Raw genomic sequence first — 57,671 nt, forward strand, 5'->3', positions numbered from 1 at the left:
TTTTTTTAAAACTTTACAACTTTAAAGTCTTTTTCAGGTTAAAGGATACAACTTTAATGTCTCTACACAGGCGAGATGAGCGCCCACCACTACTTCCGTGATTTTGCCTACTGCGACAGCGGGATGATCCCGTGGCTGCTGGTGACTGAACTCCTGTGTCTGAAAGGGAAAACGCTGGGTGAACTGGTGCGCGACCGCATGGCGGCGTTCCCGGCGAGCGGGGAGATCAACAGCAAGCTGGCGCAGCCCGCCGAGGCGATTGCCCGCGTGGAGCAACACTTTGCCATTCACGCGCTGGAAGTTGACCGCACCGACGGCATCAGCATGGCGTTTCCACAGTGGCGCTTTAACCTGCGCTCCTCCAATACCGAGCCGGTGGTACGCCTGAACGTGGAATCCCGCGCGGATACGGCGCTGATGGAAGCCCGAACGAAGGACATTCTGGCGCTGTTGAATCAGTAACAATTGCCCCTCCCGGCGGGAGGGGAAACCGAATACAGGAACAACGATGACGAATCTAAAAAAACGCGAACGAGCGAGAACGAATGCATCGTTAATCTCTATGGTGCAGCGTTTTTCTGATATCACCATCATGGTCGGCGGACTGTGGGCGGTGTGTCGGATCGGCGGGCTGCCGTTTTTATATATGCATCTGCTGATGGCGCTGATTGCGTTGGTCGTGTTTCAGATGATCGGCGGGATGACCGATTTCTACCGCTCGTGGCGCGGCGTGAAAATGACTACCGAACTGATGCTGTTGCTGCAGAACTGGACCCTGAGTCTGATCTTCAGCGCGGGCCTGGTAGCGTTCAGCCATGATTTCGATAATCGCCTCGTGACCTATCTCAGCTGGTATCTGCTGACCAGCGTCGGCATGGTGGTGTGCCGCTCCCTGATCCGCTTTGGCGCGGGCTGGCTGCGTAACCGCGGCTATAACCGTCGCTTTGTGGCGGTAGCAGGGGATTTACCGGTTGGAAGGGTTCTGCTCGAGAGCTTCCGCAAAGAGCCGTGGTTAGGGTTTGAAGTGGTGGGCATTTATCACGACGCGAAACCGGGCGGCGTGCCGTCGGACTGGGCGGGGAATTACGCCCAACTGATTGAAGACGCTAAAGCCGGAAAAATTCACAACGTTTATATCGCCATGCAGATGAAAGACGAATCCCGCATTAAGCAGCTGATGCGCGAGCTGGCGGATACCACCTGCTCGGTGATCCTCATCCCGGATGTGTTTACCTTCAACATTCTGCATTCCCGTATTGAAGAGGTGAACGGCGTGCCGGTGGTACCGCTGTACGATACGCCGTTGTCGGGCATTAACCGCGTGCTCAAGCGCGTGGAAGATATCGTGCTCTCTTCGCTGATTTTACTCCTCATCTCCCCGGTACTGTGCTGCATCGCTCTGGCGGTGAAGCTGAGCTCCCCCGGCCCGGTCATTTTCCGTCAGACCCGCTACGGCATGGACGGTAAGCCGATCATGGTCTGGAAATTCCGCTCTATGAAGGTGATGGAGAACGACAAGGTGGTCACCCAGGCGACGCAGAACGATCCGCGCGTCACCCGTGTAGGTAACTTCCTGCGTCGCACCTCGCTGGACGAGCTGCCGCAGTTTATCAATGTCTTTACCGGCGGCATGTCGATTGTTGGCCCCCGTCCGCACGCCGTGGCGCACAACGAGCAGTACCGCTCGCTGATTGAAGGCTACATGCTGCGCCATAAGGTGAAGCCGGGCATCACCGGCTGGGCACAGATCAACGGCTGGCGCGGTGAAACCGATACGCTGGAAAAAATGGAAAAACGCATCGAGTTCGATCTGGAGTACATCCGCGAGTGGAGCCTCTGGTTCGATATCAAGATTGTTTTTCTGACCATTTTCAAAGGCTTCGTGAACAAAGCGGCGTACTAAGATGAGCTTACGTGAAAAAACCATCAGCGGCGCCAAGTGGTCAGCGATGGCGACCATCGTCATCATTGGCCTCGGTCTGGTGCAGATGACGGTGCTGGCGCGCATTATTGATAATCACCAGTTCGGCCTGCTGACCGTCTCGCTGGTGATTATTGCGCTGGCCGACACGCTGTCGGACTTTGGTATCGCCAACTCGATTATCCAGCGTAAAGAGATCAGCCATCTGGAGCTGACCACGCTCTACTGGCTGAATGTGGGGCTGGGTATTTTCGTATTTGTGCTGGTCTTTCTGCTGAGCGGTACTATCGCCAGCGTGCTACACAACCCGGATCTCGCCCCGCTGATGCGCACATTGTCCTTTGCCTTCGTGGTGATCCCACACGGGCAGCAGTTCCGCGCGCTGATGCAGAAAGAGCTGGAGTTCAACAAAATCGGCATGATCGAAACCAGCGCCGTGCTGGCGGGCTTTACCTTCACCGTGGTCAGCGCCCATTTCTGGCCGCTGGCGATGACGGCCATCCTCGGTTACCTGGTCAACTCCGCCGTGCGTACGCTGCTGTTTGGCTATTTTGGCCGCAAAATTTATCGCCCGGGGCTGCATTTCTCTCTCGCGTCCGTCTCGTCTAACCTGCGCTTTGGCGCGTGGCTGACGGCGGACAGCATCATTAACTACGTGAATACCAACCTCTCAACACTGGTGCTGGCACGTATTCTTGGGGCGAGCGTCGCGGGGGGCTACAACCTGGCCTATAACGTTGCGGTTGTACCGCCGATGAAGCTGAACCCGATTATCACCCGCGTCCTGTTCCCGGCGTTTGCCAAGATTCAGGACGATACCGAAAAGCTGCGCGTTAATTTTTACAAGCTGCTGTCCGTGGTAGGGATCATCAACTTCCCGGTGCTGCTGGGGTTGATGGTGGTCTCGAGCAACTTCGTACCGCTGGTGTTTGGCGAGAAGTGGAACGGCATTATCCCGATCCTGCAATTGCTCTGCGTGGTGGGGCTGCTGCGCTCCGTGGGGAATCCGATTGGTTCGCTGCTGATGGCGAAGGCACGGGTGGATATCAGCTTCAAGTTCAACGTGTTCAAAACCTTCCTGTTTATTCCGGCAATTATCGTCGGTGGCCATATGGCGGGCGCCATCGGCGTCACGCTGGGCTTCCTGCTGGTGCAGGTAGTCAATACCGTTCTGAGCTACTTCATCATGATTAAGCCGGTGCTGGGCTCCAGCTACCGTCAGTACATTTTGAGTCTGTGGCTGCCGTTTTACCTCTCACTGCCAACCCTGGCTGTGAGCTACGGTCTGGGCATTATCCTTCGCGGCCATCTGCCGCTGGCCGCACTGCTGGCGGTGCAGGTGGCCGCCGGCGCGCTGGCATTTGGCGTGATGATTGTGCTGTCACGCAATGCGCTGGTGGTCGAAATGAAGCGCCAGTTTTGCCGTAACGAAAAAATGAAAACGCTGCTTCGCGCAGGCTAGTTATTTAAGAGGCCATTATGAAATTATTAATTCTTGGCAACCATACCTGCGGCAACCGTGGCGACAGCGCCATCCTGCGCGGTTTACTGGATGCAATTAACACCCTTAAGCCTGAGACCGAAGTGGACGTGATGAGCCGTTATCCGGTCAGCTCATCCTGGCTACTGAACCGCCCGGTAATGGGTGACCCGCTCTACAGCCAGATGAAACAGCATAACAACGCCGCAGGCGTGATGGGGCGGGTCAAGAAAGTCCTGCGTCGTCGCTACCAGCACCAGGTGCTACTTTCCCGCGTGACGGATACCGGCAAGCTGCGCAACATTGCGATTGCGCAGGGCTTTACCGATTTCGTGCGGCTGCTGTCCGGCTACGACGCGATTATTCAGGTTGGCGGTTCGTTCTTCGTCGATCTCTACGGCGTACCGCAGTTTGAACATGCGCTCTGCACGTTTATGGCCAAAAAGCCGTTGTTTATGATTGGCCACAGCGTCGGACCTTTCCAGGATCCGCAGTTTAACCAGCTGGCGAACTATGTCTTTGGGCACTGCGACGCGCTGATCCTGCGTGAGTCGGTGAGTCTGGATATGATGAAGCGCAGCGAAATTGACACGTCTAAAGTAGAACACGGCGTGGACACCGCCTGGCTGGTGGATCATCAGGATGACAGCTTCCAGGCAAGCTACGCGGTACAGCACTGGCTGGACGTGGCGGCAAAACAAAAAACGGTCGCCATCACGCTGCGTGAACTGGCTCCCTTTGATAAACGGCTAGGCACCACCCAGGCGGCGTATGAGAAAGCCTTTGCCGACGTGGTGAACCGCGTGCTGGACAGCGGTTATCAGGTACTGGCGCTTTCCACCTGTACCGGCATCGACAGCTACAACAAAGATGACCGCATGGTGGCGCTGAACCTGCGCAACCTGGTTAACGATCCGTCCCGTTATCACGTTGTGATGGATGAGCTGAACGACCTTGAAATGGGCAAGCTGCTCGGCGCCTGTGACCTGACCATCGGCACCCGCCTGCATTCGGCCATTATCTCCATGAACTTCGGTACGCCGGCCATCGCCATTAACTACGAACACAAATCCGCCGGGATTATGCAGCAGCTTGGCATGCCGGAAATGGCCGTGGATATCCGTCATCTGCTGGATGGTTCGCTTGGTGCGATGGCGGGGGACACGCTGGGTCAACTGCCCGCCATCAACGAACGGCTGGCCGTGGCGGTGAAAGCCGAGCGCGAGAAGGGCATTGGCATGGTGAAATCGGTACTCGACCGCGTACGGGAGGGGAAATGAAGGTTGGTTTCTTCTTACTGAAATTTCCGCTGTCGTCCGAGACCTTTGTGCTGAACCAAATTACCGCGTTTATCGATATGGGATATGACGTGGAGATTATCGCCCTGCAAAAGGGCGATACCCAAAACACCCATGCGGCCTATACCCAGTATGGGCTGGAGGCGAAAACCCGCTGGCTGCAGGATGAGCCTTCCGAGAAGTTGAGCAAGCTGCGCCACCGGGCCAGCCAGACCTTACGCGGGATCCATCGGCCGCAGACCTGGCGGGCGCTGAATGTTTCCCGCTATGGGTCCGAATCTCGCAATCTGATCCTGTCGGCCATCTGCGGGCAAACGGCGCAGCCGTATCGTGCCGATGTGTTTATCGCCCACTTCGGCCCGGCGGGGGTCACTGCCGCGAAGCTGCGCGAACTGGGGGTAATAGACGGCAAGATTGCGACTATTTTCCACGGAATCGACATCTCAAGCCGTGAAGTGTTGAACCACTATACGCCAGAGTATCAGCAGCTTTTCCGCCGCGGTGATATGATGCTGCCCATCAGCGACCTGTGGGCCGGACGCCTGAAAAGTATGGGCTGCCCGGGTGAGAAGATTGCCGTTTCGCGCATGGGCGTCGATTTAACGCGCTTTACGCGTCGTCCGGTGAAGGTGCCGGGAAAACCGCTACAGATCATCTCTGTGGCACGTCTGACCGAAAAGAAAGGTCTGCATGTGGCCATTGAGGCCTGCCGTCAGCTAAAAGCGCGCGGGGTGGCGTTCCACTATCGCATTCTCGGCATTGGGCCGTGGGAACGTCGTCTGCGCACGCTTATCGAACAGTATCAGCTGGACGATGTCGTGGAGATGCCGGGCTTTAAGCCGAGCCATGAAGTTAAGGCCATGCTCGATGAGGCGGACGTGTTCCTGCTGCCCTCCGTGACGGGCGCCGATGGTGACATGGAAGGCATTCCGGTGGCGCTGATGGAGGCTATGGCCGTGGGTATTCCGGTGGTATCGACCCTGCACAGCGGGATCCCGGAGCTGATTAAATCTGACCATTCCGGCTGGCTGGTGCCGGAGAATAACGCGATGGCCCTTGCTGACCGGTTAGCGGCCTTCAGCGACATCGACCAGCAGGCGCTGGAGCCCGTGCTTCACAATGCCAGACAAAAAGTAGAAACCGATTTTAACCAGCAGGTGATAAATCGCCAGTTAGCGAGCCTGCTGCAAACGCTGTAACGCCGAGGTTGTATGCTGAAAACGATTACCCGACGCACTTTTGTCTCTTCTCTGTCCGTTCTGGCGGCCACGCCGCTGCTGTCGTCCCGCCTCGCGCGGGCGGCAGGCGGAAAGACGGTCTCTGTTAATCAGTACAATAACAACGACTGGATCGCTGCCTTTAAGCAGGCGTTTAAAGAGGGTGACATCGTCGTTGTCCCGCCGGGACTCACCTGCGAAAACATCAATACGGGCATTTTCATTCCTGACGGTAAAACGCTGCTGATCCGCGGGGCGTTAACCGGCAACGGGCGCGGCCGCTTTGTTCTGCAGGAAGGCTGCAAGGTCATTGGCGAAGGGGCAGGGCGCACGGAGAACATTACGCTCGACGTTCGTGGCTCAGATTGTGTGATTAAAGGGCTGGCAATGAGTGGGTTTGGCCCGGTAACGCAGATCTACATTGGCGGTAAGAAACCCAAAGTGATGCGCAATTTGCTGATTGATAATATCAGCGTGAGCCAGGCTAACTACGCTATCCTGCGTCAGGGTTTTCATAACCAGATCGATGGGGCCCGTATTACCAACAGCAAATTCAGCCACCTGCAGGGCGATGCGATTGAGTGGAATGTGGCGATCAATGACCGCAATATCCTGATCTCCGATCACGTCATCGACAACATCAACTGCACCAACGGCAAGATCAACTGGGGTATCGGTATTGGCCTCGCCGGGAGCACCTACGACAACGACTATCCTGAAAAACAGACCGTTAAGAACTTCGTGGTGGCCAACATCACCGGCAGCAACTGTCGCCAGCTGGTACATGTTGAAAACGGTAAACACTTTGTTATCCGCAATATAAAGGCCGAAAATATTACCCCCGACTTCAGTAAAAAGGCGGGAATAGATAACGCCACGGTAGCTATTTATGGCTGTGATAATTTCATTATTGATAATGTCGATATGGTCAATAATGCCGGAATGCTAATTGGCTATGGGGTCATTAAAGGCGATTATTTGTCCATTCCCCAGAACTTCAAGCTAAACAATATTCATCTGGATAATCGCCAGCTTGCGTATAAGCTGCGCGGAATCCAAATATCATCCGGCAATGCCACCTCCTTTGTGGCGATCACCAACGTCGAGATGAAGCGCGCGACGTTTGAGCTGCACAATAAGCCGCAGCATCTGTTCTTACGTAATATCAACGTGATGCAGGAGGCTGCTACCGGTCCTGCGCTGAAGATAAACTTTGACTTACGTAAGGATGTGCGGGGCAAATTTATGGCCAAAGATGAGACCCTGCTGTCACTGGCGAACATAAAAGCGGTGAATGAGAAGGGGCAGAGCTCGGTGGATATTGACCGGGTGGACCAGCAGGTGGTGAATGTGGAAAGGCTTAACTTTGCACTTCCGCGCAAATAATCGACGATCGTCTTTTTTGAGACTATTCCTGGCACATAAGCGCGATCGAATCAGATTACAACTACAGAAATTTGTGATGCTGGGGCGTAACATTACCTCAGGATTACGGCAAATCATGCTGGCGAAAACAGGTTTAAGAGCTATAATTCGTCAACCATTTTAAGGTGGAAGAAACAATGATTAATTTGAAAGCAGTCATTCCGGTAGCAGGCCTGGGCATGCATATGTTGCCAGCCACAAAAGCCATTCCTAAAGAAATGCTGCCGATCGTCGACAAACCGATGATTCAATACATCGTCGACGAGATTGTTGCTGCAGGGATCAAAGAAATCGTCCTGGTTACGCACTCGTCCAAGAATGCGGTTGAAAACCACTTCGACACCTCTTACGAACTCGAAGCGTTGCTTGAGCAGCGCGTCAAACGCCAGCTGCTGGCGGAAGTGCAATCTATTTGTCCACCTGGCGTGACCATCATGAACGTGCGCCAGGCGCAGCCGCTGGGGCTGGGCCACTCCATCCTGTGTGCCCGTCCGGTCGTCGGTGATAACCCGTTCATCGTTGTTCTTCCGGACATCATCATTGATACCGCGTCTGCCGATCCGCTGCGCTACAACCTGGCGGCCATGGTGGCGCGTTTCAACGAAACCGGTCGCAGCCAGGTGCTGGCGAAACGCATGAAGGGCGATCTTTCTGAGTACTCTGTGATTCAGACGAAAGAAGCGCTGGAGACGGAAGGGCAGGTGAGCCGCATCGTTGAGTTCATCGAAAAGCCGGATCAGCCGCAGACGCTGGACTCCGACCTGATGGCGGTGGGTCGTTATGTTCTGAATGCCGATATCTGGGCGGAACTGGAAAAAACCGAGCCAGGCGCCTGGGACCGTATTCAGCTGACTGACGCGATTGCTGAGCTGGCGAAGAAGCAGTCTGTGGATGCCATGCTGATGACGGGTGACAGCTATGACTGCGGTAAGAAAATGGGGTATATGCAGGCGTTTGTGAACTATGGGCTGCGTAACCTGAAGGAAGGGGCGAAGTTCAGAAGCCGGATTGAGAAGCTGCTGGCCAACGACTGATACGCATTTTATTGCGTGGGTCGAATATCGATGAACGACAGCAACCCCTCATATGGGCGGTATAGTCCTGGTGAGTGGGTGCTGTCGTTTTTTTTTATAAAAAATGATTCATTACAGACAGTTATAGTATGTCGTTTTGTTTCTTTACTTAACGATTTTTGCTTGTTTCTACTTTCAATTAGGACGACAATTGTCACCACATTTGCGATTGGTCCGGTAAGCGATCTTTCTGGTTTTGATCGTAAAGACTCACACGTCTTGATTATTCTCAGTGCACTGGTAGCTGTAAAGCCAGGGGCGGTAGCGTGGGGAAATGCCCTTGCGGGCCTGGGTTACAATCTCTTCAATTGTAGCAACCTATATGTTGATATTTTCTGGTGAAAAAACATGTTTGATAATAAAACGATTCTGGTAACTGGCGGCACGGGTTCTTTTGGCAATAAGTTTGTTCGCATGACGCTTGAAAAATATAATCCTAAGAAGATTATTATTTATTCACGTGATGAAATGAAACAGTGGGAAATGGCTAAACATTTCAAAGATGAAAGTCGTATCCGCTTCTTCATTGGGGATGTGCGTGACAAAGATCGTCTGTACCGTGCGCTGGATGGTGTTGATTTCGTGGTGCATGCTGCAGCTACTAAAATCGTACCTACCGCAGAATACAACCCATTCGAATGTGTAAAAACCAACATTAATGGCGCAATGAACGTTATCGATGCCTGTATTGATAAAGGTATTGAGCGCGTGGTTGCACTGTCTACCGACAAAGCAAGCAGCCCAGCAAACCTGTACGGTGCAACTAAGCTGGCCTCTGACAAACTATTTGTCGCCGGTAACTCTTATTCTGGCGCCACCAAAACCCGCTTTGCCGTCGTTCGTTACGGTAACGTGATGGGTTCCCGTGGTTCCGTTATTCCTTTCTTCCTGTCCATCAAAGACAAGGGTGAGCTGCCAATCACTGATGACCGCATGACACGCTTCATGATCACCCTGGAGCAGGGCGTTGAGCTGGTATGGCATGCCTTCAATGATATGGAAGGCGGCGAGATCTACGTTAAGAAAATCCCCTCAATGAAAGTGACTGATGTTGCAACAGCCGTTGCACCAGATGCTGCTCAGAAAGTGATTGGTATTCGTCCTGGTGAAAAACTGCATGAGCAAATGATTAGTGCTGAAGATGCGCACTACACCTATGAGTATCCTGAACACTTCAAAATTCTGCCTGCAATCCATAACTGGTGCGATTCTCCAGAACGTATTAAAGATGGCAAGCGCGTTCCTGAAGGCTTCGTTTACGAAAGTGATAGCAATGCAGAATGGATGAGCATTGAAGAGCTGCGTCAATGGATTGATGATAATCGTGAAAAAGTAGGCAATATCTGATGAAATTTATCCCCTATGGACGGCAGGATATCTCTGATGAAGATATCAATGCAGTTGTGGGCGTACTGAAGTCTGATTTCTTGACTCAGGGGCCATGTGTTCCACAGTTCGAGCAGGCCATCGCTGATTACGTCGGCGTTAAGCACGCCGTTGCGGTAAACAGTGCAACGTCTGCACTTCATATTGCATGCCTTGCACTGGGGCTGAAAAAAGGTGACTGGCTGTGGACATCGCCTAACACCTTCGTGGCTTCGGCGAACTGTGGGCTCTATTGCGATGCAAATGTAAGCTTTGTGGATATCGATCCGCAGACTTACAACATGAGCGTTGCAGCGCTGAAAACCAAACTCATTGCGGCGAGAGCTGAAGGCAAATTACCTAAAATCGTTGTGCCGGTAGCGTTTGCTGGACAGTCATGCGATATGGAAGCGATCCATCAGCTTTCGAAAGAGTATGGTTTTGCCATTATTGAAGATGCATCACATGCCATCGGCGGCAACTACCAGGGTGCCAAAATTGGCAATTCTCGTTTTGCTGATATCACTATTCTGAGCTTCCACCCGGTTAAGATCATCACCACGGCGGAAGGCGGTATGGCGCTGACGAACAATGACGCACTGGCTGAAAGCATGCAGCTTTTCCGCAGCCACGGTATTACGCGTGACGGCGATAAAATGACCAAAGCGTCTGAAGGTGGTTGGTACTACCAGCAGGTTGATCTTGGTTTGAACTACCGCATGACCGAACTGCAGGCTGCACTGGGGGTGACCCAACTTAAGCGTATCGATGGATTTGTAGCGCGCCGTCATGAACTCGCAAAACGTTACCATACTGCGTTTGATGGCATTCCCGTGATGACACCTCTGCAAGCTGAAAGTGGCTACAGTGCATTTCATCTTTACCCGTTAACGGTAAACGATCCTGCCATGCGTAAGCCATTATTCGATCACCTGCGTGAAAAAGGGATTGGTGTTAACGTGCACTACATTCCCGTTCACACTCAACCGTACTATGAGCAGTTAGGGCACAAAGCAGGGGATTACCCGGTAGCGGAGGATTACTACGCGCGTGCAATTAGCATTCCTATGTACTCCACGTTGACAGATGAAGAGCAGGATTACGTCATCGAATGCATCCGGGAGTTCTTTTAAATGAATGTGGCAATCATCCCTGCGCGTGGTGGCAGTAAACGTATTCCACGCAAAAACATTAAAGAATTTTGTGGGAAACCAATGATTGCCTGGTCTATTGAAGCCGCTCTGAAGAGCGGCGTCTTTGATCGAATCATTGTGTCAACAGATGATGAAGAGATTGCTGAGGTTGCGCGTGAGTATGGCGCGGAAGTGCCTTTTATGCGCCCAGCCGAGTTGTCGAATGACTATGCGGGTACGATCCCTGTTATTCATCATGCCGCTGACTGGCTTTTATCTCAAGGTGCTAAACCTAATTATGTTTGTTGTATATATGCAACCGCGCCTTTTATACAAGCCGAAGATTTAGAGAAAGGTTTAGATCTTATCAAGAAAAAGAATAGCGATTATTGTTTTTCTGTTACGAGCTTTCCTTACCCCATTCAGCGCGCGTTGAAAATCAACGATGATGACCAAATCAGCATGTTTGACCCAGAACAGTTTAACGTCCGATCTCAGGATTTAGTTGAGGCATGGCATGATGCAGGCCAATTCTACTGGGGAAACATTGATGCGTGGTTGTCGGAGAAAGCTGTTTTTAAATCACATGCAACTCCACTGGTTTTACCCAGAGAACGTGTACAGGACATTGATACGCTGGAAGACTGGCGTTTAGCCGAGCTGATGTTTAAGATTAACAGAGTCAAAGATGAAAATCGCTTTTAGGGTCGATGCCTCTCTTTCCATTGGCTCAGGACATGTTGTTCGTTGCCTTACCCTCGCGGATGCATTAAGGAAAAAAGGGGCACATTGTGTTTTCATCACCAAAGCACATCCCGGGAATCTAATAGAATTTATTAAATCACGATCGTTTGACGTGTTTATTCTTCCTACAGAACCTGATTCCAGTGAAGAATATATCCAAAATGAAAAATTTTGGCTAGGTGGAACGCAACGCGATGATGCAATCAAGTCCATAAACCTTTGCAATTCCAACAACTTTGCTCCGGATGCGTTGATAACGGATCATTATTCCTTGGATGAGTCGTGGGAAAGAATTTTCCAATCTCATTTCCCTGAAGCAAAAATCGTTGTAATTGATGATTTATGTAACAGAAAACATGAATGTTACTTTTTAATTGATTCGACGATAGAAAGACAAAGCGCGGAGTATGAACCGTTTGTTTCACCAGAATGTATTTTATTAACAGGTACTGACTACGCGTTGCTTAGAGAAGATTTTGCTCAGCTGCGTGCTCTGGCAGTTGAAAAACGTAAAAATATTGCTTCGCCCCGTAAGGTATTAATTACTATGGGCGGCGTTGATATAAATAATATCACTGGCACGCTTCTTAAAAAGATATCTAATAGTATTGATACGCAAATAGATCTGATTACGGTTGTCCTGGGCGCAAGCTGTCCCCATAAAGATGAAATAAAACGTATCGCCAAAGAGTGTAAGTTTAATGTTGAGGTATTAATAAATATCAATAACATGCCTCAGGTAATGCTCGAAAATGATATCGCAATTGGAGCTTTAGGGAGTACGACCTGGGAAAGAGCTGTTTTAGGACTGCCTACAATCAACTTGGCCATTGCTGAAAATCAGTTAGTTATAGTTGAAAAGCTCATCGATAAAGGCTTCATTGTATTCAGCGATACTAATTTTTCTGAAGAGGATTTAGCGGCCGCCTGGCGTAAGTTGCAGGATGAATATCAAGATCTGGTAGCCAGGTCTTTCGCGTTGTGCGACGGTGCAGGATTGCAACGCGTAGTTACGTCTTTATGTAAAATGTAGGTTAATATTTAAGGAAGAACTATGACTAATTCGAACGTTAAAAAATTAAATTTAGTTAATATTGTTCAGACCTCCAAAGATGTCCAGGAAAGCGTTCGTCTTATCAGGAATGAAGAGCAGGTAAGAAAATGGATGTATACCGATCACGTCATTTCGACAGAAGAACATGACAATTGGCTCACACGATTGAATACGGACAATAGGAATATTGTTTTTGTGGTTATCGAAAACGAAGAGCCCGTAGGTGTTGTCAGCGTAAATGCCATTGATAATACGCATCAAAAAGCCGATTGGGCGTACTATCTTACTGCAACTGCGCGGTCCGGTGTTGGCGCAGTGCTTGAATTCTTTGTTATTGATTATGTTTTCAACGAACTCAAACTCAGTAAACTAAACTGTGAAGTTATTGAGCACAATGATGCTGTTGTTCGGTTACATGAGAAGTTTGGTTTTAAAAAAGAAGGTTTCAGAGAATCGAACATCTTAAAAAATGGCGAAAGGCTAGGTGTTCATTTTTTGGGGCTGACGAAAGAAGGATGGGAAGCTATCCGTCAGGGTTTGAAAGATAAGTATTCGAAGATCTTCTCCCAATATGAAGTTATTATCTGAACGTTTTAATTAAAATGTATTTTGAGGTAAAAAATGAGTAGCATTTCTATTGACGGCCGCCAGATTGGGAAAGATTTTCCACCGTATATTATTGCAGAACTTTCTGCGAACCATAATGGTGATATTAATCGCGCGTTTAAGATTATGGAAGAGGCAAAAGCTGCAGGTGCGGATGCGATAAAATTACAGACTTATCGCGCGGATACCATCACCATCGATTGTGATACTGAGGACTTTCAGATCCATGGTGGTTTATGGGATGGCCAAACGCTATTCAATTTGTATAAAGGTGCCCAAATGCCATGGGAATGGCATAAGCCCTTGTTTGAAAAGGCGAAAGAGCTGGGGATAACCATTTTCAGTAGTCCTTTTGATTTTACCGCCGTCGATCTGCTTGAGGAACTGGGCGCTCCAGCATATAAAATAGCCTCCTTTGAAGCTATTGATATACCGCTGATTAAGTATGTCGCAAAGACCGGCAAGCCGATGATAATTTCAACCGGAATGGCCGATGAACAAGAAATCCTTGAAGCGATAACTGCCGCACGAGAAGGGGGCTGTAAAGAGCTAGTTGTTCTGCAATGTGTTAGTGGTTATCCAGCTCCTGCGGAAGAATACAATCTTGCAACGATACCCGATATGGCAGAACGGTTTGGTGTTATAGCAGGCCTATCCGATCACACTATAGATAACACGACTGCAGTAGCTTCAGTCGTACTTGGTGCATGTGTGATTGAAAAGCATGTCACGCTCGATCGTAACGGCGGGGGACCTGATGATAGTTTTTCATTAGAACCTGCGGAATTAACTGCGTTGTGCCGAGATGCAAAAACAGCCTGGAAAGCGCTGGGACGCGTTAACTATGAACGTAAAGAGAGTGAAAAAGGAAATGTTAAGTTCCGTCGTTCACTTTATGTAGTGAAGGATGTAAAAAAAGGTGAAAAACTGACCAGTGAAAATGTTAAGAGCATTCGTCCTGGGTTTGGTTTAGCGCCAAAGCACTATGAAGAGGTCCTTGGAAAGGTTGCAGGTCAAGATCTTAAAAAAGGGACACCTCTTCAATTCAAATTTATTGAAAATTAGAATCTTTTTTATGCGAGCTATTTTTAATAAGCTTTTCCCCCTCTCTTTAAGAGGGGGGGCATTAGCCAGTAAGTTTATCCTCATAATATTTATTAGCCATTATTATGACTTGTCGAACTTAGGTGAATATGCCTTAGTGGTTGCTGGGGTTAGCTATGTAGGCTATTTATTGGGATTTGATTTTTATACCTATTCTTCACGAAAAATAATTGGCGCGCCAGAAATAAAACAAGCTTCATACCTAAAAAACCAGTTCTCTCTTTATTTTTTACACTATTTCTTATTGATCTCTTGCTTATTGATGGCTTTTGTTATTTCTCCACCATGGATAAATTTAGCTATCGTGTTCGTCGCACTAATTATCCTTGAGCATTGCTCGCAAGAAGTCATGCGACTACTGGTAATATATGAGCATCCATTAAGCGCAAACATCCAGTTCTTTATTCGCAATGGGCTTTGGGTATATATTTATATACTTTTTGTTATCATCAATGGTCATATTGATTTTAATTACATCTGGTGTTTTTGGATTTCAGCAGAAATTGTAAGTTTATTTTTTATTAGCATAATTTTAAAGAAAATCCCATTGCCATTGATACTCAAATCCGAAATTAATTGGAGGTGGATTATTGAAGGCATGAAAGTATGCTTACCATTGCTAATTTCCACGCTTTCGCTACGAGGTATATTCACAGCTGACAGATATATTCTTGGTATATACGATAGCAAAGAGATAGTTGGGATATATTCCTATTTTTCCAGTTTTTCTTCATCAATAATGGCATTCGTTGATGCTGGCGTTGTAATGCTCTTCTATCCGAGATTAGTAAAATATGCTAAAGACGGAAACAAAGAAAGGTTTACTAGTACGAAGAGTAAATTCCTTAAATATCTGATTTTAACTAGTGTCATTATATCATTTATTCTAATTTTGTGTGTGCCGTTACTTTCTGAGCTTTCTGGGAAAAAAGATTTTTTAAATTCTTTACCTTTATTTTATGTGCTCTTATCGGGTTCAATAATTTATTGTATATCTCTAGTGTATCATTTTGAGTTATATGCAAAAAACAATGATAAGGCCATAATCACATCTAGTGTTGTTGCATTTTGTATTTCAGTACTTTTAATGTTTATTTTGGGTTCTCTTTATTCATCGCTTGGGATAGCTATAAGTCAACTTATAGGCATAATAATACTATTCCTGGCAAAATTTAAATTTTGCAAGACAGGGTAAAATGACCAATTTAATATTTATTTCTGGAGTGCTGAATGAAAGTCATTTGGTATACGTTTCCTCTTATATCCATAAGTTAAAAACGGAGCATGCTGCAGATTTCAAACTATGCTACGAAAATAACAAAAGATTCTTATCAAGTAGTAAAATTGATCCAGCTGTAATTGAAAAATGGTTAGGAAAGGTTGAGTTTGTTGAACAGGGTGAAATTGTACGTGCCGGTTCTTACAAAAAAATCGTTCATATATTCATCGGTTCCGTAGGTATTAAACCAGCTATTTTAATGCGGTTACGCAATTTTACCTCATCTATCTCTAATGTTGTTATTGATGAAGGGATCGGTTCGGTGAATGGCGTTGATGCCATGGCAAAAGTCTATATGCGTGAGCGAAGCCCTAATCTGATGAAAGCCTATCTATACGCATGTATCTACAAATTCGTTAAAAGAGGGTTTCTTGCTAACGAAATATGGAAACTCTTTTATGGTCAAGAACCAAATAAACATATTATTAACTTTATCAAAGATCACTGCGAGCCGAAAGAGATGGCTACAAGTGAATATTTCCTTTTGTTAACGCAGCCTTGGGTTAAACTTGGTGTTCTAAATAATAAAGAATACGAGGGTTTTCTAACGCAACTAATAAATGTTTTGAATGCATTAGGGGCTAAATTAATAGTAAAAGCACATCCTTCAGAAGATTTGCATTTCTATAAAAATATGGGAGTCAAAGTATTTGACACATTGACACCGGTAGAACTTTGTTTTGACGAGCGCAATTGCCGCGCCGTACTTGGCTTCAACAGCACATCTCTTATTTTACTAAATATAATTTATCGAGTTCCAACATTCAGACTACGATTTGACAAACTAGATACTAAAGTCAGCTGTTCAGCTATGCAGGAGTCGTTATTCGAAAAGTATTCAAGTCCTCGCATGAGTTTGACCGAGATTCTAAATGTTTTGTAAGTGAGCGCTAATATGCCCATTTTTATTGTTTTTATTTTTTCATTTCTAATTTGGTGTTTAAATGTTATTGGTATTGAATCATGGTTTTTGAATATTACATTCATAATTTCATGGTTTTTGATAATCTCATTATATATAAGAAGTAAAAAAGAAGAGTCAGTGCTTAATATCATAATGATATACAGCATGAGTGTAGGGATTATATGTTGCGCGATTGTTGAAAGTGGTGCGTATCTCTCTGAAATTAGAATGTTTGGGAAGTTAAGTGGAGCAACAGTTCGAGTTGGCTTTACAGCGTTAGCTTTCTTATTAAGTGCGATCTTGTTTACAGGAGCACTTAATAAAATACTCCAGCCTACATACACAATGGATAGAGTAGTAAATAAAACGCTAAATTCCGCCATTCAAATTATAATGATTGGTTCTTTTATAGGTCTTGCATTTTTATATTTAAGATATGGAACTCCAAACTCGAATGGCATTGATCGTTTTGAATATTGGGATACGGTAGCCCCATCCTGGGGGCGATATCTGCAATTTATGTTGCTCCAGTTTTCTTTTCTCTTAGGTATTAAATATACGGAAACAAAACATAAAAAATACCTGACATTACTTATCGCCTCGATATTTATGCAATTCATTGGAGGTGAAAAATTTACGGGGCCTTCGTTATCAATATTATTTTTTATGATACCTATAATGTATTATTCCAGAAATGATTTGATCACAATGTTATTTAAGCCAAAGATTTTTATCTTTGTATTAATGGTCTTAATTATCTTTATTCTCTCTACATATCTAAGTTATGCCGCAATCTATGGTAATCCTACCGATGGGATACGCTATTTACTTGAAAGGATAGCATTACAAGCACAGGTTTGGTGGGCAATCGATTCGGTAACAGACACGGTAAACCCTGACCTAAGTTTAATGTGGATATTACGCAACGCTTTTGGCGTGGGTAGTAATGACAATATTTATGGTATGTATTATCTTATGCAACAAATTACGCCACCTGACGTATTTAGTAGATTTTTAGAGAATGGTGTAAGATTTACAATGGGTGCCCCTGCAAACTATAACTTTTTCTTTGGTAGCGCATTAGGACCGATCGTAGCGATTATTTTCGGCTTTGTCGCCGGTTTTGGCTCATGGTTGATGAGAAATGCAATAATGATGAAAGACCTTTTCTTCGCTTTTATTGTGATTAAGTATTATTATTTCATCATTCAAATAAGTATTATGTCAGATTGGTATTATTTCTTCACTGCAAAATTTACTGTCTTTACTATATTCATAATTTTCTACTGTTTTGTAATCCAAAGGGTTAATTGCAAGAAATGGATAACTATATAAAATTTTCAATTATTGTTCCTATTTATAATGTTGAGTTGTTTTTAGAAGAATGCCTTGATTCCATAAAAAAAATAATGACAGATCAATGCGAATGTATATTGGTGAATGATGGTTCTACTGACAATTCAAGAGACATAGCCGAACATTTTTGCTGGACGAATCCTGGTTTCCAATGTCTCAATAAGGAAAATGGTGGGCTTTCTGACGCAAGAAATTATGGTCTACAGCATGCCATAGGGGAATATGTTATTTTTGTAGACTCCGACGATGTAGTCAGTCCAGTTTTAATTGAAGCACTTAGTAATGCCTTGAAATTTAATAATTCAGATGTTGTATATTTCAATTTCATAAAGTTTTTTAATAGCAATGCTATGAAAGAACTCGCTCAATGTGTCGAGAATGTTACAATTGAGTACGCTGGTCGTGAAAAGTTGGCTCGGATGCCTAATTTTGCGTGGGCGCGAGTGGCTAAACGAAAAATTTATGATAACAATAGATTTCCGATTGGTGTCATATATGAAGATGTATATACGTCTCCATACATCACACAACATGCAAGTGTCGTTGCTTTTATTGACTCTCCTTTGTATGGCTATCGGAAAAGATCCGGTTCCATTACAACTATATCTGCAGAAAAACAATTCGAATTATTTGAAGCTGTGAGTTTATTGAGAGGAAGGTATGAACGAGGTGAAATTGATTTTATCTTCTACTCTACTGCATTCGTAAATTTATCTCAGTCATGTGTTGTAAGCCTGGTTCGTATTGATAACTCTCTTAAACGGGCAAAATACAGAAGGGTGATTAATCAAGAGTTTAATAAATTAACTCTTTGGGAAATTATAAAAAGTTTTTCCAACTTTAAGTTTAAAATATTATCTATTGCATCAAAATATTCGATTGGTTTATATGCTATTGAAAAAATATTGAGGCCAGTTGTTTTATTTTCTGATAAAAGGAATCACTGATGCCTCTTAAAATATTTACAGTTAGTCACAAAGTATATACATTCCCTCCACATAATGCTTATACACCATTGCAAGTGGGAACATCTCCGGAATCTATTGCTGAAAAATCGTTGAGAGACTCTACCGGAGACAACATCGCCCATCTGAATCCATCCTTTTGTGAACTCACCGCAGCCTATTGGATTTGGAAAAACGTTCAGGAAGAGGTTGTTGGCCTTGCACACTATCGTCGCTATTTTGCCTCCTCCACGAGCAACCTAACGGTAAAGGGCAAGCGTATTGCGTCTCCAGAAGAGATGGCGGATATGCTCAAAAGTGCTGATATTCTGGTAGCAAAACCACGCAACTATTTCATCACCAGTATTAAAAGCCATTATATCCACGCTCACCATGAGTCCGACTATACTCAACTGCGTCACGAAATTGTTTTGCAGCAGCCTGATTATGTCTCCGATTTTGACCATGTTATGGGCGGAACCAAAATCAGCCTTTACAACATGTTCGTCTGTAAAAAATCATTGATTGACGAGTATTTTGCCTGGCTCTTCCCGCTGCTGTTCGCGCTGGAACAAAAAATAGATTACCAAAATTATGATGCGTACCAAAAACGCGTATTTGGCTTTATGGCAGAAAGACTTTTCAACGTATGGCTTCATCATCAGCGCGATCGGCTGACCATAAAATATATGCCGGTGGTCAATATTGATGGTGAGAACTTGTTTTTGAAAGGTTTTGGATTATTAAAACGACATTTTTGGGGAACAAAATGACAGTCGCTATTGTTGGTGCAGGTATCTCTGGGGCCGTTATCGCGAGGCTGTTAGCTGAGCAAGGAATATCATCAGTTGTTTTTGATAAACGCTCACATATCGCCGGTAACTGCCATTCTGAACGTGATCCACAGACAAATGTAATGTTACATGTTTACGGCCCCCATATCTTCCATACGGATGATAAAGAAGTCTGGGATTTCGTAAATAATTATTCAGAATTTATGCCTTACACCAACCGTGTAAAGGCTGTGTACAAAGGCAACGTTTATCTGCTGCCTGTTAATCTGCACACCATTAACCAGTTCTTCAATAAAACGCTGCGTCCGGATGAAGCTCGCGCCTTCATCGAATCTAAAGCAGATAAATCTATCGTCGACCCGCAGAATTTCGAAGAACAGGCAATCAGTATGATTGGCCGAGAGCTTTATGAAGCATTCTTCCGGGGTTATACGCGTAAGCAGTGGGGCGTTGAACCGACTGAATTGCCGGCAAGCATTCTGAAACGCCTCCCATTGCGTTTTAACTACAATGATAACTACTTCAACCACAAATATCAGGGTATGCCTAAAGAAGGCTATACCGATATGGTCGCAAAAATTCTCGACCATGAACTGATCGAGGTGAGAACCGATACTGAGTTTTCTGCGGATGAAGGCGACGCCTACCAGCACGTATTTTGGTCTGGTGCGCTTGATGGATACTTTAACTTTAGCGAAGGGCGTCTTGGCTATCGTACCCTGGATTTCGAAAAATTCTCTGCTGAAGGCGACTATCAAGGGACCGCGGTTATCAACTACTGTGAAGAAGACGTTCCTTATACACGTATCACCGAGCATAAGCATTTTTCTCCGTGGGAATCTCATGAAAATACCACGTGCTACCGTGAGTTCAGCCGTTTATGCACTGAAAACGACGTTCCTTATTATCCAATACGTATGGTAAAGGAAAAAGAGTTGCTCAACCGTTACCTGGATAAAGCTCAGGCGCTAAGCAATACTACGTTTGTTGGACGCCTGGGCACATATCGCTATCTGGATATGGATGTGACTATTCGTGAAGCCATTGACGTTGCCAAAAAATATCTCGAATGCCAAAGAAATCAGGAGCCAATGCCTGTATTTAATATTAATCCTCGTTAATCTCAGGTGTTGTCATGGATACGGATAATTTTTTGAATAAATATAACCCGTTGCTATGTAAGGTTTTTTTGGCAGCCTCGGATTTTATTTTTTTTAATATCTCTCTCGCGCTTTCCATCGGCTGTGTGTACTGGATCTTTAACGATCTGTATCGGTTTATTCCGGACAATCAGCTGGAGATGCGTATCATCTCCCACGTCGTTCTAAGCGTGATCTGCGTGGGATGGTTCTGGGTTCGGTTGCGGCACTATTCTTATCGCAAACCATTTTGGTTCGAATTAAAAGAAATCATCCGCACAATCGTTATTTTTGCCGTCTTTGATCTGGCCCTGGTGGCCTTTTCTAAATGGCAATTTTCCCGATATGTGTGGGTTTTTTGCTGGACCTTTGCGTTAATCTTGCTGCCATTCTTCAGAGCAATGACCAAACACCTTCTGAATCGTCTTGGTATCTGGAAGAAAAAAACCGTCATTATTGGAAGCGGAAATAATGCTGTAGAGGCTTATTTCGCTTTGCAGAGCGAAGAAATGCTAGGTTTTGATGTCGTTGCATTTTTCGACGAGGAATCAACAGAACCGATGCTGCAGGGATTGCCCGTTCTGCGCGACCCTAATATTCTTTGGGAGATGAAGAAAACCGGTGATATCCATTTCATCGTTGCCTTTGAAATGGAAAACAGCGATAAAACGATGAACTGGCTGCGAGAACTGTCTAAGAAGGATTGCCGATCGGTGACGGTCATTCCTTCTCTGCGCGGACTGCCGCTATATAATACCGATATGTCATTCATCTTCAGCCATGAAGTGATGCTGTTACGGATCCATAATAATCTGGCAAAACGAACCTCTCGCTTCCTGAAGCGCACGTTCGATATCGTTTGTTCCTCACTGATCATCTTTATCTCGTCGCCACTGCTTATTTACCTTTGGTACAAGGTCACTCGCGACGGTGGACCGGCAATCTATGGGCATATGCGCGTCGGTAGGCATGGCAAACTATTTCCATGCTACAAATTCCGTTCGATGGTGATGAACTCCCAGGAAGTCCTGCAAAAACTTCTCGATTCAGATCCTGCCGCTCGTGAAGAGTGGGATCGTGATTTTAAGTTAAAGAATGATCCTCGAATCACTTCCGTTGGACGCTTTATCCGGAAAACAAGCCTGGATGAACTGCCTCAGTTATTCAATGTTCTTAAAGGACAAATGAGCCTGGTGGGTCCACGTCCCATTATATCGGAAGAGCTGCCACGCTATGATGATAATGTCGACTATTACCTGATGGCGAAGCCCGGTATGACGGGGTTGTGGCAGGTAAGTGGTCGTAACGATGTAGATTACGATACGCGCGTCTACTTTGATTCCTGGTACGTCAAAAACTGGTCGCTTTGGAATGATATCGCAATTTTGTTCAAAACAGTGAAAGTCGTTCTTCATCGTGATGGTGCATATTAATGCACCAATAATAGGGTTTTATACCCATTAAGTTCATTCTTAAGAAGACATCTATTGCTACCTTCTGGCCTCTAACCTGAGTTAACATGTTCTTCACTTTACCCGCCGGCTCTGTTACGGCGGGGTATCCACACCTGACAGGAGTATGTAATGTCCAAGCAACAGATCGGCGTTGTCGGTATGGCAGTGATGGGGCGCAACCTGGCGCTCAACATCGAAAGCCGTGGTTATACCGTCTCCGTTTTCAACCGCTCCCGTGAAAAAACTGAAGAAGTGATTGCCGAAAACCCAGGCAAGAAACTGGTTCCTTTCTATACGGTTAAAGAGTTCGTTGAGTCCCTGGAAACGCCTCGTCGTATCCTGTTAATGGTGAAAGCGGGCGCAGGTACCGATGCTGCGATCGACTCTCTGAAACCTTATCTGGATAAAGGCGACATCATCATTGATGGCGGTAATACCTTCTTCCAGGACACCATCCGTCGTAACCGTGAACTCTCTGCTGAAGGCTTTAACTTCATCGGTACCGGTGTATCTGGTGGTGAAGAGGGAGCCCTGAAAGGCCCATCTATCATGCCTGGCGGTCAGAAAGAAGCCTACGAACTGGTTGCACCGATCCTGACCAAAATTGCTGCCGTCGCTGAAGACGGTGAGCCATGCGTTACCTACATCGGTGCCGACGGCGCAGGTCATTATGTGAAGATGGTTCACAACGGCATCGAATACGGTGATATGCAGCTGATTGCAGAAGCCTATTCTCTGCTGAAAGGCGGTCTGAACCTCTCCAACGAAGAACTTGCTGAGACCTTTAGCGAGTGGAACAAAGGCGAGCTGAACAGCTACCTGATCGACATCACCAAAGATATCTTCACGAAGAAAGATGAAGAGGGTAAATATCTGGTCGATGTCATTCTGGATGAAGCCGCGAACAAAGGCACCGGTAAATGGACCAGCCAAAGCTCTCTGGATTTGGGCGAGCCGCTGTCTCTGATCACCGAATCTGTCTTCGCGCGTTATATCTCTTCCCTGAAAGAGCAGCGCGTTGCAGCATCCAAAGTGCTTTCTGGTCCACAGGCTAAGCCAGCCGGTGACAAAGCGGAATTCGTTGAGAAAGTTCGTCGCGCTCTGTACCTGGGTAAAATCGTTTCCTACGCGCAGGGCTTCTCACAGTTGCGTGCAGCGTCTGACGAAAACAACTGGGATCTGAACTACGGCGAAATCGCGAAGATCTTCCGTGCGGGCTGCATCATTCGTGCGCAGTTCCTGCAGAAAATCACCGATGCCTATGCGGAAAACGCGGGTATCGCTAACCTTTTGCTTGCACCGTACTTCAAGAAAATTGCCGATGAGTATCAGCAGGCACTGCGTGATGTGGTTGCTTACGCTGTACAGAACGGTATTCCGGTTCCGACCTTCTCCGCTGCCGTGGCGTACTATGACAGTTACCGTGCTGCTGTTCTGCCTGCCAACCTGATTCAGGCACAGCGTGACTACTTCGGCGCGCACACCTATAAACGCACCGATAAAGAAGGTGTGTTCCATACCGAATGGCTAGATTAATCTGATTTAATTTTAAGTCATTCCATCAAGCCCGGTAGCGATACCGGGCTTTTTTATCCCGCCTTATCCACTTACTTTTTGACGGAATAGCTTACGTGAAAATTCTTGTTACTGGCGGGGCCGGCTTTATCGGTTCCGCGGTGATCCGACACATTATTAGCAATACTCAAGATAGCGTTGTTAACGTTGATAAATTGACCTATGCCGGTAACCTGGAATCCTTGCGTGAAGTCAGCGATAGCGAGCGTTACGTATTCGAGCATGCTGATATCTGTGACAAAGCGGCCATGGAACATATTTTTGCTGTCCACCAGCCGGATGCAGTAATGCATCTGGCGGCGGAAAGTCATGTCGATCGTTCTATTACCGGACCGGCGGCGTTTATTGAAACCAATATTGTCGGAACCTATGTCCTGCTGGAAACCTGCCGCGCTTACTGGTCCTCATTGGTTGATACCGCGAAAGCCGCGTTTCGTTTTCACCATATTTCGACGGATGAAGTTTATGGTGATTTGCCTCATCCTGATGAGCAAGAAGGCTCCGCACCGTTACCACTGTTTACTGAAACAACGGCATATGCACCGAGTAGCCCATATTCAGCCTCAAAAGCGTCCAGCGATCACTTAGTTAGGGCATGGATCCGCACCTACGGCCTTCCGGTAATAGTCACTAACTGTTCCAATAACTATGGACCTTTCCACTTCCCTGAAAAACTTATCCCGCTTGTCATTCTTAATGCCATTGAGAACAAGCCCTTACCGATTTACGGGAAGGGCGATCAAATTCGCGACTGGCTGTACGTGGAAGATCACGCCCGCGCGCTTTATACCGTTCTGACAACAGGCAAACCCGGCGAAACGTATAATATCGGTGGTCACAACGAGAAGAAAAATATTGAGGTTGTACACACCATTTGCGACTTGCTGGATGAAATCCTTCCGAAGGAAAAATCATATCGCGAACAGATAACCTATGTCACAGATCGTCCCGGCCACGACCGCCGTTATGCTATCGATGCGCATAAAATTAGTCGTGAACTGGGCTGGACGCCCCAGGAAACCTTTGAGAGCGGTATACGTAAAACGGTTGAGTGGTATTTAAACAATTCAGAATGGGTTTCTAATGTTAAAAGTGGTGCCTATAAAAGCTGGATTGAACAGAATTATGGGGAGCGCAACTAATGGCGAAGCGTAAAGGTATTATCTTAGCGGGTGGATCGGGCACCCGTCTTTATCCCGTAACGATGGCGGTGAGTAAGCAACTATTGCCTATTTACGACAAGCCAATGATCTACTATCCGCTTTCGACGCTGATGCTTGCTGGTATCAGAGATATTCTTATCATCAGTACACCGCAGGATACCCCTCGTTTTGAACAGCTTCTGGGTGATGGCAGTCAGTGGGGGCTGCGCCTCCAATATAAGATACAGCCGAGCCCCGACGGTTTAGCCCAGGCGTTTATTCTTGGTGAAGAGTTTATCGGCACGGACAACTGTGCACTCGTTTTAGGGGATAACATTTTCTATGGCCACGATCTTCCTCGACTGCTTGAGGAGGCTGCCAGCCAGGAAGAGGGGGCGACCGTATTTGCCTATCATGTCAGCGATCCGGAACGTTACGGCGTGGTTGAATTCGACAAAGACGGGACGGCGATCGGTCTTGAAGAAAAACCTGAGCAACCGAAAAGTAACTATGCCATCACGGGTCTCTACTTTTACGATAATGATGTCATCGAGATGGCGAAGAGCTTAAGCCCTTCAGCGCGGGGCGAACTGGAAATAACCGATATCAACCGGCTTTATATGCAGCAGGGAAGATTATCCGTTGCGATGATGCGACGCGGTTATGCATGGCTGGATACGGGAACGCACCAGAGCATGATTGAGGCAAGTAACTTCATTGCCACTATTGAAGAGCGCCAGGGGTTGAAAGTGTCTTGTCCCGAAGAGATTGCATTTCGCAGAGGCTTTATCGATGCGGAACAACTTTGTGCACTTGCAGAGCCCTTGAAAAAGACCGGCTATGGGCAATACCTGCTAAATCTGACTAAGGGATTAGTCTGATTTGAACCTGCTTGTGATAACGTCTGCGGCATCGTGAAAAAGCGCAATGTTGCTGGAAGAAAGGCGCTTTGAGCGCTGTTCAGGCAACCCTCAGTCAGGGCGAAGTGCGTTTATCCGCCGAGGGATAACCTTGACAGTGAAATAGCGTTAGCGATAAAAAACCACCAGTTAATCATTGTGGTGACTGTTTGAATGTCATCAGAAACTCATACTGAAGAAGCCAAACGAATGAAAATAACCATTTCCGGAACAGGCTATGTTGGCCTTTCAAACGGTATCCTGATTGCGCAGAACCATGAAGTGGTCGCGCTGGATATTGTACAGGCCAAAGTGGATATGCTTAACCAAAAGAAATCTCCGATCGTCGACAAAGAGATCCAGGATTATCTTTCAAATAAGCCGCTGAATTTCCGCGCGACGACGGATAAAGAAGACGCCTATCGCGATGCGGATTACGTCATCATCGCGACGCCAACGGACTATGATCCAAAAACCAACTACTTCAACACCTCTACGGTGGAAGCGGTGATCAAAGACGTTATCGAGATTAATCCAAAGGCGGTGATGGTTATTAAATCGACTATTCCGGTAGGTTTCACCAGGTCTGTTAAAGAGAAGTTTGGTATTGATAATATCTTCTTCTCGCCAGAGTTCCTGCGTGAGGGAAGGGCGCTGTACGATAACCTGCATCCTTCTCGTATCGTTATTGGTGAGCGTTCAGAACGTGCCGAGCGTTTTGCCGCACTGCTTCAGGAAGGCGCTGTTAAGAAAGATATCGCGGTACTGTTTACCGACTCTACGGAAGCCGAAGCCATCAAGCTGTTCGCCAATACCTACCTTGCCATGCGTGTGGCCTACTTTAACGAGCTGGACAGCTATGCAGAAAGCCTCGGCCTGAACACCCGTCAGATCATTGAAGGTGTTTGCCTGGATCCGCGGATCGGTAACCACTACAACAACCCGTCATTTGGCTATGGTGGTTATTGCCTGCCAAAAGACACCAAGCAGCTGCTGGCCAACTATCAGGCTGTACCGAACAACCTGATTTCGGCGATCGTTGACGCTAACCGCACCCGTAAAGATTTCATCTCAGATTCCATCCTTGCGCGTCAGCCTAAAGTCGTCGGCGTGTATCGACTGATCATGAAGAGCGGTTCAGATAACTTCCGTGCCTCTTCCATTCAGGGCATCATGAAGCGCATTAAGGCGAAAGGCGTACAGGTCATTATTTATGAACCAGCTATGCAGGAAGATGAGTTCTTCCACTCCCGCGTGGTTCGCGATCTGGATGCGTTCAAGCAGGAAGCGGACGTGATCATCTCTAACCGCATGGCGGAAGAGCTGGCGGACGTAGCGGATAAAGTCTATACCCGCGATCTATTCGGAAGCGATTGATTACTCTTAACGCACGTAAAAAACCCGGCCATGTTGCCGGGTTTTTTATTTTCAGACCTTGTAGAAAGCGCGATACCAGTCGACAAAGTTCTTCACCCCGTCTTTGACCGACGTCTGCGGTTTAAAGCCAATAACGTCATACAACGCTTTCGTATCCGCGCTGGTCTCCAGCACGTCACCCGGTTGAATCGGCATCATGTTTTTCTCTGCTTCTTTGCCGAGAGCTTCTTCTAGCGCCGTAATGTAATCCATAAGCTCGACCGGAGAGCTGTTACCAATGTTGTAAACGCGATAAGGCGCGGAGCTGGTCGCTGGGGAACCGGTCTCGACGGTCCAGTCTGCATCGGCCTGAGGAATGACATCCTGCAGACGAATAATGGCTTCGGCGATGTCGTCGATGTAAGTGAAGTCGCGCTTCATCTTGCCGTAGTTGTAAACGTCGATGCTTTTGCCTTCAATCATCGCTTTGGTGAATTTAAACAGCGCCATATCCGGACGCCCCCATGGACCATACACGGTAAAGAAACGCAGGCCGGTGGTCGGGAGGTTGTACAGATGGGAATAGGTATGCGACATCAGCTCGTTGGCTTTTTTGGTTGCGGCATAGAGTGATACCGGGTGATCTACCGAGTCGTCAGTAGAGAAGGGCATCTTACGGTTGAGGCCATAAACCGAACTGGATGACGCATACAGCAGATGCTGAACCTTGTTATGACGACAACCTTCCAGTACGTTGAGGTGACCCACCAGGTTGGCGTCTGCATAGGCGTGTGGGTTTTCAAGCGAGTAGCGAACCCCTGCCTGTGCAGCCAGATGGATCACGCGATCAAATTTCTCGCTGGCAAACAGCGCCGCCATCCCTTCTCGATCGGCTAACTCAAGCTTGTGGAAGGTGAAATTCGCGGATTTGAGCAAGTCCAGACGTGCCAGCTTGAGGTTCACATCATAGTAGTCATTGAGATTATCAATCCCGACGACCTGGTGTCCGGCATCCAGCAAGCGTTTACTGACATGTGAACCGATAAAACCTGCCGCGCCCGTAACCAAAAATTTCATATCTTCCCTCATTACTTTTCTATCTTGTCGATGCCTGAAGCATCAGAATTGCTATATGATAGCGCGTTGACCGCGAGTTATATAACCCATCTTTCCGATATAACTCATCGGATTCTGATAGAAAAATCGCTGGCAACAGATACACTATGTAAACATGATTATTTTTGCCCTTTTTCATCTGTTAGGGATTGTATGACGCAGAACAACAATACTCCGGTTAACAGCAGTAATGGTCCGGAGCAAATTGATTTACTTGATTTAGTGCTACAGCTATGGCGTGGAAAGTGGGTAATTGGCGCTTTTGTTGCTGTTTTTATCGTCCTGGCGGGTATTTATATCACTGTCGTAAAAGAGAAATGGACCTCTTCCGCGATCATTTCTCAGCCAGATGCGGCGCAGATTGCCACGTACGCTAATGCACTGAATATCCTGTACGGTAGCGCAGCACCTTCACTGCCGGACATCCAAAACCGTGCGATTAGCCGTTTCAATTCCTCATTTTCTGCTTTAGCGCAAGCGCTCGAAAACCAGGAAATACCAGAAAAGCTGACCATCGATGCTACCGTTAAGGGCCAGTCGCTGCCGTTAAGCGTCTCCTATACCGGTGAGTCTGCGGAGGCTGCGCAAAAACAGCTGGCGCAGTACATTCAGCAGGTCGACGAGCAAACGGCGAAGGAGCTCGCTCTCGACCTTAAAGACAACATTAAACAACAGATCACCACGCTAAATGACTCTCTGGAAAACCAGGAGAAGGTTGCTCAGGAGCAGAAAGATCTGCGTATACAACAGATCACTGAGGCGCTTAAAAATGCTGATGCAGCGAAAATTACCACTCCGCAGATCCAGCAAACCCAGGACGTGACTCAGGAAACCATGTTCTTATTGGGAAGCGAAGCGCTGAAATCGATGATTGATAACGAAGCGTCTCGCCCGCTGGTCTTCTCCGCAGCTTACTATCAGACAAAACAAAACTTACTGGATATCGAGAAGTTGAATGTGAATCCAGACACGATTCACGTCTATCGTTACGTCATGAAGCCGGATCTCCCTGTCCGTCGTGATAGCCCGAAAAAGGCGATCACCTTAATTCTGGCGGTTCTGCTGGGCGGGATTATTGGTTCTGGTGTGGTACTGGGCCGCAATGCACTGCGTAACTACAAACCCAAATCCTGAACCACATTGGATATAAAAAAACCGGGGAAATTCCCCGGTTTTTTTATTTGTGGCGCTTACGAAGATTCTCGATCACCGCCGTCAAATCCAGCTCCTGATCCTGCAGCAGTACCAGAAGGTGATACATCAAATCCGACGCCTCATTGGTCAGCTCCTCGCGGTCATGCACCGTCGCAGCCAGCGCAGTCTCAACGCCTTCTTCCCCTACCTTTTGCGCAATACGCTTGGTTCCGCTGGCGTACAACTTCGCAGTGTAAGAGCTTTCAGGATCCGCCGTTTTACGCTCTGCCAGCAGCTGTTCCAGTTGATACAGGAACAGCCACTGGTGGCTCGCCTCACCGAAGCAGCTGCTGGTGCCCTTGTGGCAGGTCGGCCCGATCGGATTGGCCAGCACCAGCAGGGTGTCGTTATCGCAGTCTGGCGCCATGCTGACCACATTCAGGAAATGACCTGAGGTTTCACCTTTGGTCCACAGACGCTGTTTCGTGCGTGAGAAAAACGTCACCTTGCCGCTGTCGATCGTTTTCGCCAGCGCGTCCTGGTTCATATACCCCAGCATCAGCACTTCGCCTGAGACGGCATGCTGTACAACCACCGGCAGTAATCCGTCAGTTTTTTCCCAGTCCAGCTGCGCCTGTTGTTGCTCTGTTAACATACCCTGATCTCCACGCCCTGGTCGGCCAGGTACGTCTTTAACTCACCAATATTAATAATCTGTTTGTGGAACACGGACGCCGCCAGCGCACCGTCTACGTTCGCATCACGGAAAGCTTCCAGGAAGTGCTCCATGGTGCCCGCACCGCCGGAGGCAATCAGCGGCACGTGGCAGACCGAGCGGACTTTTTTCAGCTGCTCGAGGTCATACCCGTTACGCACGCCGTCCTGGTTCATCATGTTCAGCACAATCTCACCCGCGCCGCGCTTCTGCACTTCCTGCACCCAGTCCAGCGTTTCCCATTGGGTGACACGCGTCCGGCTCTCATCACCGGTATACTGGTTGACGTGATATTTACCGGTTGCAGCGTCATACCAGGTGTCGATCCCAACCACAATGCACTGCACGCCAAAGCGATCGGCCAGACGGGTAATCAGCTCCGGGTCGGCCAGGGCAGGGGAGTTGATGGAAATCTTGTCGGCACCAAAAGAGAGAATTTTGGCCGCGTCGTCAGCGGACTTAATCCCGCCCGCGACACAGAACGGAATATCAATCACTTCCGCCACGCGCGCGACCCAGCTTTTGTCGACCACGCGACCATCGCTTGAGGCGGTGATATCGTAAAAGACCAGTTCGTCTGCGCCTTCATCGGCATAACGTTTTGCCAGCGGAACGATGTCGCCAATAATCTCGTGGTTGCGGAACTGCACGCCTTTCACAACCTGACCGTCGCGTACGTCAAGACAAGGGATTATCCGTTTTGCCAGCATTGAATCGCCTCCGTTACAGTAAATTTACCTTCCAGCAGGGCACGGCCTACAATCACACCCTTTACACCGGTACCGCGCAGCGCAGCCACGTCGTCTATATCGCCGATGCCGCCTGAAGACTGGAACGCCACCTGCGGATAACGTGCACAAACCTCTTCATACAGCGAGACATTAGAGCCTGCCAGCGTACCGTCGCGAGAGATATCGGTGCACAGCACGTGCTTCAGGCCAACGGGCAGATACATCTCGACCAGTTCTTCCAGCGTTACCCCGGAGTTTTCCTGCCAGCCACTGATCGCCACCTGCTTATTACCTTGTTCGTCAATGCGAACGTCCAGCGCCAGCACCAGCGCATCGGCGCCGAAGCGGCGGAACCAGCCTTTCACGGTCTCAGGATCGTTGACCGCGGTTGAGCCTACCACCACGCGCGCCACGCCTGCATCCAGCAGTGCCGCAACGTCCTCTTCCGTACGCACGCCGCCGCCGACCTGTACGGGCACATTAACGCCAGCAACCAGGTTTTTCAGCAGCGGGATCTGGCGTTTCGCCGGATCTTTCGCGCCCGTCAAATCCACCAGATGCAATACCTGCGCGCCCTGAGCCGCATAATCCTGCAGACGCGGCAGCGGGTCGTTCCCGTAGTCACGCTGCTGGCCGTAATCGCCCTGATGCAGACGGACAACCGTGCCGTCAATTAAATCTAAAGCGGGAATGATCATCACATCTCCAGGAAGTTTTTCAGCAACTGCGCGCCCGCGGCGCCCGAACGTTCCGGGTGAAACTGCACGCCGAAGAAATTGTCTTTCTGCACCGCGGCAGTAAATGCCTCGCCGTAGTTGCACTGGGCGATGGTATGGGCGTTCACCGGCATGGCGTAGCTGTGCACGAAGTAAAAATACGCACCGTCTTCGATGCCGCGAAACAGACGGTCACCTGCTTTCGCGTAAACGCGGTTCCACCCCATATGCGGTAGCGGCAGGCCGTGGTCGGTCATTTTCGGTACGTCTTCGTCAATAATGCCCAGCAGGTCAACGCCGTTGCTCTCTTCGCTGCGGCGACCCAGAAGCTGCATGCCTAAGCAAATCCCCAGTACCGGTTGGGTACAGGCTTTGATCAAATCGACCAGCTCGCGCTCGTGGATCTGATCCATCGCCGCCTGGGCGGTGCCTACGCCGGGCAGGAAAAGCTTGTCGGCGCGCAATACCACGTCCGGATCACGGCTCACCACCGGCTCGTAGCCGTGGCGTGCAATGGCCGATTTGACGGAGTTCAGGTTGGCGCATCCGGTGTCCAGAATCACCACGTTCATCACAGCACTCCTTTCGACGAGGGAAGGGCGTCACCTTCCACGCGGATCGCCTGACGCAGCGTACGGCCAAAGGCTTTAAACAGACTTTCCACGCGGTGGTGATCGTTTTTGCCTTTCGTTTTCAGATGCAACGTCAGGCCCATGGTGTAGGACAAGGAACGGAAGAAATGCTCCACCATTTCGGTGCTGAGATCGCCCACGCGCTGGTAGGTGAAGTCGGCTTTGTATTCCAGGTGCGGACGACCGGAGATGTCCATCGCGCAGCGCGCCAGACATTCGTCCATCGGCAGAACAAAACCAAAACGGTTGATGCCGCGTTTGTCGCCGAGCGCCAGCTTCAGGGCTTCACCCAGCGCCAGACCGGTATCTTCTACGGTGTGGTGATCGTCAATGTAAAGGTCACCCTTCACCGAGATTTCCATGCGGAAACCGCCGTGCGTGGCAATCTGGTCCAGCATATGGTCAAAGAAACCGACACCGGTGTGGATCTTGCTGCCGCCTTCACGGTCCAGCCAGACCTTCACATCAATCTGTGTCTCTTTGGTGTTGCGTTCAACGTGCGAGTAACGGTCACGTTTTGTCAGCTGTTCGCCAATCTTTGCCCAGCTAAGATTGTTGCGGTCGTAGCGAAGCCCCGCAATGCCCATATTTTCCGCCAGCGTAATATCAGTGATGCGATCCCCGATGACATAGCTGTTGGTTTTATCCAGCATATCCTCAGCCAGATAGCGCTCAACCAGCTTCACTTTTGGCTTACGGCAGTCGCACTCATCGGCTGGCATGTGTGGGCAAATCAGTACCTCATCGAACACTACGCCCTGAGAGGTCAACACCTGCATCATTAAATTATGGGGGCCGTCAAAGTCTGCCTGCGGGAAGCTGTCGGTACCCAGACCGTCCTGGTTGGTGATCATCACCAGCTTATAACCGGCTTTTTGCAGCGTAAGCAGCACCGGTATCACGTCCGGTTCAAAAGCCAGTTTGTCGAAACGATCGACCTGAAAATCGGCTGGTGGCTCCGAAATAAGGGTGCCGTCACGATCGATGAAAAGGATCTTCTGGGTCATACTTTCTCCGCTTTCAGGGCGTCAATCACGCGCTGGCTCTCTGCGCGGGTGCCTACGGTAATGCGCAGGCAGCCACTCAGGGAAGGTTGTTTATTCTGGTCTCGTAAGATAATGCCCTGATCCCACAAAGATTTAAATACGGCACTCGAGGCGGTAAAACGCACCAGGATGTAATTGGTTTCCGAGTCAAACACCTGCTCCACGCACGCAATATCCTTCAGGGCGGTGACCAGGTACTGGCGTTCTTCCAGGATCTGCGCCACGCGTTCGCGCATCGCATTAATGCCCTGAGGCGTCAACGCCTGGGCCGCAATATCCGCAACCGGTGTGGAGAGTGGATACGGGGCGATGACTTTCAAAAGCAGGTCGATGACCGCTTTATTCGCCAGGGTGAATCCGCAGCGCAAGCCCGCGAGGGCGAAAGCCTTTGACAGTGTGCGCAGCACAACAAGATGCGGATACTCCTCAAGCCAGCCTGTCAGCGTCGCCTGTGGGCAGAACTCAATATAGGCTTCGTCCGCCACCACCAGCGCTTTACCGCGCGTCATTTCCAGCAGGGTACGGATATCCTGTGGCGTGATAATCTGCCCGGTTGGATTGTTCGGGCTGCAGACAAACACGACTTTTACGCCGTCAAGATTGTCGGCAATCCCCTGCAGATCCAGCTGCCAGTTCTCCAGCGCCTGCACGTTGCGGCACGCCACGCCGAAGGTTTCGGCGCTGACGCTGTACATGCCGTAGGTCGGCTGGCAGTACATTACTGCGTCTTTTCCCGGCTCGCAGAACGCGCGGATCAGCAGTTCAATGCCTTCGTCTGCCCCACGGCTGACCAGCACCTGCTCCGGCTTCACGCCTGCGTACTGGGCGTAGTTTTCGATTACCGCTTTCGGCTGACACTCCGGATAACGGTTCAACGTTTGCTGCGACAGCTCAAACTGTACCGCCGTCGGGAATTCGTTGGCGTTCAGCCAGACATCGCCTTTGCCACCCAGGCGGCGCGCGGACTGATAAGGCGTCAGGCGACGGACATTTTCGCGGGCTAATTCTTCAATGTTCATGCTTGCTCCTTCAGCGCTGCAACGCGCAGCGTAACGGCATTTTTGTGGGCAGTCAGACGTTCGGCGGCGGCCAGCGTCTCAATAGTTGAAGCCAGCGATGCAAACCCTTCTCGGGAAAGTTCCTGCACGGTCATCCGTTTCTGGAAATCCGCCAGGCCCAGGCTGGAACAGGTTGAGGTATAGCCATACGTCGGCAGAACGTGGTTGGTACCAGAAGCGTAGTCGCCCGCGGATTCCGGTGACCAGTCGCCGAGGAACACCGAGCCAGCGCTGGTAATGCTGTCGACCAGATCGCGGGCGTTGCGGGTCTGAATAATCAGATGCTCCGGGCCGTACTGGTTGGAAATAGCAATGCACTGCTCCAGGTCACGCGCCACAATCAGGCGGCTGGCGGATAACGCCTGGCGTGCCGTGTCGGCACGGGGCAGGTCGGCAAGCTGACGCTCAACGGCCTCACCCACACGTTTAGCCATATCGGCGTCCGGTGTCAGCAAAATGACCTGTGAGTCCGGGCCGTGTTCAGCCTGTGAAAGCAGGTCGGACGCCACGAAATCCGGCGTTGCGCCGCTGTCGGCAATCACCAGTACCTCAGAAGGGCCGGCTGGCATATCAATTGCCGCACCGTCCAGACGCTGGCTGACCTGGCGCTTGGCTTCGGTTACATACGCGTTGCCCGGTCCAAAGATTTTGTCGACCTTCGGAATGGACTCAGTCCCGAACGCCAGGGCCGAAATGGCCTGGGCACCGCCCACTTTATAGACTGCCTGTACGCCGCACAGCTTTGCCGCATAAAGGATCTCATCGGCAATCGGTGGCGGAGAGCACAGCACCACTTTCTGGCATCCGGCGATACGCGCCGGGGTTGCGAGCATTAATACGGTTGAAAACAGCGGCGCTGAACCGCCAGGGATATAAAGCCCGACTGACGCCACCGGGCGAGTCACCTGCTGACAACGCACGCCGGGCAGGGTTTCCACGTCCACGGTCGGCAGTTTCTGCGCGACGTGAAAGGTCTCAATGTTTTTCACCGCGACGGCCATCGCCTGTTTGATGTCGTCACCGAGGCGGCTTTCCGCCTCCGCGATTTCCTGCCCGGTGACCTGTAGCGCGTCAACTTCGGTTTTATCAAACTTTGCACTGTATTCACGCAGCGCGTCATCGCCACGCGTTTTGACGCTATCAAGGATCTCCGCCACGGTGCGGGAGATGCTTTCGGAGGCGGAAATCGCCGGGCGCATCAGCAGCTCGCGCTGCTGTGCGTCGCTACAGGTATTCCAGTCGATGATTGTGTTAAAACGCATGGCCGTTACTCCATCATCTTCTCAATTGGCAGCACCAGAATGGAGCTTGCGCCCAGCGCCTTCAGTTTTTCCATGGTTTCCCAGAAGAGGGTTTCGCTACTGACCATGTGCATTGCCACGCGCTGCTGATCGCCCGCCAGCGGCAGAATGGTTGGACGTTCTGCGCCCGGCAGCAGGGCAATCACTTCATCCAGACGCTCGGTCGGCGCATGCATCATGATGTATTTGGATTCACGTGCCTGAATCACGCCCTGAATACGGGTCAGCAGTTTGTCGATGAGCTGCTGCTTGGCATCGGCCATATCGCCATCACGCTGGATCAGACACGCTTTGGAGCGGTAAATCACTTCGACCTCGCGCAGGCCGTTCGCTTCCAGCGTCGCGCCGGTAGAGACGAGGTCACAGATAGCGTCCGCCAGACCCGCACGCGGTGCCACTTCAACCGAGCCGTTCAGCAGGCAGGATTTAAACTGCACGCCTTTCTGATCCAGATAACGCTTTAACAGGTGAGGGTAGGAGGTGGCGATACGTTTGCCATTCAGCGCGGCCGGACCGTCCCAGGGTTCATCAACCGGCGTTGCCAGCGACAGGCGGCAGCCGCCAAAATCCAGACGACGCAGGGTGAAGTAACGCGGGTCTTCGCCCTGCGCACGGCGGGTCAGCAATTCTTCTTCCAGCACGTTTTCACCGATAATCCCGAGATCAACGACGCCATCCATGACCAGGCCTGGAATATCGTCATCACGCACGCGCAGAATGTCGATCGGCATGTTTTCAGCCAGAGCAATCAGGCGCTGGGTGTGCAGGTTGATTTTAATCCCGCAGCGGGCCAGCAGTTCGCGTGAATCATCACTCAACCGACCTGATTTTTGAATAGCTATGCGTAAGCGTGAGTTATCTAACATTCTTTATTCCTCGTTAACCTGTTTTAACCTGTCTGAATTTGGTCCAAAAAAAAGCCCCCGGAAGAAGATCTTCCGGGGGCTTTATCATGCGTTCATGCACCACTGGAAGATCCAAACGTCTTCCAGCACACATCGCCTGAAAGACTAGTCAGGATGATGGTGATGATGGTGGTGTTTAAATTGAACGCGTGTCATATAAATTCTCGATGAATGCTTATTCATTTGATGTCTTTTAACCTAAACCAGTTGTGTGACAGATTGCAAGGGCTTTTTTTGATCATTAATTCATTTCATATTGATGCTATGAATTGTGTGTTCTGCCAGGCTGGCGTAGCCTTATGAAAGACGAGTGAGAGTCAGGAGAATTCGCATGAAAAAGGTCGCGATTGTCGGTTTGGGCTGGCTGGGAATGCCGCTGGCGATGTCATTAGCCGCGAAAGGCTGGCAGGTGACCGGGAGCAAAACGACGAGGGATGGGGTCGAAGCGGCACGCATGTGCGGTATTGATGGCGTTGAACTGCGTCTGGAACCGGAGCTGGTGTGTGATGCGGACGATCTGGACAGGCTGATGAACGTCGATGCGCTGGTGATTACGCTACCCGCGCGGCGCAGCGGCCCGGGTGAATCATTCTATCTGCAGGCGATGCAGGAGATTGTCGACAGTGCCCTTGCGCACCATGTTCCGCGTATCATTTTTACCAGTTCGACGTCGGTCTATGGCGATGCTCCGGGCGTAATGAAAGAAGGAACTGAGCGCCGTCCGGTGACCGCGAGTGGCAAGGTCCTTAAAGAGCTGGAAGACTGGCTGCATAATTTGCCCGGCACGCAGGTAGATATCGTCCGTCTGGCGGGGCTGGTCGGCCCCGGGCGGCATCCGGGACGCTTTTTTGCCGGGAAATCCGCGCCGGACGGGCAGCATGTCGTCAATCTTGTTCATCTTGAGGATGTTATTGGCGCGATTGAGCTACTCTTAAAAGCTCCAAAAGGTGGACACATCTATAATATATGTGCACCTTCTCATCCTGCGCGCAGCACGTTTTACCCGCTGATGGCGCGTCAGCTTGGCCTGGCTCCGCCGGTTTTTGCTGAGGCAAAGGACGAAAGCAAAGGCAAAATTGTTGATGGCAATCGCATTTGTCATGAGCTGGGGTTTGAGTATCAATATCCCGATCCGCTGGTGATGCCCATGGAATAAGTCCCGCAGCGGAAACGATCGCACACCGGAAGGGGGCGAGCATGAAACCGCTGCTGGATGTTCTTATTATTCTGGATGCACTGGAAAAAGAGGGGAGCTTTGCGGCTGCTTCAGCAAAGCTCTATAAAACCCCTTCGGCATTGAGTTACACCGTTCAAAAACTGGAAAGCGATCTTAATATCCAAATCCTCGATCGCACCGGACATCGCGCGCGTTTTACCCGTACCGGACAGATGCTGCTGGAAAAAGGCCGCGAAGTCCTGCACACCGTTCGTGAACTGGAAAAACAGGCCGTCAAGCTCCACCAGGGATGGGAGAACGAGCTGGTCATTGGCGTGGATGATACCTTTCCGTTCTCTCTTTTGACCCCGCTGATCGAAGCGTTTTATCAACATCACAGCGTCACCCGGCTTATCTTCATCAACGGTGTGCTTGGCGGCTCCTGGGATGCCTTAACGCAGGGTAGGGCAGATATTTTTGTCGGGGCATTGCATGAGCCTCCCCAACTGAGTGAATTTGGCTTTGCCCGACTTGGCGTGCTGGAGCAGGTGTTCGCCGTGGCGCCTCATCATCCGCTGGCTCAGGAGCCAGAGCCCCTTAACCGTCGCGTGATTAAAGGCTATCGCGCCATCGTGGTGGGGGATAGCGCTCGCCCGGAATGTTCGGTTTCCTCGCAACTGCTTGATGAGCAGGAAGCCATCACGGTTTTTGATTTTAAAACTAAGCTGGAACTGCAAATTAGTGGACTCGGCTGCGGCTATTTACCGCGCTATCTGGCGCAGCGGTTTATTGATAGCGGTGCGCTTGTTGAAAAACAGGTACTTGCTCAAAGCAGTAACGAATCGGTATGGATGGGCTGGAATGAACAAACCGCCGGGCTTGCGAGCGCCTGGTGGCGGGATGAAATTTTAGCAAATAGTGCTATCGCGGCAATTTACTCTCAGCCCGGCGTCCAGAAATCAGCCAGTTAGCAGAAAGAAAACGGCCCGGTGCGTTGCAAAGTATTGCCTTTTGTATCCGATGTGGGGCAAAATGCCGCCGCTGCAACCAAATGAATAATCGACGATATAAAAGGCGTCGGTTATTTTTTTTTGCATGTACGAAACGAAACTAAAAACCAAGAGGCCGGGCTTCGTACCGGATAGATATTTACTAAAATCCGACAGTTGTTGTCGCTGAGGAAGAAAGAAATGGGGCAATTTTTCGCTTACGTGGCGGTTATCACCGTAAAGGAGAATAACTATGTCGCATAACGCAACTCCAAACACCTCTCGCGTGGAATTACGTAAAACGCTTACGTTGATTCCGGTTGTTATGATGGGCCTTGCCTATATGCAACCGATGACGCTGTTCGATACATTCGGTATCGTATCGGGCCTCACCAACGGTCACGTTGCGACGGCGTACGCCTTCGCACTGGTCGCGATCCTCTTTACCGCGCTGAGCTACGGAAAACTGGTCCGCCGTTTCCCGTCAGCAGGCTCTGCGTACACCTATGCTCAGAAATCCATTAGCCCGGCAGTTGGCTTTATGGTGGGCTGGTCATCTCTGCTGGACTACCTGTTCATGCCGATGATCAACATTCTGCTGGCAAAAATTTACTTTGAAGCGCTGGTGCCTTCTGTGCCGTCGTGGATCTTTGTTGTCGCGCTGGTGGCCTTTATGACCATTTCTAACCTGCGCAGCATCAAGACCGTGGCAAACTTCAACACCCTGATTGTTATTCTGCAGATGGGCATCGTGGCAGTTATCGTCGGCCTGATCATCTACGGTGTTTCTCACGGTGAAGGTGCGGGCACGCTGACCAGCACGCGTCCATTCTGGTCTGAAGGCGCACATGTTGTGCCGATGATTACCGGTGCGACGATTCTGTGCTTCTCGTTCCTGGGCTTTGACGGTATCTCTTCTCTGTCAGAAGAGACCAAAGATGCTGAGCGCGTGATCCCGAAAGCGATTTTCCTGACGGCGCTGATTGGCGGCCTGATCTTCATCGGTGCTTCCTACTTCCTGCAGCTGTACTTCCCGGATATCTCTCGCTTTAAAGATCCGGATGCGTCGCAGCCTGAAATCATGCTTTATGTTGCGGGTAAAACGTTCCAGTGGGGCGTGCTGATTTTCTCCAGCGTGACCGTACTGGCATCCGGTATGGCGGCACACGCAGGCGTTTCTCGTCTGATGTATGTTATGGGCCGTGACGGCGTGTTCCCGACTCGCTTCTTCGGTTATGTGCATCCAAAATGGCGTACTCCGGCGTGGAACGTGCTGTTGGTTGGCGCGATTGCGCTGATGGCGATTAAATTCGACCTGGTGACGGCAACTGCGCTGATTAACTTCGGTGCGCTGGTGGCGTTCACCTTCGTTAACCTCTCCGTGATTTCGCAGTTCTGGATCCGTGAGAAGCGCAACAAAACGCTGAAAGACCACTTCAACTATCTGGTGCTGCCAGTGTGTGGTGCGCTGACGGTGGGTGCGCTGTGGATTAACCTGGAAGAGAGCTCTATGATTCTGGGGCTGATCTGGGGCGGTATCGGCCTGGTTTACCTGGCCTGCGTAACGAAGAGCTTCCGTAACCCGGTTCCTCAGTACGAAGACGTTGCGTGATGACTCGCCGGGTGGCGCTAGCGCTTACCCGGCCTACAAAATAACACTCCTGTAGGCCCGCGTAAGCGAAGCGCCACCGGGCAAAAAAAAGCGGAGACCATCGTCTCCGCTTTTTTTATGTCTGATTTTCAGACTATCTCTTGCGCGTACTGGAACAGCGCTTTCAGCAGCGCCTGTTTCTCTGCATTCCCTTCGTACTGACCGTAAAGCATCTCCAGCTCCTGGGCGTAATGGTGCAGATACTCTGGCGTAAACACGTTACGACGATGCTGCAGCCAGCGCTCCTGCTCTGTTTCATCCAGCGTGCCGGGGTAGTTACGTGCGCGGTAATTAAACATCAGCTTTTCGATGCGTTTATCGGCGAAAGTGATGTCCAGCGCCGGCAGGTTCCGCGGCTCGGTTTGCAGGACAATATTCATCGCTGCACGGTCGGCATCGCTGAAGAAGCCGTTGTAGAGCTGTGCATCGACGTTTTCCGACGGCACAAACGGCTCCGCTTCGGCGAAGATCGCGACCACTTTCTCGCGTACCTGCGGATTTTCGCGCAGCACTTTCAGGTTATCCAGGCAGTGCTGACGGTTAATGCCCAGCCTGTCAGCATCCTCCGGGCGCAGCGTATTCGCCTGCGCCAGTACCGGACATTTATTGATATGCACCAGTTTGACCGGCACCGCGGGCAGGTCACCAAGCTCATTTTTCGGGGTGTAGAGCCGTTCGCGCAGGGTATCGCTGTCAAGTTCCAGCAGCGGCGAAATATCGCCCGCTAAATCCACCATGATTACGGCGTTACGGTTGTCCGGATGCCACGCCAGCGGTGCCACCCAGCTTGTATTGCCGCGCCAGGCACCGAACATACCGGAGATATGCACCAGGGGTTTCATCTGCGGCACATCGATAAGGGTCATGAGCTTCTGCTTGCTGCGATGGCTCAGCAAATACTCAAACAGCCGGGGCTGCGCGGCTTTCACCAGCTTCGCCATGGCAATAGTGGCATAGACGTCCGCCATTGCGTCGTGGGCATTGCTGTGCTCAATGCCATTAGCGCGCGTCAGGTGTTCCAGGCGGAAGCTCGTCAGACCTTCCTCATTTTCCGGCCAGTTGATGCCTTCAGGACGCAGGGCATAACAGGCGCGCATGATATCCAGCAGATCCCAGCGCGAGTTGCGGTTCTGCCAGCTCCAGGCGTACGGATCGTAGAAGTTGCGATAGAAAACGTTGCGGGTCACTTCGTCATCGAAACGGATGTTGTTGTAACCTACCACGCAGGTATTGGGGACGGTAAACAGATCGTGGATGCGGCGTGCGAATTCCGCCTCGTTCACCCCTTTCTCCCGTGCTTCCTGAGGGGTGATTCCGGTGACCATGACCGCGCCTGGCTGCGGCAGGTAATCATCAGCAGGTTTGCAGTAAAAGACCTCAGGCTCGCCAATGATGTTGAATTCGTCGTCGGTACGGATGGCGGCAAACTGCGCCGGTCGGTCCAGCGCCGGGTGCGTGCCAAAGGTTTCATAGTCGTGGAATAAAAAAGTGGGGCGTGCGGCAGAGTCAGACACCAGTAATACCATCCTGTTAAAAAATGACGCCACTATGGTAAACGATCGTGCGGGTCAGACCGAATAAAAAGCGCCGCCGTGGTGCAAATTTGCGAGACAGATTCAGCGTGAAACCTGCGTTCTGTCACATTTTTTTGCAATTAAGCCAGGTAACGACATCAGAACTCCCGTAAAAAGGTCATCGATTTTTAATGACCTGAGGATATACCGTTGAAACGCCGTCTGTTTATTGCTGTTTCTTTACTCGCTTCGAGTATCTCATCTGCTTTTGCGGCCGAACCGCTGGATTTTTCCCCGCAGCCTCCGGCCATTCAGGCGGGCTCCTGGGTGCTGATGGATTACACGACTGGTCAGATCTTAACGGCGGGCAACGAACATCAACAACGTAATCCGGCGAGCCTTACTAAGCTGATGACGGGTTATGTGGTTGATCGGGCCATTGATAGCCATCGCATTACGCCGGATGACATTGTCACCGTAGGCCGTGACGCATGGGCCAAAGGGAACCCGGTTTTTGACGGATCATCCCTGATGTTCCTGAAAGAGGGCGATCGCGTCTCCGTGCGGGACTTAAGCCGCGGGCTGATTGTGGATTCCGGCAACGACGCCTGCGTGGCGCTGGCCGATCACGTAGCGGGTGGGCAGCCGCAGTTTGTGAAGATGATGAACGACTATGTGCAGAAGCTGAACCTGCGCGATACGCACTTTGAAACCGTACATGGGCTTGATGCGCCGGGTCAACACAGCTCGGCCTATGACCTGGCCGTTCTCTCCCGGGCTATCATTCACGGTGAGCCTGAGTTTTACCATATGTACAGCGAAAAGAGTCTCACCTGGAACGGGATCACCCAGCAAAACCGTAACGGCCTGCTGTGGGATAAAACCATGAACGTGGATGGCCTCAAAACGGGGCACACTTCTGGCGCGGGCTTTAACCTGATTGCTTCCGCCGTTGACGGTCAGCGCCGTTTAATCGCGGTGGTGATGGGGGCGGACAGCCCGAAAGGGCGCGAAGACCAGGCCCGGAAACTGCTGCACTGGGGTCAGCAGAATTTCGATACGGTGCAGATTCTGCACAGCGGTAAAAAAGTAGGGACAGAACGTATCTGGTACGGTGATAAAGAACAGGTAAATCTGGGTACGGATCAGGACTTCTGGCTGGCTTTACCGAAAGCGGAAGTGGCGAACATTAAGGCGAAATACGTTCTGGATAAAAAAGAGCTGGAAGCGCCGATTGCCGCACATCAGCGGGTTGGGGAGATCCAGCTCTATGACCGCGACAAAGTGGTGGCACACTGGCCGCTGGTCACCCTGGAACGTGTTGATAAGGGTGGGATTTTCTCTCGCCTCAGTGATTACCTGCACCAAAAAATCTAACCTTTCTGAGCAGACTGGCAGGGTTGCGAGTCTGCTCACATAATAAACACTCCTCGTTTGCCGATAATATTGTTCCTGTTTTATAGTGTATAAATATACAGTAATAAGCGGAGGCAGTATGGACTACAGCATCAAGCAGCAACAGAAGCGTAAGATTGCGGGTTTTCATCTTGTTGGGCCGTGGGAAAAAACGGTTAAGCAGGGATTTGAACAGCTGGTCATGTGGGTGGATGGACGTCACATTGAGCCGCTGGAGTGGGTGGCGGTCTACTACGATAATCCTGATGAGGTCCCGGCGGAAAAACTGCGCTGTGATACGGCCGTTACGGTACCGGAGGATTTTGTTATCCCGGATAACAGCGAAGGCGTCATGATGACGGAAATCGCGGCGGGTGATTATGCCGTGGCCACGGCGCGTGTGGAAAACTACGACTTTGCAACACCGTGGTATCAGTTCTTCAATTCCCTGTTGCAGGACAATAAATACCAGATGACGCTCAAACCCTGCTTCGAACGCTATCTCAATGATGGCAACGCGGACGGTTACTGGGATATCGAAATGTTTATCGCGGTAGAGCACAAAACGGCTTAAGCCTGCTAAATGAAGGGTTTTTCAGCCGGGTGTGATCCGCCCGGCTGAAAACACAGTACAATTGTGATTTGCCGTGTAGCTGGAGAGCGGGTGTGCGTCCCGACAAATCATTAACGCCGTTTGAAATTCGTCTATACAAACATTACCGCGTGGTGCATGGGTGCCGCATTGCGCTGGCGTTCGTATTGACCTTTATACTGGTCCGACTGCTGGATGTTCCGGAGGGGACGTGGCCGCTGATCACGCTGGTGGTGGTGATGGGGCCTATCTCATTTTGGGGGAACGTTGTTCCTCGCGCCTTCGAGCGGATCGGCGGTACCGTTCTTGGCTCTGCGCTGGGGCTTATTGCCCTGAAGCTGGAGCTTATCTCATTTCCGGTCATGCTGGCATGGTGCGGTGCGGCCATGTTCCTCTGCGGCTGGCTGGCGTTGGGCAAACGCCCCTATCAGGCGCTGCTGATTGGTATCACCCTTGCGGTGGTGGTTGGCGCACCGGCCGGGGATATGACTACGGCGCTCTGGCGAAGCGGGGATGTCATCCTGGGCTCGCTGCTTGCCATGCTGTTTACCGGCATCTGGCCGCAGCGTGCTTTTTTGCACTGGCGTATCCAGATGGCCAGCTATGTCACCGCGTTTAACCGCGTTTACCAGGCCGGTTTCTCCCCCAATCTGGTTGAGCGCCCACGGCTGGAAAAGCATCTGCAAACCATCCTTAATGACGTGGTCAAAATGCGCGGCCTGATTACCCCCGCGAGCAAAGAGACCCATATTCAGAAAGCGATTTTCGAGGCTATTCAGACCGTAAGCCGCAATCTGGTCTGCATGCTTGAGCTGCAGATTAACGCGCACTGGGCTTCTCGCCCAAGCCATCTGCTGATGCTCAACGCACATACGCTGAAAGAGACACAGCAGATGACGCAGCAAACCCTGTTGACCATCGCTCATGCGCTCTATGAAGGCAACCCGCAGCCGATACTGGCGAACAGCGAGCGTCTGAATGACATTGTGGCGGAGCTGAAAACGCTTATCAGCGAGCGGCAGGGTGATAACGTGGCGGAAACGCCCATTCATGGCTATGTCTGGTTGAGCCTGGAACTGGCTCGGCAGCTTGAACTGTTATCGCACCTCATTTGCCGGGCGCTGCGCAAATAAAACGCGGATGTGACGCCTGCTGCTTCGATTCAGCAGCAATTGGGGTTATGATAGCGTTAAACGATATAGTCATTGTCATTCGCAGCCGCTGTCAGTAAGGTTATTGATACAACGGTTGCTTTAACGAATCCGAATCTCACATTATCAGGGGTGTAAAAATGGAAACTACCAAGCCTTCGTTCCAGGATGTTCTGGAATTCGTCCGCCTGTTCCGCCGCAAAAACAAACTGCAGCGTGAAATCCAGGACGTTGAGAAGAAGATCCGTGACAACCAGAAACGTGTCCTGCTGCTCGACAACCTGAGCGACTACATCAAGCCAGGCATGAGCGTTGAAGCTATTCAGGGCATCATCGCCAGCATGAAGAGCGACTATGAAGACCGCGTGGATGACTACATCATCAAAAATGCTGAGCTGTCCAAAGAGCGTCGCGATATCTCTAAAAAGCTGAAAGTGATGGGCGAAATCAAAAACGGCGAAGCAAAAAGCGAGTAATCGCAGTGAATGGTGAAAAAGGCTCTCTGGTGACAGAGAGCCTTTTTTATTTTAGTAGGTCGGGTAAGGCGCAGCCGCCACCCGACAATTTTATCAGGCACAGAAAAGCAAAAAACCTGCTTTAAAAGCAGGCTTTTTAAATTTGGCTCCTCTGACTGGACTCGAACCAGTGACATACGGATTAACAGTCCGCCGTTCTACCGACTGAACTACAGAGGAATCGTTGTGGAGGCTTATCTTAGCGGCGAAAAAACTTTTGTCAAACCTGATCTTAGAGAAAATCGACTGACTGCTGAATCTGTCGTCAGTTTGTTGTAAATCCACACATCTTTTTCAGGAAAATACTTTGCAGGATGAGCATTTCTCCCCCATCATTTGAAATGGAGTTTCAACTTTTCTCGCTAAGGTCCATTTTGAACGTCACTGCTCCTCTGCGCCAGGCGATCATGCGCACGCCCTGGTACGCAAAACGTAAAAGCTATCGTGTCCTCTTCTGGCGTGAAATCACCCCCCTTGCGGTGCCTATCTTTCTGGAGAATACCTGCGTACTGCTGATGGGGGTGTTGAGCACCTTCCTTGTCAGCTGGCTGGGGAAAGAGGCGATGGCGGGGGTTGGGCTGGCGGACAGCTTCAACATGGTGGTGATGTCTTTCTTCGCGGCTATCGACCTTGGGACAACGGTCGTGGTGGCCTTCAGCCTCGGCAAGCTTGACCCCAAACGGGCCCGCGAGGCGGCTCGCCAGTCGCTGATGATCATGACCATTTTTTCGATCGTTCTGGCGGCGGTGATCCACTATTTCGGTAAAGAGATTATCGATGTTGTCGCCGGGGAAGCCACGAACGAGGTGAAGGACCTGGCGCTAACCTACCTCGAAATGACCGTCATAAGCTATCCGGCCGCAGCCATCGCGCTGATTGGCAGTGGCGCGCTGCGCGGGGCAGGTAACACCAAAATCCCGCTGCTGATCAACGGCGGGATGAATATTCTGAATATCATCATCAGCAGCGTGCTGATCTACGGCGTGTTTTCATGGGATGGGTTGGGGTTCGTCGGTGCCGGTCTGGGGCTAACCATTTCTCGCTACATTGGTGCGGCGGCGATTATCGGGGTGCTGATGACGGGCATCACGCCTTCGCTGCGCCTTACGCTGAAAAGCTACTTCCGACCCTTTAACTTCGCCATTATCTGGGAAGTGATGGGGATTGGTATTCCCGCCAGTATTGAATCAGTGCTGTTTAACGGCGGTAAGCTGCTGACGCAGATGTTTGTCGCCGGTATGGGGACCGACGTTATCGCCGGTAACTTTATCGCCTTCTCCATCGCCTCGCTGATTAACCTGCCGGGTAACGCGCTGGGTTCAGCCTCGACCATCATCACGGGCAAACGGCTCGGGAAAGGGCAGATAGGCCAGGCGGAACGTCAGCTGCGCCACGTGTTCTGGCTGTCAACGATTGGCCTGACGGCGATCGCCTGGGGAACCGCCCCCTTTGCCGGGCTGATGGCCGCGTTTTATACCCATGAACAGGATGTGAAAGAGGTTGTTAAGATCCTTATCTGGCTCAATGCCGCGTTTATGCCCATCTGGGCGGCCTCATGGGTGCTACCCGCGGGTCTGAAAGGGGCGCGTGATGCTCGTTTTGCGATGTGGGTGTCGATGCTCGGCATGTGGGGGTGTCGGGTTGTGGCGGGTTATACGTTAGGTGTGGTGCTTGGCTGGGGCGTGGTGGGTGTCTGGCTGGGAATGTTCCTTGACTGGGCCGTGCGCGGCGCGCTGTTCTACTGGCGTATGGTCAGCGGGCGCTGGCTATGGAAATATCCGCGACAAAATGCCTGACAAATGCGCGAAATGGAGAATAAATCGGCAAACGATCGGAAATCTGCATTCTGCCTTTGACATCCCGGGGGAGCATCGATAATATGCGCCCCGTTCACACGATTCCTCTGTAGTTCAGTCGGTAGAACGGCGGACTGTTAATCCGTATGTCACTGGTTCGAGTCCAGTCAGAGGAGCCAAATTTAAAAAGCCTGCTTTTAAAGCAGGCTTTTTGCTTTTTAATCTCTGGAAGTATTGCCCGGTGGCGCTGCGCTTACCGGGCCTACTTGTTCCGTAGGCCGGGTAAGGCAAAGCCGCCACCCGGCAAAAGCCGCACTATCGAGCCAAACTAATCGGCGCCGTCGCCTCAACCAGCCACGGACGCGCTTCGCTATTCACCAGCGGTGACAGCGCCTCGCGAACCTGCTGATGATATTCATCCAGCCACTGCTTTTCCTGCCCGGTCAACAGCTGCAATTCCACCTGGCTTAAATCAATCGGGATCAGCGTTAGCGAAGAAAACGTGCAGAACCCCGGGCGGCTTTCAACAATTTCCACCTGGTTTTCAATGCGGATACCGTGGCTGCCGCCCAGATAATACCCCGGTTCAATGGTCATGATATTGCCCGCCACCAGTGGCCAGGGGTTAACCTTTTTGGCGATGCGGTGTGGGTTTTCATGGATAAGAAGCTGATGCCCCACGCCATGTCCCGTGCCGTGATCGTAATCCAGCCCCATTTCCCACAGCGGACGTCGCGCGAAAGCGTCCAGCTGATGCCCGTGTATGCCGGATGGGAACTGCAGGGTTATCAGCGACAGGAAGCCTCTCAGTACGGCGGTATAATGCATACGCTGCTGCGGGGGGACATGACCCCAGGCAAGCGTGCGCGTGGCGTCAGTGGTGCCGTTAGTGTACTGACCGCCAGAATCATTCAGGTAAAAATGATCGTGGCCGATGGGTTTGTTGCTGGCCTCGCTGGAGTGATAGTGGCACATCGCCGCGTTGCTCGAAGAGGCGGAAATGGTCGCAAAGCTCTGCTCGATAAAGCCGGGCTGCTGTTTACGGAACGCGAGCTGTTGCGCCTGTACTTCGAGCTCGGTTAACGGATTCCCAGCCGCTTCACGTCGCGGCACTTCACGGCTCAGCCAGGCCAGGAAGTTGACCCACGCGGCGCCGTCCTGGTGATGACATTCACGATACCCTGCCAGCTCGACCGGGTTTTTGGTGGCTTTCAGCAGGGTGATCGGATCGGTCTGCCAGACGATCTCCCTCTGAGGTTCAATGGCGAAGCGCAGGGCTACCGGTGCGGAATCGGTATCGATCATCACTCGTTTACCTTCCGCAATTTCTCGGCAGCGTTCGATAAAGGCGTCCTGTGGCGCAGTGGCGAGCGTGTTACGCACGGCTTCGGGCAGGGCGCTGAGCTTAGTGTCGTCAACAAACCACTCGACGTGACCGTCGCGACGCAACAGGGCAAAAGAGAGCGGTACCGGGCTGGTGGGGATATCTGACCCGCGTACGTTGAGCAGCCAGGCAATGTTATCCGGCAGCGTAACCGCCAGATAATCAGCATTGTTCGCGGCCAGCACGGCGGCAACGCGCTGACGTTTGTCTTCGCTGCTTTCACCGCTTACCGCAACCGGCATTTCACGGATCGGCCCCGCCGGTGCGTCAGGACGATCGATCCAGAGCGTGTCAAACGGTGAGGCATTCAGCGGGACGAGCTCACACGGCGTGGCAGAAAGTTGCGTAAACTCGGTATTTGTCATCAGCAGTGGATCAAAACCGATGCGCGTGTCGGGCTCAACGTTTGCCGCCAGCCATGCTGCCAGCGGTTCATTGTGCAGATGATGAATTTCAATCTCATCCAGGTTGACCTGAACGCGGGCCTGCACCTGATAGCGCCCGTCGACGAACAGCAACGCCTTGTCTTTCAGAACCAGCGCCAGGCCAGCCGAGCCGTCAAAGCCCGTCAGCCAGGCCAGTTTTTCATCATACGGCGCGCAGTATTCACTCTGCCAGGCATCCGCGCGCGGGACGATCATCCCGTCGAGATGGTTTTCCTGAAGCCACCGGCGCAGGGCCGCTAAGGGTGATGAGGTGGACATGCATTTTCCTTAATAGTTATCAGCGGAACGGTGGCTCGTTGAAGGTACGCAACTTGCGGGAATGCAGTTTGTCACCTTCCGCGCGCAGCAAATCAATGGCACGAATGCCAATTTGCAGGTGTTCGGATATCGCCCCTTCGTAGAAGCGGTTGGCCTGACCCGGCAGCTTGATTTCGCCATGCAGCGGCTTATCGGACACGCAGAGCAAGGTGCCGTAAGGCACGCGGAAGCGATACCCCTGCGCGGCAATGGTGGCGCTTTCCATATCAATCGCCACCGCACGGCTCAGGTTGAACCGCAGCGCGGAGGCGGAGTAACGCAGCTCCCAGTTACGGTCATCGGTAGTGACCACCGTACCGGTGCGCAGGCGCTGCTTAACCTCTTCACCGGGCATGCCGCTCACCTCTTTGGTGGCGTCATACAGCGCGCGCTGCACCTCAGCGATGCTCGGAATCGGAATATCTGGCGGCAGCACGGCGTCGAGAACGTGGTCGTCGCGTAAGTAGGCGTGGGCCAGCACGTAATCACCAATCAGCTGGCTTTCGCGCAGGCCGCCGCAATGGCCGATCATCAGCCAGACGTCCGGGCGCAGTACCGCCAGATGGTCGCAGATGGTTTTGGCGTTCGACGGCCCCACGCCGATGTTGATCAGCGTGATGCCCTGGCCGTCGGCGGTGATCAGGTGCCAGGCAGGCATCTGGTGCTTTTTCCATGCCAGGTCGGAAATGGCCTGCTCGGGCGCTTCAGTCTCTGCGGTGATCCAGATCCCGCCCGCACAGGAGAGCGCGATGTACGGGCTTTCCGGGTCAAGGATCTGGCTGCAGCCCCAGCGGACAAACTCATCGACGTAACGGGTGTAGTTGGTAAACAGCACGAACGGCTGGAAATGCTCGGCGGGCGTGCCGGTGTAGTGGCGCAGGCGTGCCAGCGAGAAATCCACCCGGCGGGCATCAAAGTGCGAGAGGGGAGAAAATTCTGCCGGGTGATAAATCCCGTCTGCCGTTTCATCGCCAATCTGTGAAAGCTCGGTGGTTGGGAAATGGCGGGTCAGTCCCGCGCTCATGGAACGATCAAGGGTTAGCGCCGAACCGTCAATCACGTAAGGATACGGGATCTCATGCTGTGAAGGTTCTACGGCAATGTGTGCGCCGTAATCCTGGTATAACAGCGTGAGTTGCTCTTCAAGATAAGGGCGGAATAGTGCAGGGCGGGTGACGGTGGTGCTGTAGCAGCCGGAGTGGGTAAAACGGGCATAGGCGCGGGTTTTTGGCGTCGTGCTGGCGCTACCGTCCCAGGTCACAGAGAGCGATGGATAAACAAAAAGGCCCTCACTTCTGGCCTTTTCGTCGGGAAGTTTCCCTGTTTCGATATATTCGCTGATGGCGCTGCGCAGCGCGTTGACGGACTGTTCATACAGTGCGTCGAGTTTTTCCAGCGCCTGAGCCGGGGTCAGGCTGGAGCCCTTATTATTCATCTCTGTCTCCTTGTTCCACAGGTGTGCGACTCTACCCGATAGTATGTCACACGCCTGTGAAACAAAAGGGAGATCAGCTGTGGCGCGTCTCTTTCATCAGTAGCGCCGTCGCCGCTGACAGCAGGCATCCAGCCAGCAGATAAATCGCCACGCTGTGCCAGTTTCCCCCGGAGAAGGTCACCAGCGCGGCGGCAATAAACGGCGTGAAACCGCCGCCGACCACGCTGGCAACCTGGTAGCCCACGCCCGCGCCGCTGTAGCGATAGCTCGCACCAAACAGTTCGGTAAACATCGGCTGCTGTACGCAGACCACCATATCGTGAGCGATGTTCGCGAGCATAATGGCGAAGAAGACAATCCAGAACACAGACTGCGCCTCCAGCGCCATAAAGAACGGCCAGGCGCTGAGGGTACCAATCAGCGCGCCGGTGATATAGACGCGACGGCGGCCAAATCTGTCCGCCAGCCAGGCGAAACAGGGGATAGTCAGGCAGCTGATCCCGCCGACCACCAGACCAATATTCAGGAATAGCTCACGCGGCAGACCGAGATTTTGCGTCGAGTAGTTCAGGGCAAACGCGGTGACGATGTACATCGTCAGCAGCTCACACAGGCGCAGGGCGATAATTTTCAGAAAAGCGCCAGGGTGCCGGACGAGGGCTTCCATAACCGGAAGGCGTTTTTTGACGGAAGGCTTTTCCTGCTGCTTTTCGAATTCTGCCGACTCCTCCATCCCATTACGGATCCACAGCGCGGCAATGACCAGCACGATGCTGAAGATAAACGGAATGCGCCAGCCCCAGCTCAGGAACTGCTCGTCGGTGGTGTAATGGCTGATGAGTGACACCAGCCCGGTCGACAGCAGCAGCCCCACGCCATATCCCACCTGTACGCCGCTGCTGTAGAACGCTTTCCGGTTTTTCGGTGCGCTCTCAACGGACAACAGCGCCGCACCGCCCCATTCGCCGCCTACGGCGAAGCCCTGGATGGCGCGCAGTATCACCAGCAATATCGGTGCCCACCAGCCAATGGCGGAAAACGAAGGGAGAATGCCAATCAGCGCGGTGGCAATCCCCATCATCCAGACGGTAAGCATTAGCATACGTTTGCGGCCCAGCCGGTCGCCGAAGTGGCCGAAGATCACCCCACCAAGCGGACGAAACAGGAACCCGACGCCGAAGGTGGCAAATGCGGCGAGGGTGCCCATCGCGGGGCTGACCTGGGGGAAGAATTCACGGTTAAACACCAGCGCGGCGGTGATACCGTAGAGCAGAAAATCATACCAGTCGACGACGGCGCCCGCGAAGCTGCCGAGGGCGGCGCGACGGGCACGATTGAGCGAAGGGGTCTCCTCGCCGGGTCGTTCGGAGATGAGGGTGGAGTCCATAGTTGTCCTGTCCATACTGATTTTAATTATTGGTATAAGAAAAGGTCACTCACATAGCAGCCGTCATATAAACGGAACCTATGAGACTACCGCGACAGGCAGCCCGTGCAAACTGATTTTATCTCCTGATGGGTAATGCAAAACGGCTACGCTATGCTTAACAAATAGCGAAGCGACTGAGGAAGGGAAGATGCGTCGTACAGAGGTGTTGGGTTGTCTTGCTGCATTACTGATCAGCCACAGCGTGCAGGCGGTGAGTTATCCCTTACCACCGACGGGCAGTCGTCTGGTGGGCAGCTCGCAGGTCATCATCGTGCCGGATCGCAATACGCTACCGCTGGAGGCGTTTGCCGCGCGCTACGGACAGGGCCTAAGCAATATGCTGGAAGCAAACCCGGGCGTGGATCCTTTTCTGCCTACGTCCGGCACCCGGCTGGTGATCCCCCAGCAACTGATTTTGCCCGACACCGTCCGCGAGGGGATTGTCGTTAACGTGGCGGAAATGCGTCTCTACTATTATCCACCGGGCAGTCATACCGTTGACGTATTGCCCATCGGCATCGGTCAGGCCGGGCGTGAAACTCCGCGTAACTGGGTAACGGCCGTTGAGCGTAAGCAGGAAGGCCCCACCTGGTCTCCGACGCCGAATACGCGTCGCGCCTATGCGGCAGAGGGGAAAACGCTTCCGGCCTTCGTGCCCGCCGGGCCGGATAACCCGATGGGCCTGTATGCGATATATATCGGCAGGCTGTATGCGATTCACGGCACCAACTCGAATTTCGGTATCGGGCTACGGGTTAGCCAGGGATGTATTCGTCTGCGTAACGCCGATATCAAATATCTTTTCGATAATGTTCCCGTGGGCACCCGTGTGCAGATTATCGATCGCCCCGTTAAAGTGACGACAGAGCCGGACGGTAGCCGGTGGGTGGAGGTTCACGAACCGCTATCACGCAATCGGGCGGAATTCGAGTCAACCCGGAAAGTGCCTCTGCCCATTTCGGCCGCGCAGCGGACACAGTTGATTAACGAGGGCGCGGGAGCGGAGCTGGAACGTCGGTCGGGGATGCCGGTTAAGATCGGTATGTGAGGTGATTTTCGCCGGGTGGCGGCTTCGCCTTACCCGGCCTACGATTCGAGGTTTTTGTAGGTCGGGTAAGGCGAAGCCGCCACCCGACAATTTTACCAGATGCAGAAAAGCAAAAAGCCCGCTCGTAAGCAGGCTTTTCAAATTTGGCTCCTCTGACTGGACTCGAACCAGTGACATACGGATTAACAGTCCGCCGTTCTACCGACTGAACTACAGAGGAATCGTGTGAACGGGGCGCATATTATCGACGTCAGCCGCGCTTGTCAAAGGGTGGATCAACGCCTTTTGATCGTTTGCTGACAAAATCGGCAATGTGATGTTTTTGACAGCGTAATGCACCGCTTTGGTGCGTATATACCTCTAATGGGGCAGATCATAAACTGCTGTTTCAGTAATAAAACCCCCCTCCATGATTAGGTTTCCTTATTTTCAGGCGCTTAGCGAGGAATTCAGACCGCCCTGTAAAAGTGGCATTCATATTGCAAAACCTGTTCAACAACGATAGCCAGTACCGGCAAAGCATTTCGAACAGGGGGCAAAATGAACTTAAGACGACTGAAATACTTCGTAAAAATCGTCGATATCGGCAGCCTGACTCAAGCGGCAGAAGTGCTGCATATCGCGCAGCCTGCGCTGAGCCAGCAGGTGGCTACTCTGGAAGGCGAGATGGATCAGCAATTATTGATTCGTACCAAACGCGGCGTCACGCCAACGGAAGCCGGAAAAATTCTTTATACCCATGCCCGCACTATTCTGCGCCAGTGCGAACAGGCGCAACTGGCGGTCAACAACGTCGGCCAGACCCTCAGCGGGCACGTTTCCATTGGTCTTGCGCCGGGCACTGCGGCGTCTTCTATCACCATGCCGCTGCTGCAGGCCGTTCGTGCTGAGCTACCGGAAGTACTGGTCTATCTGCACGAGAACAGCGGTTCGGTACTCAATGACAAACTGCTCAATGGCCAGCTGGATATGGCGGTCCTTTACGATCGTTCTCCGGTCGCCGGGATCACCAGCCAGCCGCTGCTGAAAGAAGATCTCTACCTCGTGGGCACCCGCGACTGTCCTGGGCAGAGCGTCGATCTTACCGCCGTGGCAGAAATGAACCTCTATCTGCCGCGTGATTACAGCGCCGTGCGTGTGCGCGTGGATGAAGCATTCTCCCTGCGTCGCCTGACGGCCAAAATCATCGGCGAGATCGACTCACTCTCCACGCTGACCGCGGCCATTGCCAGCGGAATGGGCGTAACCGTGTTGCCAGAATCTGCAGCGCGCTCGCTCTGCAGTGCGGCAAATGGCTGGATGGCACGGATCACCACGCCTTCGATGAGCCTGCCGCTGTCGCTCAACATGTCCGCACGCGGCTCGCTGACGCCACAGGCGCAGGCGGTAAAAGAGATTTTGATGTCGCTGGTCAGCAAGCCATCGCTTGAGAACCGTGAACTCCAGCTCGTGAGCTGATATTCCATAAAAGCATAAGTTGCGGGTTTTTATTATTTGTTCTGCAGTGCGGCTGACTCTAACAATAGCGTTATGTCAGATGCGCCGGAGTGAATCGTGAATTTCCAGCAACTTAAAATTATCCGTGAGGCGGCCAGGCGGGATTACAACCTGACCGAGGTCGCCAATATGCTTTATACCTCTCAGTCCGGCGTCAGTCGCCATATCCGCGAGCTGGAAGAAGAACTGGGGATAGAGATTTTTATCCGTCGCGGCAAGCGTCTGCTTGGCATGACGGAGCCGGGCAAAGCCTTGCTGACCATTGCGGAGCGGATCCTCAACGAAGCCAGCAATGTGCGCCGCCTGGCGGATCTCTTCACGAATGACGCCTCGGGCGTCCTCACCATCGCCACCACCCACACCCAGGCGCGTTACAGCCTGCCGCCAGTGATTAAAGCCTTCCGTGAACTTTTTCCTGACGTCCGCCTGGAGCTTATCCAGGGGACGCCGCAGGAAATTGAAGTGCTGCTGCAAAATGGTGGGGCAGATATCGGCATTGCCAGCGAACGCCTGAGCAACGACCCGCTGCTGGTGGCTTTTCCCTGGTTCCGCTGGTATCACAGTTTGTTGCTCCCCGCCGATCATCCGTTGAATCAGGTTTCGCCCCTGACGCTGGAAGACATTGCCAAATGGCCGCTGATTACCTATCGCCAGGGCATTACCGGACGCTCGCGCATTGATGAAGCCTTCAACCGCAAAGGGCTCACGCCGGACGTGGTGCTGAGCGCACAGGACTCTGATGTAATCAAAACCTACGTCGAGCTCGGGCTGGGCATAGGTCTGGTGGCAGAACAGTCCAGTGGCGAACGCGAGGGGGGAGATCTGGTGCGTCTTGATACACGTCATCTGTTTGATGCCAATACCGTATGGCTCGGCCTGAAGCGTGGACAGCTGCAGCGCAACTATGTGTGGCGCTTTATCGAACTTTGCAACGCCGGGCTGTCCGTTGATGAGATTAAACGTCAGGTGATGGAGCCAGAAGAAGTGGCGATTGATTATCAGATTTAAGCCCTTTATAGCACCCGTCTCCGTCGACAAGAAGCAAAGGCCTGCAATTAAAGCAGGCTTTTTTATTGAAACCGTTTAATTTCCTGACCGCTTATTCTTAAGAATACCCTGATTAACAACGATACTCTGTGACGTCATAAGGTTGTCTTATATTTAAATATTTCTCATATTTTCCATTGAGTTACATATAAAAATAAATAACGAAATATGATTCTTTTAGGGAGGGTGCGAATAAGTACCCTCCGCAACGAAAATGAAACTTTTAGTCAATTAAATTCAATCACTTACATAGGCGTTTTTTTGCGTTTGGTGACTTATTCGCACCTTCCTTAGGTGAGGTTAATATTTGCGTGCGGTAAAAACTCGCGGTTAAATAAAAGAGTCATTATTTTAATACTCAGCTCATTTAATTGACGTTATCTGCGGGAAATTTTCTGCCTTATTTATCATTTAATTTTATTAATTTAGATATTGATTGGTTAGCTGTGCTTACAGCTTATCCAGGAAATGCTTACTTAATTACCTGCTAAATTTCAGGTCAATTTTTTGTTATTTTTTCTGGACAAATTTGATTGGGTTGTAATATGTTTGTTTCACCCTGTGATGAAAGGCATGACATTGTGGAATCAAAAAGACTTATTACTTCTGGCAGCAGCTGGGAGGAGGCTTTCGGTTTCTCGCGAGCGGTAGAAGCAGACGGTTGGCTATATATTTCGAAAACGGGACCTCTTAATTCTTGTGGTGAGATTGAATCTGATGACATCTCACTGCAAACGGAATGCGTTCTGAATAAGATCAAGGGGATACTTGAATCCAGTGGTTATGCAATAGACGATGTAATACAAAGCAGGCTGTATCTGACTGAAATTGAAGAATGGCAGCAGGTAGCGCGTATCCATGGGCACTATTTCCGTGATTCCCGACCTGCATTTACGTTATTGCATGTCTTACCGTTTCCCGAGAAAAAAATGAAAGTAGCAATTGATATTGTGGCAAAAAAAAGACAGGGGGCGATTAATGAGTGATATCGCGCAAGAAAATCCGGTTTCGCCGTTATTTATCTGGTTCGCCAGCATCGCGGCGGGTACGGCTATGGCAAATAACTATATTCTTCAGCCCGTATTGCCCGCTATCGCGGCATCTTTGCAGTTGCCTCTGTTTTATACCGGCTTCATTGCGGCGAGCATGCAAATAGGTTATATGCTGGGAATACTGTTTCTTGTTCCGCTTGGAGACAGCGTTAACCGTAAGAAACTGATTATTTCTCAGTTTATTCTCCTCTCACTTGCGCTCTTCGCCGCTTCCCTGACCCGTCAGCCGTTGCTCCTTTTTAGCGCGGGAATAGTGACAGGCGCCATGGCTACAAGCGCAGTGCAACTGAATGCGCTTGGATTTCACATTACGCCAAAAGGCGCTACGGTCGGACTGATCACCATGGGCATTTCGGCAGGAATATTGCTCGCGAGGCTCGTGGGCGGCAGTCTGGCCGATGCGCTTGGCTGGCGAGGGATGCTGGCCATCGTCGCAGCCGTTATGGCCTCCATGGCGCTACTGGCCATCAGATGCCTGCCTGATGTTAAACCCGCAAGGGAGACGGGGTATCTGAGCGTCATGGTGCAATTGCCGGGCTTGCTGCGTAACGTGCGGCTTATTGAATCTGCCGTCACCGGAGGGGCATGGTTTTTCGTCTTTAGCCTGTTATGGGTGACCATCATGCTTCATCTGCAAAGACCGCCACTCCATCTGCCAGCG

The 57,671-nt window shown here is 50.9% G+C and carries 52 protein-coding genes, 3 tRNA genes, 1 pseudogene and 1 other annotated feature (1 of these 57 running past the window's edge); of the genes and pseudogenes, 40 read left to right on the top strand and 16 right to left on the bottom strand.

Annotation, left to right across the window (positions count from 1 at the left end):
• Positions 1–60: 60 nt before the first annotated feature.
• The 24 genes and pseudogenes from ACOTXR_RS20375 to ugd form a co-directional block, all read left to right on the top strand.
• Positions 61–462 (top strand): annotated as a pseudogene (locus tag ACOTXR_RS20375) (phosphomannomutase CpsG); the annotation flags it as partial.
• Positions 463–508: 46 nt separating this feature from the next.
• Entirely contained in the window at positions 509–1,903 is a 1,395-nt protein-coding gene (gene wcaJ, locus ACOTXR_RS20380) for an undecaprenyl-phosphate glucose phosphotransferase (protein WP_058691074.1), read from the top strand.
• Position 1,904: 1 nt separating this feature from the next.
• A complete protein-coding gene (gene wzxC / locus ACOTXR_RS20385) occupies positions 1,905–3,383 on the top strand; it encodes a colanic acid undecaprenyl disphosphate flippase WzxC (protein WP_014884495.1) in 1,479 nt (492 codons plus the stop codon).
• A gap of 17 nt (positions 3,384–3,400) precedes the next feature.
• Positions 3,401–4,681, top strand: a complete 1,281-nt coding sequence (gene wcaK / locus ACOTXR_RS20390) for a colanic acid biosynthesis pyruvyl transferase WcaK (protein WP_058691073.1) — start codon at positions 3,401–3,403, stop codon at positions 4,679–4,681.
• Complete coding sequence (gene wcaL, locus ACOTXR_RS20395) at positions 4,678–5,898, top strand: colanic acid biosynthesis glycosyltransferase WcaL (RefSeq protein WP_058691072.1); 1,221 nt, start codon at positions 4,678–4,680, stop codon at positions 5,896–5,898. Before wcaK ends, wcaL begins: the two co-directional genes overlap by 4 nt.
• A gap of 12 nt (positions 5,899–5,910) precedes the next feature.
• Positions 5,911–7,302 (top strand): colanic acid biosynthesis protein WcaM, encoded by a 1,392-nt coding sequence (gene wcaM, locus ACOTXR_RS20400; RefSeq protein WP_421767072.1) that lies wholly within the window; start codon positions 5,911–5,913, stop codon positions 7,300–7,302.
• Positions 7,303–7,478: 176 nt separating this feature from the next.
• The gene (gene galF, locus ACOTXR_RS20405) at positions 7,479–8,375 is read left to right on the top strand and encodes a GalU regulator GalF (protein ID WP_032636058.1); all 897 of its coding nucleotides are present in this window, start codon (positions 7,479–7,481) and stop codon (positions 8,373–8,375) included.
• Positions 8,376–8,762: 387 nt separating this feature from the next.
• Positions 8,763–9,761 carry a UDP-N-acetylglucosamine 4,6-dehydratase (inverting) gene (pseB, locus tag ACOTXR_RS20410; RefSeq protein ID WP_047625690.1) on the top strand — a complete coding sequence of 333 codons (999 nt, stop codon included), beginning with the start codon at positions 8,763–8,765 and terminating at the stop codon, positions 9,759–9,761.
• Positions 9,761–10,912 carry a UDP-4-amino-4,6-dideoxy-N-acetyl-beta-L-altrosamine transaminase gene (gene pseC, locus ACOTXR_RS20415; protein WP_047625689.1) on the top strand — a complete coding sequence of 384 codons (1,152 nt, stop codon included), beginning with the start codon at positions 9,761–9,763 and terminating at the stop codon, positions 10,910–10,912. Before pseB ends, pseC begins: the two co-directional genes overlap by 1 nt.
• Positions 10,913–11,617 carry a pseudaminic acid cytidylyltransferase gene (gene pseF, locus ACOTXR_RS20420; RefSeq protein WP_047625688.1) on the top strand — a complete coding sequence of 235 codons (705 nt, stop codon included), beginning with the start codon at positions 10,913–10,915 and terminating at the stop codon, positions 11,615–11,617.
• Positions 11,601–12,689 (top strand): UDP-2,4-diacetamido-2,4,6-trideoxy-beta-L-altropyranose hydrolase, encoded by a 1,089-nt coding sequence (gene pseG, locus ACOTXR_RS20425; RefSeq protein ID WP_058691070.1) that lies wholly within the window; start codon positions 11,601–11,603, stop codon positions 12,687–12,689. Before pseF ends, pseG begins: the two co-directional genes overlap by 17 nt.
• Before the next feature lie 21 nt (positions 12,690–12,710).
• Positions 12,711–13,298 carry a UDP-4-amino-4,6-dideoxy-N-acetyl-beta-L-altrosamine N-acetyltransferase gene (pseH, locus tag ACOTXR_RS20430; RefSeq protein ID WP_058691069.1) on the top strand — a complete coding sequence of 196 codons (588 nt, stop codon included), beginning with the start codon at positions 12,711–12,713 and terminating at the stop codon, positions 13,296–13,298.
• Positions 13,299–13,331: 33 nt separating this feature from the next.
• Positions 13,332–14,381, top strand: coding sequence for a pseudaminic acid synthase (gene pseI / locus ACOTXR_RS20435; RefSeq protein WP_058691068.1), 1,050 nt, complete (start codon positions 13,332–13,334; stop codon positions 14,379–14,381).
• 10 nt (positions 14,382–14,391) lie between these two features.
• A complete protein-coding gene (locus tag ACOTXR_RS20440; protein ID WP_127341154.1) occupies positions 14,392–15,615 on the top strand; it encodes a lipopolysaccharide biosynthesis protein in 1,224 nt (407 codons plus the stop codon).
• A gap of 1 nt (position 15,616) precedes the next feature.
• Positions 15,617–16,582, top strand: a complete 966-nt coding sequence (locus tag ACOTXR_RS20445; RefSeq protein WP_078310369.1) for a polysialyltransferase family glycosyltransferase — start codon at positions 15,617–15,619, stop codon at positions 16,580–16,582.
• A gap of 186 nt (positions 16,583–16,768) precedes the next feature.
• Positions 16,769–17,938 carry a DUF6418 domain-containing protein gene (locus ACOTXR_RS20450; RefSeq protein ID WP_127341162.1) on the top strand — a complete coding sequence of 390 codons (1,170 nt, stop codon included), beginning with the start codon at positions 16,769–16,771 and terminating at the stop codon, positions 17,936–17,938.
• On the top strand, positions 17,923–18,906 hold the full coding sequence (locus tag ACOTXR_RS20455) for a glycosyltransferase family 2 protein (RefSeq protein WP_052192618.1): 984 nt from the start codon (positions 17,923–17,925) through the stop codon (positions 18,904–18,906). Before ACOTXR_RS20450 ends, ACOTXR_RS20455 begins: the two co-directional genes overlap by 16 nt.
• Positions 18,906–19,676, top strand: a complete 771-nt coding sequence (locus ACOTXR_RS20460) for a DUF4422 domain-containing protein (protein WP_047625681.1) — start codon at positions 18,906–18,908, stop codon at positions 19,674–19,676. The genes ACOTXR_RS20455 and ACOTXR_RS20460 overlap by 1 nt, the downstream gene beginning before the upstream one ends.
• Positions 19,673–20,818 carry a UDP-galactopyranose mutase gene (glf, locus tag ACOTXR_RS20465; RefSeq protein ID WP_047625680.1) on the top strand — a complete coding sequence of 382 codons (1,146 nt, stop codon included), beginning with the start codon at positions 19,673–19,675 and terminating at the stop codon, positions 20,816–20,818. Before ACOTXR_RS20460 ends, glf begins: the two co-directional genes overlap by 4 nt.
• 14 nt (positions 20,819–20,832) lie before the next feature.
• Positions 20,833–22,269 carry an undecaprenyl-phosphate galactose phosphotransferase gene (locus ACOTXR_RS20470; RefSeq protein WP_047625679.1) on the top strand — a complete coding sequence of 479 codons (1,437 nt, stop codon included), beginning with the start codon at positions 20,833–20,835 and terminating at the stop codon, positions 22,267–22,269.
• 150 nt (positions 22,270–22,419) lie between these two features.
• Positions 22,420–23,826, top strand: a complete 1,407-nt coding sequence (gene gndA / locus ACOTXR_RS20475) for an NADP-dependent phosphogluconate dehydrogenase (protein WP_047625678.1) — start codon at positions 22,420–22,422, stop codon at positions 23,824–23,826.
• Positions 23,827–23,921: 95 nt separating this feature from the next.
• On the top strand, positions 23,922–25,007 hold the full coding sequence (gene rfbB / locus ACOTXR_RS20480; RefSeq protein ID WP_058691064.1) for a dTDP-glucose 4,6-dehydratase: 1,086 nt from the start codon (positions 23,922–23,924) through the stop codon (positions 25,005–25,007).
• The gene (rfbA, locus tag ACOTXR_RS20485; RefSeq protein ID WP_047625676.1) at positions 25,007–25,888 is read left to right on the top strand and encodes a glucose-1-phosphate thymidylyltransferase RfbA; all 882 of its coding nucleotides are present in this window, start codon (positions 25,007–25,009) and stop codon (positions 25,886–25,888) included. The genes rfbB and rfbA overlap by 1 nt, the downstream gene beginning before the upstream one ends.
• Before the next feature lie 228 nt (positions 25,889–26,116).
• The gene (gene ugd, locus ACOTXR_RS20490) at positions 26,117–27,283 is read left to right on the top strand and encodes a UDP-glucose 6-dehydrogenase (protein ID WP_047625675.1); all 1,167 of its coding nucleotides are present in this window, start codon (positions 26,117–26,119) and stop codon (positions 27,281–27,283) included.
• Positions 27,284–27,334: 51 nt separating this feature from the next.
• On the opposite strand, the gene ACOTXR_RS20495 is transcribed toward ugd, so the two are convergent.
• Positions 27,335–28,339: an NAD-dependent epimerase gene (locus ACOTXR_RS20495; protein WP_047625674.1), complete on the bottom strand. Its 1,005-nt coding sequence runs from the start codon at positions 28,337–28,339 to the stop codon at positions 27,335–27,337.
• Positions 28,340–28,531: 192 nt separating this feature from the next.
• Between ACOTXR_RS20495 and wzzB the strand changes: the two genes are divergently transcribed.
• Complete coding sequence (gene wzzB / locus ACOTXR_RS20500; protein WP_058691063.1) at positions 28,532–29,512, top strand: LPS O-antigen chain length determinant protein WzzB; 981 nt, start codon at positions 28,532–28,534, stop codon at positions 29,510–29,512.
• Between the two features lie 43 nt (positions 29,513–29,555).
• Here wzzB and hisIE read toward each other — a convergent pair whose 3' ends face one another.
• From hisIE to hisL, 9 genes are all read right to left on the bottom strand, one after another.
• A complete protein-coding gene (hisIE, locus tag ACOTXR_RS20505) occupies positions 29,556–30,167 on the bottom strand; it encodes a bifunctional phosphoribosyl-AMP cyclohydrolase/phosphoribosyl-ATP diphosphatase HisIE (protein WP_014884472.1) in 612 nt (203 codons plus the stop codon).
• Positions 30,161–30,937: an imidazole glycerol phosphate synthase subunit HisF gene (hisF, locus tag ACOTXR_RS20510; RefSeq protein WP_023338519.1), complete on the bottom strand. Its 777-nt coding sequence runs from the start codon at positions 30,935–30,937 to the stop codon at positions 30,161–30,163. The genes hisIE and hisF overlap by 7 nt, the downstream gene beginning before the upstream one ends.
• Complete coding sequence (gene hisA / locus ACOTXR_RS20515; RefSeq protein WP_023330861.1) at positions 30,919–31,656, bottom strand: 1-(5-phosphoribosyl)-5-[(5-phosphoribosylamino)methylideneamino]imidazole-4-carboxamide isomerase; 738 nt, start codon at positions 31,654–31,656, stop codon at positions 30,919–30,921. The genes hisF and hisA overlap by 19 nt, the downstream gene beginning before the upstream one ends.
• Complete coding sequence (hisH, locus tag ACOTXR_RS20520) at positions 31,656–32,246, bottom strand: imidazole glycerol phosphate synthase subunit HisH (RefSeq protein ID WP_014884470.1); 591 nt, start codon at positions 32,244–32,246, stop codon at positions 31,656–31,658. Before hisH ends, hisA begins: the two co-directional genes overlap by 1 nt.
• A complete protein-coding gene (hisB, locus tag ACOTXR_RS20525; RefSeq protein ID WP_014884469.1) occupies positions 32,246–33,313 on the bottom strand; it encodes a bifunctional histidinol-phosphatase/imidazoleglycerol-phosphate dehydratase HisB in 1,068 nt (355 codons plus the stop codon). Before hisB ends, hisH begins: the two co-directional genes overlap by 1 nt.
• Positions 33,310–34,371 (bottom strand): histidinol-phosphate transaminase, encoded by a 1,062-nt coding sequence (gene hisC / locus ACOTXR_RS20530; RefSeq protein ID WP_014884468.1) that lies wholly within the window; start codon positions 34,369–34,371, stop codon positions 33,310–33,312. The genes hisB and hisC overlap by 4 nt, the downstream gene beginning before the upstream one ends.
• Entirely contained in the window at positions 34,368–35,672 is a 1,305-nt protein-coding gene (gene hisD, locus ACOTXR_RS20535; protein WP_023330858.1) for a histidinol dehydrogenase, read from the bottom strand. Before hisD ends, hisC begins: the two co-directional genes overlap by 4 nt.
• Before the next feature lie 5 nt (positions 35,673–35,677).
• Entirely contained in the window at positions 35,678–36,577 is a 900-nt protein-coding gene (gene hisG / locus ACOTXR_RS20540) for an ATP phosphoribosyltransferase (RefSeq protein ID WP_023330857.1), read from the bottom strand.
• A 45-nt stretch (positions 36,578–36,622) separates the two neighbouring features.
• Positions 36,623–36,746: a sequence feature (His leader region), on the bottom strand.
• A complete protein-coding gene (hisL, locus tag ACOTXR_RS20545) occupies positions 36,722–36,772 on the bottom strand; it encodes a his operon leader peptide (RefSeq protein WP_001364200.1) in 51 nt (16 codons plus the stop codon). Its footprint overlaps the feature before it by 25 nt.
• A gap of 175 nt (positions 36,773–36,947) precedes the next feature.
• Between hisL and ACOTXR_RS20550 the strand changes: the two genes are divergently transcribed.
• The 4 genes from ACOTXR_RS20550 to ACOTXR_RS20565 all read left to right on the top strand — a co-directional run bounded on the left by ACOTXR_RS20550 (position 36,948) and on the right by ACOTXR_RS20565 (position 40,373).
• Positions 36,948–37,772, top strand: a complete 825-nt coding sequence (locus ACOTXR_RS20550) for an SDR family oxidoreductase (protein ID WP_058691062.1) — start codon at positions 36,948–36,950, stop codon at positions 37,770–37,772.
• Positions 37,773–37,813: 41 nt separating this feature from the next.
• Complete coding sequence (locus ACOTXR_RS20555; protein ID WP_023330855.1) at positions 37,814–38,743, top strand: LysR substrate-binding domain-containing protein; 930 nt, start codon at positions 37,814–37,816, stop codon at positions 38,741–38,743.
• A 219-nt stretch (positions 38,744–38,962) separates the two neighbouring features.
• Positions 38,963–39,025: a membrane protein YoeI gene (yoeI, locus tag ACOTXR_RS20560; RefSeq protein ID WP_099458931.1), complete on the top strand. Its 63-nt coding sequence runs from the start codon at positions 38,963–38,965 to the stop codon at positions 39,023–39,025.
• The gene (locus tag ACOTXR_RS20565) at positions 39,015–40,373 is read left to right on the top strand and encodes an APC family permease (RefSeq protein WP_014884463.1); all 1,359 of its coding nucleotides are present in this window, start codon (positions 39,015–39,017) and stop codon (positions 40,371–40,373) included. Before yoeI ends, ACOTXR_RS20565 begins: the two co-directional genes overlap by 11 nt.
• Before the next feature lie 128 nt (positions 40,374–40,501).
• Here ACOTXR_RS20565 and sbcB read toward each other — a convergent pair whose 3' ends face one another.
• Complete coding sequence (sbcB, locus tag ACOTXR_RS20570) at positions 40,502–41,938, bottom strand: exodeoxyribonuclease I (RefSeq protein ID WP_372585058.1); 1,437 nt, start codon at positions 41,936–41,938, stop codon at positions 40,502–40,504.
• Between the two features lie 198 nt (positions 41,939–42,136).
• Between sbcB and dacD the strand changes: the two genes are divergently transcribed.
• The 4 genes from dacD (at position 42,137) to ACOTXR_RS20590 (ending at position 45,540) form a co-directional block, all read left to right on the top strand.
• Positions 42,137–43,303 (top strand): serine-type D-Ala-D-Ala carboxypeptidase DacD, encoded by a 1,167-nt coding sequence (dacD, locus tag ACOTXR_RS20575; protein ID WP_014884461.1) that lies wholly within the window; start codon positions 42,137–42,139, stop codon positions 43,301–43,303.
• Between the two features lie 118 nt (positions 43,304–43,421).
• On the top strand, positions 43,422–43,895 hold the full coding sequence (gene sbmC / locus ACOTXR_RS20580; protein ID WP_058690949.1) for a DNA gyrase inhibitor SbmC: 474 nt from the start codon (positions 43,422–43,424) through the stop codon (positions 43,893–43,895).
• Between the two features lie 92 nt (positions 43,896–43,987).
• Complete coding sequence (locus ACOTXR_RS20585; protein ID WP_014884459.1) at positions 43,988–45,046, top strand: FUSC family protein; 1,059 nt, start codon at positions 43,988–43,990, stop codon at positions 45,044–45,046.
• Between the two features lie 158 nt (positions 45,047–45,204).
• Positions 45,205–45,540 (top strand): DUF496 family protein, encoded by a 336-nt coding sequence (locus tag ACOTXR_RS20590; RefSeq protein ID WP_008499467.1) that lies wholly within the window; start codon positions 45,205–45,207, stop codon positions 45,538–45,540.
• A 143-nt stretch (positions 45,541–45,683) separates the two neighbouring features.
• Here the strand turns inward: ACOTXR_RS20590 and ACOTXR_RS20595 are convergent.
• A tRNA-Asn gene (locus ACOTXR_RS20595) sits at positions 45,684–45,759 on the bottom strand.
• 161 nt (positions 45,760–45,920) lie between these two features.
• On the opposite strand from ACOTXR_RS20595, the gene emmdR reads away from it, so the two are divergent.
• Positions 45,921–47,375, top strand: coding sequence for a multidrug efflux MATE transporter EmmdR (emmdR, locus tag ACOTXR_RS20600; RefSeq protein ID WP_014884458.1), 1,455 nt, complete (start codon positions 45,921–45,923; stop codon positions 47,373–47,375).
• 103 nt (positions 47,376–47,478) lie between these two features.
• Positions 47,479–47,554 (top strand) — tRNA-Asn (locus ACOTXR_RS20605).
• 136 nt (positions 47,555–47,690) lie between these two features.
• On the opposite strand, the gene ACOTXR_RS20610 is transcribed toward ACOTXR_RS20605, so the two are convergent.
• The 3 genes from ACOTXR_RS20610 to shiA all read right to left on the bottom strand — a co-directional run bounded on the left by ACOTXR_RS20610 (position 47,691) and on the right by shiA (position 52,324).
• Entirely contained in the window at positions 47,691–49,463 is a 1,773-nt protein-coding gene (locus ACOTXR_RS20610) for an aminopeptidase P family protein (RefSeq protein WP_078310436.1), read from the bottom strand.
• A gap of 19 nt (positions 49,464–49,482) precedes the next feature.
• Positions 49,483–50,937 (bottom strand): AMP nucleosidase, encoded by a 1,455-nt coding sequence (locus ACOTXR_RS20615; protein WP_014884456.1) that lies wholly within the window; start codon positions 50,935–50,937, stop codon positions 49,483–49,485.
• Positions 50,938–51,010: 73 nt separating this feature from the next.
• A complete protein-coding gene (shiA, locus tag ACOTXR_RS20620; protein ID WP_045134945.1) occupies positions 51,011–52,324 on the bottom strand; it encodes a shikimate transporter in 1,314 nt (437 codons plus the stop codon).
• Between the two features lie 190 nt (positions 52,325–52,514).
• On the opposite strand from shiA, the gene ldtA reads away from it, so the two are divergent.
• On the top strand, positions 52,515–53,414 hold the full coding sequence (gene ldtA / locus ACOTXR_RS20625; RefSeq protein WP_058690947.1) for a L,D-transpeptidase: 900 nt from the start codon (positions 52,515–52,517) through the stop codon (positions 53,412–53,414).
• Between the two features lie 144 nt (positions 53,415–53,558).
• Here the strand turns inward: ldtA and ACOTXR_RS20630 are convergent.
• Positions 53,559–53,634, bottom strand: a tRNA-Asn gene (locus ACOTXR_RS20630).
• Between the two features lie 320 nt (positions 53,635–53,954).
• Between ACOTXR_RS20630 and nac the strand changes: the two genes are divergently transcribed.
• The 4 genes from nac to ACOTXR_RS20650 all read left to right on the top strand — a co-directional run.
• On the top strand, positions 53,955–54,872 hold the full coding sequence (nac, locus tag ACOTXR_RS20635) for a nitrogen assimilation transcriptional regulator NAC (protein ID WP_014884446.1): 918 nt from the start codon (positions 53,955–53,957) through the stop codon (positions 54,870–54,872).
• A 96-nt stretch (positions 54,873–54,968) separates the two neighbouring features.
• Complete coding sequence (gene cbl, locus ACOTXR_RS20640) at positions 54,969–55,919, top strand: HTH-type transcriptional regulator Cbl (protein ID WP_023330849.1); 951 nt, start codon at positions 54,969–54,971, stop codon at positions 55,917–55,919.
• Positions 55,920–56,539: 620 nt separating this feature from the next.
• Positions 56,540–56,944, top strand: a complete 405-nt coding sequence (locus ACOTXR_RS20645) for a Rid family hydrolase (RefSeq protein WP_032629102.1) — start codon at positions 56,540–56,542, stop codon at positions 56,942–56,944.
• A protein-coding gene (locus ACOTXR_RS20650) for an MFS transporter (protein ID WP_058690946.1) crosses the window boundary here: on the top strand, positions 56,937–57,671 show its 5' portion. The gene runs 456 nt beyond the window's last position; the window shows 735 of its 1,191 coding nt (coding positions 1–735); the start codon lies at positions 56,937–56,939; its stop codon lies beyond the right edge, outside the window. Before ACOTXR_RS20645 ends, ACOTXR_RS20650 begins: the two co-directional genes overlap by 8 nt.

This window comes from Enterobacter cloacae complex sp. IR53030, assembly GCF_049238365.1.
GTDB classification, from domain to species: domain Bacteria; phylum Pseudomonadota; class Gammaproteobacteria; order Enterobacterales; family Enterobacteriaceae; genus Enterobacter; species Enterobacter kobei.

Excerpts from the sequence above, each read along its gene's own strand:
- hisF (WP_023338519.1), bottom strand. The coding sequence starts at position 30,937 with ATGCTGGCAAAACGGATAATCCCTTGTCTTGACGTACGCGACGGTCAG.
- pseG (WP_058691070.1), top strand. The coding sequence starts at position 11,601 with ATGAAAATCGCTTTTAGGGTCGATGCCTCTCTTTCCATTGGCTCAGGA.
- ACOTXR_RS20445 (WP_078310369.1), top strand. The coding sequence starts at position 15,617 with ATGACCAATTTAATATTTATTTCTGGAGTGCTGAATGAAAGTCATTTG.
- sbcB (WP_372585058.1), bottom strand. The coding sequence starts at position 41,938 with ATGGTATTACTGGTGTCTGACTCTGCCGCACGCCCCACTTTTTTATTC.
- ACOTXR_RS20460 (WP_047625681.1), top strand. The coding sequence starts at position 18,906 with ATGCCTCTTAAAATATTTACAGTTAGTCACAAAGTATATACATTCCCT.
- ACOTXR_RS20470 (WP_047625679.1), top strand. The coding sequence starts at position 20,833 with ATGGATACGGATAATTTTTTGAATAAATATAACCCGTTGCTATGTAAG.
- ACOTXR_RS20590 (WP_008499467.1), top strand. The coding sequence starts at position 45,205 with ATGGAAACTACCAAGCCTTCGTTCCAGGATGTTCTGGAATTCGTCCGC.
- ACOTXR_RS20550 (WP_058691062.1), top strand. The coding sequence starts at position 36,948 with ATGAAAAAGGTCGCGATTGTCGGTTTGGGCTGGCTGGGAATGCCGCTG.
- hisH (WP_014884470.1), bottom strand. The coding sequence starts at position 32,246 with ATGAACGTGGTGATTCTGGACACCGGATGCGCCAACCTGAACTCCGTC.
- ACOTXR_RS20565 (WP_014884463.1), top strand. The coding sequence starts at position 39,015 with ATGTCGCATAACGCAACTCCAAACACCTCTCGCGTGGAATTACGTAAA.
- ACOTXR_RS20495 (WP_047625674.1), bottom strand. The coding sequence starts at position 28,339 with ATGAAATTTTTGGTTACGGGCGCGGCAGGTTTTATCGGTTCACATGTC.
- sbmC (WP_058690949.1), top strand. The coding sequence starts at position 43,422 with ATGGACTACAGCATCAAGCAGCAACAGAAGCGTAAGATTGCGGGTTTT.
- pseF (WP_047625688.1), top strand. The coding sequence starts at position 10,913 with ATGAATGTGGCAATCATCCCTGCGCGTGGTGGCAGTAAACGTATTCCA.
- shiA (WP_045134945.1), bottom strand. The coding sequence starts at position 52,324 with ATGGACTCCACCCTCATCTCCGAACGACCCGGCGAGGAGACCCCTTCG.
- ldtA (WP_058690947.1), top strand. The coding sequence starts at position 52,515 with ATGCGTCGTACAGAGGTGTTGGGTTGTCTTGCTGCATTACTGATCAGC.
- ACOTXR_RS20555 (WP_023330855.1), top strand. The coding sequence starts at position 37,814 with ATGAAACCGCTGCTGGATGTTCTTATTATTCTGGATGCACTGGAAAAA.
- ACOTXR_RS20450 (WP_127341162.1), top strand. The coding sequence starts at position 16,769 with ATGAGTGTAGGGATTATATGTTGCGCGATTGTTGAAAGTGGTGCGTAT.
- nac (WP_014884446.1), top strand. The coding sequence starts at position 53,955 with ATGAACTTAAGACGACTGAAATACTTCGTAAAAATCGTCGATATCGGC.
- hisA (WP_023330861.1), bottom strand. The coding sequence starts at position 31,656 with ATGATCATTCCCGCTTTAGATTTAATTGACGGCACGGTTGTCCGTCTG.
- hisG (WP_023330857.1), bottom strand. The coding sequence starts at position 36,577 with ATGTTAGATAACTCACGCTTACGCATAGCTATTCAAAAATCAGGTCGG.
- hisC (WP_014884468.1), bottom strand. The coding sequence starts at position 34,371 with ATGAACATTGAAGAATTAGCCCGCGAAAATGTCCGTCGCCTGACGCCT.
- gndA (WP_047625678.1), top strand. The coding sequence starts at position 22,420 with ATGTCCAAGCAACAGATCGGCGTTGTCGGTATGGCAGTGATGGGGCGC.
- emmdR (WP_014884458.1), top strand. The coding sequence starts at position 45,921 with ATGGAGTTTCAACTTTTCTCGCTAAGGTCCATTTTGAACGTCACTGCT.
- ACOTXR_RS20610 (WP_078310436.1), bottom strand. The coding sequence starts at position 49,463 with ATGTCCACCTCATCACCCTTAGCGGCCCTGCGCCGGTGGCTTCAGGAA.
- hisD (WP_023330858.1), bottom strand. The coding sequence starts at position 35,672 with ATGCGTTTTAACACAATCATCGACTGGAATACCTGTAGCGACGCACAG.
- pseC (WP_047625689.1), top strand. The coding sequence starts at position 9,761 with ATGAAATTTATCCCCTATGGACGGCAGGATATCTCTGATGAAGATATC.
- wcaM (WP_421767072.1), top strand. The coding sequence starts at position 5,911 with ATGCTGAAAACGATTACCCGACGCACTTTTGTCTCTTCTCTGTCCGTT.
- galF (WP_032636058.1), top strand. The coding sequence starts at position 7,479 with ATGATTAATTTGAAAGCAGTCATTCCGGTAGCAGGCCTGGGCATGCAT.
- wcaK (WP_058691073.1), top strand. The coding sequence starts at position 3,401 with ATGAAATTATTAATTCTTGGCAACCATACCTGCGGCAACCGTGGCGAC.
- wcaJ (WP_058691074.1), top strand. The coding sequence starts at position 509 with ATGACGAATCTAAAAAAACGCGAACGAGCGAGAACGAATGCATCGTTA.
- wcaL (WP_058691072.1), top strand. The coding sequence starts at position 4,678 with ATGAAGGTTGGTTTCTTCTTACTGAAATTTCCGCTGTCGTCCGAGACC.
- ACOTXR_RS20440 (WP_127341154.1), top strand. The coding sequence starts at position 14,392 with ATGCGAGCTATTTTTAATAAGCTTTTCCCCCTCTCTTTAAGAGGGGGG.
- ACOTXR_RS20455 (WP_052192618.1), top strand. The coding sequence starts at position 17,923 with ATGGATAACTATATAAAATTTTCAATTATTGTTCCTATTTATAATGTT.
- rfbA (WP_047625676.1), top strand. The coding sequence starts at position 25,007 with ATGGCGAAGCGTAAAGGTATTATCTTAGCGGGTGGATCGGGCACCCGT.
- wzxC (WP_014884495.1), top strand. The coding sequence starts at position 1,905 with ATGAGCTTACGTGAAAAAACCATCAGCGGCGCCAAGTGGTCAGCGATG.
- pseI (WP_058691068.1), top strand. The coding sequence starts at position 13,332 with ATGAGTAGCATTTCTATTGACGGCCGCCAGATTGGGAAAGATTTTCCA.
- wzzB (WP_058691063.1), top strand. The coding sequence starts at position 28,532 with ATGACGCAGAACAACAATACTCCGGTTAACAGCAGTAATGGTCCGGAG.
- glf (WP_047625680.1), top strand. The coding sequence starts at position 19,673 with ATGACAGTCGCTATTGTTGGTGCAGGTATCTCTGGGGCCGTTATCGCG.
- hisIE (WP_014884472.1), bottom strand. The coding sequence starts at position 30,167 with ATGTTAACAGAGCAACAACAGGCGCAGCTGGACTGGGAAAAAACTGAC.
- hisB (WP_014884469.1), bottom strand. The coding sequence starts at position 33,313 with ATGACCCAGAAGATCCTTTTCATCGATCGTGACGGCACCCTTATTTCG.
- ugd (WP_047625675.1), top strand. The coding sequence starts at position 26,117 with ATGAAAATAACCATTTCCGGAACAGGCTATGTTGGCCTTTCAAACGGT.
- pseH (WP_058691069.1), top strand. The coding sequence starts at position 12,711 with ATGACTAATTCGAACGTTAAAAAATTAAATTTAGTTAATATTGTTCAG.
- pseB (WP_047625690.1), top strand. The coding sequence starts at position 8,763 with ATGTTTGATAATAAAACGATTCTGGTAACTGGCGGCACGGGTTCTTTT.
- ACOTXR_RS20615 (WP_014884456.1), bottom strand. The coding sequence starts at position 50,937 with ATGAATAATAAGGGCTCCAGCCTGACCCCGGCTCAGGCGCTGGAAAAA.